The following is a 41,481-nucleotide window of genomic DNA, read 5'->3' as shown; positions in this document are numbered from 1 at the left end:
GTGGATCAGGATAATGACTGCCTCGACGCTGAGCCCGTGCTCATGAAAGCTTTTGTCTTCAAAGCCGAAAAGTAGATTGATCCCACCTTCGGGATTCACCGTCAGTTCGAAATAGCTTTCATTGATCGACGCCCGCAGCCTTCGCTTTCGCGACCAATCAGCCGGATCGTCCGCGAGGATCGGCAGAGGCGTCACGCCGATGCCGCTTTCGGCTAGAAGATCGACCAGCACGTCCAGCAACGCCGCCGCGCGCCGGTGGTCTTCACCAGTCGGTGGCTCGAACACATACTCGATCCAGCTGGCTCGATGATGGATTAAAGCATTGCGCGCAGCAGCCACTCTGACTGCGATGCTACTGCTCCGGCCACTATCGGTACCACTTCTCTTTGCTCGTTGAGGCAACAAGAATGGCAGCCGCTGCCGCAAATGGAATCAGCGGCAGCACGGCGAGAAATATGAAGCCAGGCGCTTCGCCCCTGACCAGAAAGCCGATTCCAATAGCGAACGGCACGAGTCCAATTCCGCCACAATCACCGCACGGACCTCAAGGTCGTGACGGGTGTCCGCCGGGGACGGCAGGGAAACGATTATCGATACGCGTTCGGCAAGGCCTTCGATGCATTCTATTTCCGCAAGGATCAGCCCGCCTATCGACCGATCTGCGAGGTGCTGGCCGAATATGTCAGTGAAAATTTCTACTTCACCCATCATTCGGAGGTGTTTGGCATCCGCGCCAGAGGAATTGAGCCCAAGAGCCTCAGCGTTCTCTGTGCCAGGCATGGCATCGGCGCCAAGATCACGGCGCAAGTCCTGAAGACGCGGACCAAGAAGCGGGTTGGCCTTGATCACGAGGTCGATCCGGCCCTGATCGCAGAGCTGGCCCCGCAGTTGAAAGGCCTGCTGAACATGCATGATGCGGCGCGGCAACTTGGCGTCAGCCTCGACGTGTTTCGCGTGCTGCTGGCCGATGGGCTGATCGAGCCTGACTATCAGTTCAACCAACGCATGGCAGGGTTTCGGCCCGAAACACTGGACGCGTTTTTGGCCGAGTGGGCGGGGTTTGGGCGGCCGATACCCAAAAGGAAAAGGCAGAGGACGTTGAATCTGATGATCGTTGCGCGATCGCACTTCACGCGAACGCCGCTCCTGTTGCGCGCCGCACGGAAACTGGGACTCGAATTGTTCCGAGACAGGCGAAAGCGCGGCTAGGCGGCGGTAATGATCGCCGAGTGCAATGTCGCTGCACTGATCGAAGAGGCGCGGGCAGAGCGGGGACAGCGGGATCGTGATCGCTAGGGTATGGTCGCCCAACGATGACTTGGCCAGAGCAATATTAGAGCAGTATTATCGTCGAGTGCACAAGGCGCCTCCCGACCGGGCCGGTGAGGGTCAGCCAATTCCGGTTGAGGGTGGCTGAGCGCTTACGTATCTACTATGAGGCCGTTGCGACAACATGTGCAGAGTGAAACGTCCGGCACGATGAGTACCCCTTTCGATCAAAGTGACGATGATCCATGGGCCCTGAAGCCGGGCAAGTCAGGAGTGGCTGAACCTGAGTCGGAGCCGCCGGTATTGCGGATCGAGACCATTGAGGGTGTTAAGCCACTAGATCGCCAGATCGGGTTATTTCCAAAAAAGACCGTGCCGGAAACCCTCTATGACGCGTTGTTTGGTCAGCCGGCCCCGACCTCGGTCGAATTCGACGCTGCCGGCGGCAATCCTGCTGCCGTCCCGCCCATGCAGACCTATGCGATCCTTGACGCCTCCAAGATCCCCAACCTGCCCGAGTTGCTGGAGGACAGCCGGTTGGTATACCGCTGCCTGTTCAAGAGCGGCGCCTATGACGAGTTGAAGGACGTCGCCCCCTGGGTGCTGCGGCTGGAAGAGGGCAACAGCTTCACCCGTAACTTGTTCACGCGATCTGATGCGCCTTGGCATGTATGGGATCGCGAGCCGGGGATCTACATCCGTGCTCGTCGCGACCTCGACGAGATGTGGCGGCATTTCAGAAAATTCACGCGTATCAAAGATGAGACAGGAAAGTGGTTTTTCCAGCGCTTCTGGGAGCCGCGCATGATCAGAGATTACGCTGAAAGCTCGTCCAGCCCGTTTACCGGAGGGGACATCGCGAGCGTCGTCGCGATCAGTTTTGAAATCGGCAAGGCGACCGTCGTGACCCCGGCTCCGAAAACCTTGACAGCTGTGCCTGTGCTTTTGCAATCGGATCGGCGGCGGTTCGCGGAAGGCGCAACCAGACAGTTTGCAGAGAAACTGGCCGCAGACCTGTTCAAGGCAGTGCCCGGTCAGTCCAAGCGGTTGGGCCTGAAAACAGCTGAACCTTTAGCCCAGTCCTTTCTGTATATCAGCGAAGCGATGGCCCGGATGGACATTCGCCGCGCTGCCGATGTCGCGCGCATCTGCGCATGTGCGTATTTTTACGGCACGCATTTCCTGCAGGATCCGAGGGTCGTACCGGTTATGTCAGCAAAGCTGAACCGGCCGAAGCAGGCAGCGTCGCTTCGGGCCTTGCGCTTCGATGAGGCGCTTCGTGACGATCCCCGGCATCGCCATGTCACGACGAATAAAGGTGTCGAGCACTTGCTTGCCGATCTGAAGCACCTGCAGGCCACAGGTCAACAGGCGCGGGTGTCGGCAGAGGAAGCAGGATTTTTGTCAGCGGCAGAGTGCGAGGCGTTTCAAACTGCCTGCAGGCTGGGATGGCATCAAGCGGGTTTGCCGATCGAAGAGGATTCGCTGCGGCGAAGGGCACATTCCCGGATTGCGCTGCTATGGACCCCCTGGTTCATGCAAGACCCGCTGCATGCGGTGACGAGGGAAGCATTGTTGCGCTCGTCTCGGAATGACTTAGAAGTGTTGATCGATATTTTTTGTGGAAGAATTGGTAAAGAGTAAAATAGATGGGTGACCAAGCATATCCGCTTGACGGCTCTTTCGGCCATGATGATTATCGAAGCGCGCAGAATACGGCAGCTTCAGCGGGCGGCAAAGCCACAGGCGGCGGCTGTGCGGAATGCCATACCGGCAACTGGATCCATGTCAGATATGAATACCCGAGCGAGCAGGCTGTAACCGATGCAGTTTTTGTCGTTCAAAGGCCGAATGGCGGCAAGCCTGGCGGCGAGGTCATTACCGAAGGCGTGCTGACCGTGACGCAGCAATCCGCGCATGAATTCGTCCATGTCGATCTGGGCGATTACAAAGGCGAGGTTGAGGTCTTCTTTTACGATGATCCGACCGAACCGGAAACGGCCGACGATCCTGGCAAGGTTGTCGACGAGAGAGGCTTTTTCAGCCGGGTTGCAGACGGGATCGCCGGAGCTGCTGATTGGACCGGCGGCGTCGTCATGGGCGACTTCAACGAAGATATGTCCACGGGACAGGTGATCACCAACGCCGTCGTCACAATGGTTCCCGGTGTTGACCAGGTAGCAGACGTCCGCGACCTGGTAGCAAATGGCAAGGCACTCGTCTGGGACAAACGCTATGGTGAAATCGCCGTTTGGGTCGGTGTCTTTGCCTGTCTGATTGGACTGGTCCCCACTCTCGGTTCGCTGGCGAAAGGCGTCATCAAGCTCGTCTGGAAGAACGCCGATGATGTCGGGCGAATTCTGATCTACATCAACAAGGCGCTGTTCAAGGTCGGCAGGCCGTTGAACGGCTACAGGTTTGTAAAAAAGCTAGCCGATGACATCCCGGGCTATGTCGGCTTCGTTACGCAGAAATTCAACGATCTGATGGACATGGTTACCGAAAAGATCGCTTTGGCCAGCAGGCTCATGCCGACCAAGGTGGCCGAAGCCCAGGCCGCGATTTTGGCCGTGCGTGCGATGGCAAATGAGAAGTTCTCCGAGGTCGCCAGCAAAATTCAGGCCAAGATCATCAATGGACTTGCCCGTTTCGCCACCCGCACGCATGCTGTGTTGCCTTCGCAATCCATCATCATCCGGCGGACGGTAGAGGCGGTAGTGGAAGCAGGACCGTTTAATTCATGGCAGAAAACCATGGCACGCGAAGGGTTTGATAAAAGCGCCCTGGAACTCGGAGCGAAGCAAATCGATGAGGCGGCAGCATTAAAAATGCAGCAGATTATTGATTCAGCAGAAAGATGGAAAGACGAATTTTTAAAAGATCCCAAGCTGCCTGTATCGTTGAAGAACTCAATTGAGAGTGATCCAGAGCGATTTGTTTCAAAAGTGATGAGTACTTTCGGATCTAAACCAAATTACAAAGAGTTTCGACCTGGAGATAAGCTGTATCGCGTTGTCAGCGATGAGAAAGGATATGAAGGGCAGTTTTGGAGCCCATCGAGACCAACCTCCACAGAGGCAGAGTGGCGTGCAAGAGATGCTGTGCTGAATAGTTGGAACCAGGGCGGAGCATATATTGTAGTAGATGTTCCTCCGCCGCCCTTTGCGTTTATAGGTGAGATTGGTCCGCAGGATTTGAAACAAGTCGGGAAAAGCGGCTACTATTTGGAGGGTGGCGGGACCCAGATCTGGCTTCCGCGAGATTATCCGGCTCCGGCTGTGAAGCCCGATCAGGTAAAAGAATACTGGCACACTGAGTGGAATGCACCGACTTCAGCGCTGCGTGCCGTTCGCAATGCAGGAAAAATAGACGAGTGTGATCTATGAGCGACGCTAAAGAAATCATTGATTTGTTTGAACGAGCGGATCGGATGATTGTGGAGTACATCAGTATGATGGCAAACACGAGAAGTTATATACACTCTCGGATTAAGAAAGGAGTTCCGCTTCCTCGTGGGGTTGTTGTCGCCATTAAGGAGGGGCGAGAGGATGACCTTGCTTGGTTGAGCCGTGCGTTGGTTGATTTAAAGGATGACGAAGACGTGGTTTCCAAAGGCCTCTTGGAAATGCGAAATACGCTTGCAAGTGCGGAAACGCTTTTAGACATTCGAGAGGTTGCGGTTTTTATAATGACTTGGCCCGGCGGGGTGGAGCGCTTAATGGAAACCGTAGTGAATGATCAGTATAAGGTGAGCGATGTACTGCCGCCGCCTACATACTATTGGAAGCCAATATCGACATCCTATCGTAAGAATTTTATTAATTCTGCCGATGATCCCGCAGGGTCGAACAAGCAACTTCTTTCGGTTTTACACTGCCTGAAGAAATCATTTAATCCGTGGTCTTGATGTGCGCTTTCTCTTGGTATTCAGTCCCGGCATTTGGTGGATCGGGTTCAAGATGAATCTGTCCGGCTCTGATGTCCAGATCTTGCAGATGTATTCGTAGGGTGTGAACCCGTTGAGGGTCTTGAGCCGGCGCGCGAAGTTGTATGCTGCCATGAAGTCCGAGAGGTGCTTTCGCAGCTGATCATGGCTGTTGTAGTGGAATCGTTTGACGGTGGCCTCCTTGATCGTTCGGTTCATTCGCTCGACCTGCCCTTTGGTCCAGGGATGGTTGGGTTTGGTTAGCCGGTGCTCAATCCCGTTGGCCTCACAGACCATGTCGAAACGCATGGGCCGGGAATAAGCAGTGTTCCGGTTCCGAGGCTGCTCAGCGAACTGAATGCCATTGTCAGTGAGGACGGTGTGGACCTGATATGGCACGGATTCGAGCATGTGCTGCAGGAACTCCCAAGCTGTCTTTCTGTCCGCTCTGTCGGCGAGATGGGTCACGGCAAACTTGCTCGTGCGATCGATGCCGACGAAAAGATAGAGCTTGCCCTCGGCAGTCTGCACCTCGGCGATGTCGATGTGGAAGAACCCGATAGGGTAGCGCTTGAACTTCGACCGCTTCGGCTTGTCGCCCTCGACGTCAGGCAAGCGCGAGATGCAATGCCGTTGCAAGCACCGGTGCAGCGCTGACCGTGTCAGGTGCGGGATGGATGGCTGCAGGGCATAGAGGCAGTCGTCCAGAGGCAACAAGGTGTGCCGCCTGAACGCAACGATGGCTGCCTCCTCGGCTTCGGTCAGGACCGTGGAGCGCGGCTTCTTTGGCCCTGTCTTGAGATCATCGACCGTCTGCCGTTTACGCCACTTCGCAACCGTCCTCGGATTGATCCCCAGCTCCCGGCTCAGCGCCGCGAGCGAAGCTTGCGATCGCTGTATTGCTGCTCTGACGGCGTGCGTGGTCGTGGCGCTTCCGTGACGAACTTGTCCCATAGGGCATCCTTCCATCCCTTCGAAAGGATCACACCATCAAAACGTGGGATCAAACACCAGGAAACGGCTTAGCGGACATAGAAGAACAACGCATGCAGGATCACCGACTTCGGGTAGTGCACACCCTTGAACTCGATCACGCCGCAAGCTCCTGGCCAACCTCTTGACACCGCGGACATATCTACCGCCCCCCGGACACCGAAAACTTTGAGACAAAACCCCCGCAATTGCTGCGGAGGCCTTGCCTGATGACGCTCCGTTCAGACGTCAGATGTTCCCCGCCGCGAGCTCCCTGGCAATGTGATCCGCCTGACGGATTGCCAGTGCTACGATGGTCAGCGTCGGGTTTTCGGCCGCGCCCGTGGTGAATTGGCTGCCATCGCTGACGAACAGGTTGGGGATGTCGTGGCTTTGCCCCCATTTGTTCACGACGCCATCCTCGGGGCGTTCGGACATGCGGTTGGTGCCCAGATTATGGGTTGACGGATAGGGCGGCGTCGGCAGCGTGCGCGTCGCGCCCACGGCCTTGTAGATCGCCTGCCCTTGCTCATAGGCGTGGTTGCGCATGGCGATATCGTTCGGATGGTCGGTAAAATTGACGTTGGCGACCCTAAGCCCGAACTTGTCCGTCACATCGGACAAGGTGACGCGGTTCTCGGCTTGCGGCATGTCCTCGCCCACGATCCACATGCCGGCCATGTTTTCGTAGCTGTCCAGTGCCGTCGTGAACTCGCGTCCCCATGCGCCCGGATCAAGGAAAGCCGCCATGAATGGCAATCCAAGGCTCAGCGTTTCCAGCTCGTATCCGCCGACGAAGCCGCGTGTGGGGTCGTGTCTTGCCTCGTCGCGGACAATGCCCGCCATCGTCGTGCCGCGCCACATCCGCACCGGCTTGTCAAAAATCGCATAGGCCGAGCCGGTCGTGTGGCGCATGTAGTTGCGGCCCACCTGCCCCGAGCTGTTCGCCAGCCCGTCGGGGAACATGCTGCTGGCCGAGTTCAACAGCAGCCGCGGGCTTTCAAAGCTGTTGCCGGCGACGCAGACGATACGCGCGGCCTGCATCTGCAGATTGCCATCGCCGTCGAAATACTCGACACCGGTGACCTTGCCACTGTCATCATGCAATATGCGTGCGGCATGGGCGTTGGCCCGAACTTCAAGATTGCCGGTCGCCTCGCCACGCGGAATGTCGGTATAGGCCGAGGACCATTTCGCACCCCATTTGCAGCCCTGAAAACAGAAGCCTGTCTGCTGGCAGGCCATTCGGTCATCATATTCGACGCTGTTGATCGCCATGTTGCCGCTATGGACGTCCTGATAGCCCAGTGCCTTGGCGCCTTTTTCGAAGACCAGATAGTTGTTGCAACCCGGCAGGCGTGGACGGTCACCTGTGCCGGTCACGCCCAGTTTGGCCTCGGCCAGATCGTACCACGGGGCCATTTCAGCGCTGTCGATGGGCCAATCCAGCAGGTTTGCGCCTTCGACCGGGCCATAATTCGTCAGTGCCTTCCATTCATGATCCTGAAAGCGCAAGGATGCGCCGGCCCAATGGATCGAGGTGCCACCGACGGCCTTGACGATCCACGCCGGCAGGCCGGAGAAGTCTTTTGCTACACGCCAGTCTCCGCTGGTCGTGCGCGGATCGGTCCAGGCGAGTTGCCCGAAACTATCCCATTCGTCATTCACATAATCCTCGGGCAGGTAACGCCCGCCCGCTTCCAGTGCCACGACCTTGACGCCCTTCTGCGCCAGTTCGTTCGCCAGCACGCCGCCACCGGCGCCTGTCCCGACGATGACGACAACGCTGTCATCGGTCAGATCGAATTTTGCTGCCTCCGCCATGATCCGTCCCCCCTTACAACCACTCGATGTCGTCGAAGCCGCGGTCAATATAACCGCCCTGCGAGTAGGACTCGCCCTCATATCCGAACAGAGGCCAGACCTCTTTCTGGTTATAGAGGCCGGTCACCAACCCCCCGCGAACGGTCTGGAAGAAAGGCATGTCTTCAATCCCACGCAGGACGGCGACGCGGTCCGCCTCCCAGCCGATGGACAGATAGTCGTCAAATCCCGCTGCCTTGGCCGCGGCATCGACTGCTGCGATACCCTCAGCGACAGCGGCCTTTTGTTCTGCGCTGTCATAGCCCTTGATGGCGGTAGCATAGAAACGGTCTGCCACCCGGTCATGCGGGAAGATGTCGCGCGACATTTGCAGCAGCGTCGCCATCTCATGTTCGCTGATTGCTGTCACCTCGACGGCCCAGGCTGCATCGGGTGCGGCAATGAAGCCCGTTCCCACGACGGCCAGTGCGCCGGCCGCCACTGTCCGCGACAGCAGCGCCCGCCGGGTCAGGCCCAGATTCCTGATATTGGACATGTTTCCTCCTCCCTTGTTGTTTTACAGATGGCGCGGACCTCCTCCTGATCCGCGTCTCTGCGTTATTTGAAGCGTCCCCCCCGCTGCAGCACTTCGATCTGGTAGCCATCCGGGTCGGCGATGAAGAAGAACCGGGCGACAAGCTCGCCGCCCGGCGCGAAATCGACCAGCTTGCGCGGGTTGAAGCCTTCATCGGTCAGGCGCGCATGAAGCGCGTCGACATCATCGACCGAGACGGCGAGGTGGCCGTAGCCATCGCCCAGATCATAGGGTTCTGTCCTGCCCTTGTTGACGGTCAGTTCCAGCTCTGCCTCTGCCTCGGGGTTGGACAGATAGATCAGTGTGAATTCGGGAAAATCCAGCCGGTCGGCGACCTTCAGGCCGAAGACCTTGTCATAGAAATCAACAGACCGCGTTTCGTCCAGAACCCGGATCATGGAATGAATGTATTTGGCCATGCGGCCCTCGCTGTTCTTAATGGTAAGGACAGCCTAGAAGATTGGCAGAAGCGGCGGGTAGTAAGGGGTTACTACAGGGCCAAATCGCGGATTTCCGTTATTCGGCGGCGATGGCCTGAACAGCGATCTGCTGATCTTCGCCCAGGTGGACCGTGCAGGCGCAGCGCAGCAGAGACGTAAAGTTCCGCGCCTCGCCATGCAGTTCCAGAACCTCGGAATGCAGCTTCGAGATGAAGGCAGGTGTCGACATGCCCTGATTGGCGGCAATGTCGTCCAGTATCCCCCAAAAAGCGCGCTCCAACCGGATCGACGTCGATTGACCGTTCAGGCGCAGCCGTCGGGTGACAGCTTCATAACGCCTTGGGTCCTGACCGGCAAAGATCTGGCACATCGCTTGATCTCGCTAAGCTTGCTTTCGTTAATCTTGGGCTATCACACTGCAATGGTCAACGTTCAAGTCCGGTCACCCTCGGGTGATACCGGCATGCATGCTCTGACCCAACGAAAGCCAATATCAAGTGCGGACCCACATGGCCCCGCATCGCGTGAGCTCGTCTTGCCCGTATCCTCTCGCTGGTGGGGCGAAAGTCAGCGTCAGGAAAGCTACCCCGCAGCGCACTGCCAGCGCGCGACTGGTTAGGGCCCGTGATGTCGACCGGCGGAAATTGATTGAGCTGGTGGAGCCGAGGGGAATCGAACCCCTGGCCTCGTCATTGCGAACGACGCGCTCTACCAACTGAGCTACGGCCCCATCGACGCGATTTCTGGCCCGCACCTGCTGCAATGTCAAGCTGGGAAATCGCGGGGCTTGCATGGCCGCGCCGGGCGGGCCATGACGGGCGCAAAAGGGGATTGCCATGAATATCGTGATACTCGGCGCGGGTCAGGCGGCGGCCTCGATGGCGGCAAAGCTGCGTGCAGAAGGCCATGGCGGCGGCATCACCGTGATCGGTGACGAAGATGCACCGCCCTATCAGCGCCCCCCCCTTTCCAAGGCCTACTTGATGGGTGAGATGCCGCTGGAACGGTTGACTTTGCGCGGGGACGACTGGTGGAGCGATCAGGATATCCGCCTGCTGACCGGAACCCGCGCGACACGGGTCGACCGGCAAGCGAAGCTGGTCGAAACCTCGGCCGGACAGGTCCCGTACGACCAACTGGCGCTGACGCTTGGGGCAAGCCCGCGCAGGCTGCCGGCGGCAATCGGGGGCGATCTGGATGGCGTGCACACGGTGCGGGGCATCGCCGACATCCACCGGGCAAAACCCGAACTGACGCCGGGCAAGCGGCTGGTTGTGATCGGTGGCGGATATATCGGACTGGAGGCCGCCGCGGTCGCCCGCAAGCTCGGGCTCGATGTCACCGTGGTCGAGGCGGCGCCGCGCATTCTCGGCCGCGTCGCTGCGCCCGAAACCGCTGACATGATCCGCGACCTGCACCATGCCCACGGCACCGAGATCATGGAAAGCACGGCGATTCAGGCATTGGAAGGCGACACCCATGTCCGCGCCGTTCGGCTGGCCGATGGCCGCCTGCTGCCCGCCGATCTGGTGGTGCTGGGGATCGGGATTGACCCCGAAACTGCGCTCGCCGCTGAGGCAGGACTGACACTAGACAACGGTATTGCCTGCGACACACAGGGGCGAACCACGGATCCGGCGATCTGGGCCGCGGGGGATTGTGCCTCGTTTCCATGGCAAGGTCAGCGGTTGCGGCTGGAAAGCGTGGGCAATGCGATCGACATGGCCGAACTGGTGGCGCAGAACATGCTGGGTGCCGGCAAGGAATATACGCCGAAACCGTGGTTCTGGTCGGACCAATATGATGCGAAATTGCAGATCGCCGGGCTGAATACGGGCTATGACCGCACCGTCAAACGCCCCGGAGACAGCGATCAGGCCGGTTCGGTCTGGTATTACCGCGGCGGTCAGCTGATCGCTGTGGACGCGCTGAATGACGCCCGCGCCTATATGGTCGGCAAGCGCATGATCGAGGCCGGAAAGACTGCCGACCCGGCACGCGTCGCCGACCCGGCGATCCCGGTGAAGGAGCTACTATGAGGATCATCGGCGGCACGCTGCGGGGTCTGAAACTGGCCGAGGTCGGCGCCGGTGATCCCGCCGCCCATCTGCGCCCGACCACCGACCGCGTCCGCGAGACGATGTTTAACCTTCTGGTCAACAGCCTCGGCATCCGGCTGGAGGGGATGCGGGTGCTAGACCTGTTCGCCGGTACAGGCGCATTGGGGCTGGAAGCACTGTCGCGCGGTGCGTCCCGCGTGGCCTTTGTCGATGACGGCACGGCGGCCCGCGCCCTGCTTCGCGCCAATGTCGAAAAGGCTCGCGCCATGGGCAGCACCGATATCTGGCGTCGTGACGCGCTGAAGCTCGGCCCCAATCGCGGACCGGGCTATGACCTGATCTTCATGGATCCGCCCTATGGCAAGACCTTGGGCGAAGCAGCACTTCAATCGGCCATCGACGGCGGCTGGCTGACGGACAGCGCCGTCGTCATCTGGGAAGACAGCGCGCCACCCACCCTGCCACCGGGCTTCGACCTGCTGGACCAGCGGCGCTATGGCGACACGCTGGTCACCATCCTTCAAAGGCAAGGGGCGCTCGCGCCCCCTCTGGCCTGACGGCCATTCACCCCCTGAGGATATTTGCGCCAGCGTGAAGCCTTCATTCTGGCGTAAATATCCCCTGGGGTGTCCGAAGGACGGGGGCAGGCAGCCCCCTGCCCTCAGTCGCGCAGAAGCTCGTTGATCGAGGTTTTGGAGCGGGTCTTTTCATCGACGCGCTTCACGATCACCGCGCAGTAAAGGTTGATCCCGTTCTTCGACGGCATCGAACCGGCGACGACGACCGAACCGGCCGGGACCTCACCATAGCTGACCTCGCCGGTCTCGCGGTCAACGATCTTGGTTGACTGGCCGATGAAGACGCCCATACCAAGAACCGAGCCTTCACGGACGATGCAGCCCTCGACCACCTCGGAGCGGGCGCCAATGAAGCAATTGTCCTCGATGATGGTCGGGCCGGCCTGCAGGGGTTCCAGCACGCCGCCGATGCCGACGCCCCCGGACAGGTGGACATTCTTGCCGATCTGGGCGCAGGACCCCACCGTCGCCCAGGTATCGACCATGGTGCCCTCGCCCACATGCGCGCCGAGGTTCACGAAGGACGGCATCAGCACCGCCCCCTTGGCGATATAGGCCGAGTGGCGGACGATGGCGCCGGGCACGGCACGAAAGCCGGCTTCGCGCCACTGGTTATCGCCCCAGTCCTTGAACTTGCTGTCGACCTTGTCCCACCAGTTCGAACCCTGCGGACCGCCCGACATTTCTTCCATGTCGCGCAGGCGGAAGCCGAGCAGCACCGCCTTTTTTGCCCATTGGTTCACGTGCCAGTCGGCGCCGCGCTTTTCGGCCACGCGCAGCGCGCCCTTGTCGAGCGCCTCCAGCGTCGCCTCGATCGCCTCGCGGGCTTCACCCTTGCTGGTGGGGGTGATGGTGTCGCGGGCATCCCAGGCGGCTTCGATGGCGGTCTCTAGCGCGGCATTGGACATGGGGCTCTCCTCGGTCAGGGTGGAAACTGCTTGCTTTGGGCTATAAGCGGGGGAAGAAGCTGGCGCAATGCGCCCGTCCCTATCCAGAGGCCGATATGACCGAAGACGAAGCCCGCGCCCATCCCTTCCCGCATAGCCGCGAAGATGCACAGTCGGCGCAGCAGACACCGGACACGCCGCAGACCCGGAACCCGGCCTATAAGCTGGCCTTTGCCGATATGGATTTCCTGCTGCGTGAGGAAATGCGGGCGATCCGCCTGCAACTGGAACTTCTGAAGCCGCAGATGATCATGGACGAACGCGGCATCGAATCGACCGTTGTGATGTTCGGCGGTGCGCGCATCCCCGCGCCCGAGCACAAGGACCGGGCGCGCACGCCGGTGATGGCCGAATTGTCGAAATATTATGATGAGGCCTATGAGTTCGCCAGACTCATGACCGAGCGCAGCCAGCAAACTTACGGGCGCGAATTCGTCATCTGCACCGGCGGCGGGCCGGGCGTGATGGAGGCTGGCAACAAGGGCGCCCATGATGCGGGCGGTCAGTCGATCGGGCTGGGGATCGTTCTGCCCCATGAACAGGCGCCGAACGAATATGTGACGCCGGACCTGTCCTTCAACTTCCATTATTTTGCCATTCGCAAGATGCATTTCCTGCTGCGCGCCCGCGCCATCACCATCTTCCCGGGCGGCTTCGGCACGCTTGACGAGATGTTCGAAACCCTGACCCTGATCCAGACCGGGCGTATGAAACGCGTGCCGATCCTGTTGTTCGGGCGCGATTTCTGGGACAGCGTTCTGGACTGGAAGGCGCTTGCCGAAGCTGGCACCATCAGCGCCGAGGACCTGAATCTGTTCGAATATGTCGATACCGCAGCCGAGGCGGTGGCGATCATCGACGCCTATGACCCAGACGCCTGCGACTAGCGTCATACCTTCAATGCGTAAGGGCGGCACTTGGCCGCCCTTTTTTCATGCCAGATGGTCACGAAACTCTTTGAAGATGTCTTCGTAGAGCGACCGCTTGAAGGGCACGATGGCAGCCAACAGATCATCGGCGCGCATCCACGCCCATCTGGCGAATTCGGGATGCTCGGTTGCGATGTCGATCTGGTCGTCCTGGCCGGTAAAGCGCATCAGCACCCATTTCTGCCGCTGCCCACCGAACTTGCCCTTCCAGATCTTGCCGACCAATTCGCCCGGCAGGTCGTAATAGGCCCAGTCGGCGGTCTCGGCGACGACCTCGACCGCAGTCGAGGGCAGGCCGGTTTCCTCGCCCAGCTCGCGGATCGCGGCCTCCAGCGGATCCTCGCCGGGGTCGATCCCGCCCTGCGGCATCTGCCAGGCCTCGACCGTGCTGTCGATGCGCAGCCCGGCCCAGATCAGCCCGTCGTCATTGACCAGCACCACACCCGCGCCGGGCCGGTAGGGAAGCCCCCCCGGCCCCAACCGTTCGCCGCCCTCGGTCATTGCGTGCCTTCGGTCGCGGGGGCCTCGGCGGCACCTTCGCCTGGTGCGCCGCCGTCATCTTCCATTTCCGGCGCGTCGGTGGCGGGGGTGCCCTCGGTGCCGGAATCCTCGCCGGTGGTGGCGGGTTTGGCGGATTCAGGTACCGCATCGGCGCGGAAATCCACCGCCGAAAGGCCTTTCAGGATGTCGATGGCATAGGCCATCTGATAATCCTCCTCGCGCAGCTTGGCGGTCGCCTCGACCTCGGCGGCTTCTTCTTCCAGCTGACGCTTTTCCTCGTCGGAATAGCTGTCATTGTTCAGTGCGCCCCGCAGTTCAGCCTCGGAGGTCGAGAAGCTGGATTCGGTGCGCGGCTGGTCCTCGTCCTCCTCTTCGGGCTTGGGACGGGGCTGAGCGACGATGATGTCGGGATTGATCCCCAGCGCCTGAATCGACCGGCCCGAGGGGGTGTAATAGCGTGCCGTGGTCAGCCGCATGGCGCTGTCCGAGGTCACCGGCAGCACCGTCTGGACCGAGCCCTTGCCGAAGGACTTTTCGCCCACGACGATGGCGCGGCGATGGTCCTGAAGCGCCCCGGTCACGATCTCGGACGCGCTGGCAGAGCCGCGGTTGATCAGCACCACAACCGGCTTGCCTTCGGCCAGATCGCCCGGCGTGGCGTTCCAGCGTTCGCTTTCTTCGGGCGTGCGGCCGCGGGTCGAGACGATCTCGCCCTTGTCCAGGAACGCGTCCGACACGTAGATTGCCTGATCCAGCAGCCCGCCGGGGTTGTTGCGCAGGTCGATGACGAAGCCGGTCACCTTGTCGATGCCGCCGATCTCGTCGACGGCCATTTTCAGATCGGCTTCCAGCGAGGACATGGTTTCGTCGTTGAAGGTGGCAACGCGCAGCACCACGACGTGGCCCTCGGTCCGGCCCTTCACGGCGGTCAGCTTGATGGTGTCGCGGATCATCTTCAGATCGAAGGGCTCCTGTTCGCCCTCGCGCAGGATGGTGATGGTGACTTCGGACCCGATCTCGCCGCGCATCAGGTCGACCGACTGATCCAGCGTCAGCCCCATAAGCGGCTCGCTGTTGACATGGGTGATGAAATCGCCGGCCTTCACGCCTGCTTCCGCAGCGGGGGTGTCATCCATGGGCGAGATGACCTTGACCAGACCGTCTTCCTGCCCGACCTCGATCCCCAAGCCGCCGAAGCTGCCGCGGGTCTGGGTCTGCATGTCCTCGTAATCGTCGGCCGGCAGGAACGAGGAATGCGGGTCCAGCGATTGCAGCATGCCGTTGATGGCCGCCTCGATCAGTTTCTTGGCGTCGGTTTCCTCGACATATTGGCCGCGCACCTGTTCAAAGACATTTCCGAACAGGTCCAGCTGTTCGTACACGTCCGCATTGCTGGAAGCGTCCTGCGCCAGGATCGGCCCGGCAAGCTGCGTGGTCAGCAAAAGACCGGCCAGAGTGCCGCCGATGCCCGCGATCAGATAGTTCTTCATTGCGTGTCCGCCTGTCCTTCAGCCTGCTTCTGCGTTTGGTCGACAATGTGATTGAGCACGAACCACTCGGCCGGGTCTAGCGTTTGCTTGTCCCGGCGCAGTTCGAGATACAGCGTTTCCGTGCGGTCGGCACCTTTCCCGGTCGCGGCATTGACCACGAAATCAATGCCAAATTCCTGCGCCGGCGGCTCTGTTCCGCCCATGAGACCAACGGGTTCGCCGGCGGCCAGCACGTCGCCGACCTCGCCGAAGACCTGCGCCATGCCGGCCAGAACCAACAGATAATCCTTCGACGGTTCGAGGATCATCACATTGCCGTAATCCAGCAGCGGCCCCCGGTAACGGATCGTCGCGGGCCATGGCGTCGTCACCAGCGCTGCGGGTGGTGTGGCAATGACCAGTCCCGGGCGTTCGATCCCGGCCGCGTCGGCTTCCTGATAGCGGCGCAGCACCTGCCCCATGACCGGCAGCGACAGCGAGCCCTGCGCGCCTTCGAAATCGGCCAGTGGCGGGCCGACATCGGATTCCATGTCAGCAATGCCTTCGGCAAAGCCGTCAAGCGTTGCCGCCGATTTTTCCAGTGCCTGCAACTCCTCGGGGTTGTCGGCAAAGCGCTTGGGCATGGTCGAGCGGTCGTTGGCGGCACTGGCCAGCAGCCGCCGCGCTTCCTGCACGCGGCCCAAGCCTTCGGCGAGGGTATTGGCCGCGTCCTCTTGCAGCACGCGCACCTCTGCGATGTTGTCGAGCCCCGCCTTCAGCCGGTCGGCCTCCTCGCGCAGGCCGGGCACGACGCTGGACATGATCATGCCCGACCGCGCCGTGGCCTCTGGCCCCGCCGGGTGCAGCAGCATCAGCGTCTCGGGCGAGCGCTCCATCGCTGTCATCACCCCGATGATCTTCGACAGATCGGCCCGGCGCGCCTCCCATTCGGTGCGGATTTCCTGTTCGCGGATGCCGGCCTGACGCAGCCCTGCGCGCATGGCCGTCAGCCCCGTTTCATAGGCGTGGATCATGTCTGTCAGCGCGGTGACCTGATCGTCCTTGGTCAATGCGTCTTCCAGCCGGCCAGTCGCCTCGCGCAGCTGGAAGGCCGCACGGGCGGCATCTTCGCCGGGGTCGTCGCCGCCCCCGGACTGGGCATTGCTGGCACCGGCGGGCAGCGCCAGCGCGGCGATCAGCGCGAAAGGCAGAAATCGTTTCATGCGCGCTCGATCAGGCTCCGGCCGGTCATTTCGGGGGGCAGTTCCAGCCCCATCAGATCCAGCACCGTGGGCGCCACATCGGCCAGACGTCCGCCGGGCCGCAAGGCGTCGGCTGCGGGATCGCCGACCACGATGACCGGTACCGGGTTGGTGGTATGGGCGGTATGCGGCCCGCCCGTCGCCGGGTCGATCATGGTTTCGCAATTGCCATGATCGGCGATGATGACCGCCGCGCCGCCCGCCTTCGCCAAGGCATCCATTGCCCGGCCCAGATTGCGGTCCACGGCCTCGCAGGCCAGCACCGCCGCCGGCAGGCTGCCGGTATGGCCGACCATGTCGGGATTGGCGAAATTGACCACGATCAGGTCATAGCCTTCCTCGATCGCCCGCACGAACCAATCGCCGACCTCATCCGCGGCCATTTCGGGCTGCAGATCATAGGTCGCGACCTTGGGGCTGGCGGGCATATGCCGGTCCTCGCCCGGTTCGGGTGCTTCCTTGCCGCCGTTCAGGAAGAAGGTGACATGCGGATATTTCTCGGTCTCGGCCAAATGGAACTGGCTGAGCCCCTGCTTCGCCACCCATGCGCCCAGGGTATTCTCGACCTGCCGCTTGGGATAGGCGGCAGTCATGAAGGTGTCATGCGTGGCGGAATAATCGACCATCCCCAGCAAAGCCGCCCATTTCGGGCGCACACCAGTGTCGAAGGCGTTGAAATCGGGCTGGCCGATAGCCGACAGGATTTCGCGCGCGCGATCGGCGCGGAAGTTCAGGCAGAAAAAGCCGTCGCCATCCTTCGCGCCCGCATAATCCGCGACAAGCGTCGGCTGGATGAATTCATCCGTCTCATCTCGGGCATAGGCCGCTTCGACCGCATGCGCCGCATCTGGCGCGCTGAACTCTGCCTGTCCGGCCACCATCGCGGCATAAGCGCGGCCCACCCGGTCCCAGCGATTGTCTCGATCCATCGCGAAATAGCGCCCGATCACGGTGCCGATCCGCACGCCATCGGGCAGGCTGCCCTGCAGTTCGGTCATGAAGCCCATGGCTGATTTCGGTGGCACGTCGCGCCCGTCGGTGATCGCGTGGATCACCACCGGCACACCCTTTTCAGCGACAGCACGGGCCGAGGCGAGGACATGCTGGATGTGCCCATGCACGCCGCCATCCGACACCACGCCCATCAGATGCGCGGTGCCGCCGGTCGCCTTCAGCTTTTCAATGAAATCGCCAAGCCCGGTATTCGCGTAATAGCTGCCGTCTTCGATGGCCAGGTCGATCTGCCCCAGATCCATCGCCACCACGCGGCCGGCGCCGATATTGGTGTGACCGACCTCGGAATTTCCCATCTGGCCCTTCGGCAGCCCCACATCGGGGCCATAGGTTATCAACGTCGAATGCGGGCAAGTCGCCAGCAGCCGGTCCATCGTGGGCGTATTCGCCTGATCCGGCGCGCTTTGTTCGGGCCGGTCGGAAATCCCCCAACCGTCCAGAATGCACAGAACAACCGGTTTCTTGCCGCTCATAGTCCTGCCCCTTCGTCGATGCCCAGCATGATGTTCAGGTTCTGGACCGCCGCACCAGACGCGCCCTTGCCCAGATTGTCCAGCACCGCCACGACGACCGCGCAATCCGCCGCGTCGTCGCCATGGACCGAGATCTCCATCATGTTGGTGCCGTTCAGCGCCTGCGGGTCGACGCGGGCGCCGATTTCTTCGGCCTCGCGGACGCGGACGAATTCGGCCCCGGCATAGTGCTGCGCCAGCGCCCCGTGCAGGTTCGACAGCGTCAGATCATCGCCCAGATACAGCGGCAGCGACACCGCCATGCCCTGCGCGAAATTCCCGACCGAGGGCGCAAAGACCGGCTGCACCTGCAGGCCGGTCATGCCCATGATCTCGGGGATGTGCTTGTGGCTTTGCGCCAGCGCATAAAGGAAGAAATCCGGCGCTGTCCCGTTTTCATATTCGGCGATCAGCGCATTGCCGCCGCCGGTATAGCCCGAGACGGCATTGATCGCCAAAGCATCGTCCGGCGCGATCAGCCCCGCCGCCAGCAGCGGGCGGATCATGGCGATGGCGCCGGTCGCATAGCAGCCCGGATTGCTGACCAGCCGCGCCGAGGCGATCCGGCCGCGCGCCGCCGGCGTCAGTTCGGCAAAGCCGTAAACCCATTCGGGATCGACCCGATGCGCGGTTGAGGCGTCGATGATCCGCACCGGCAGATCAGCCGACAGCGCCACCGCTTCCTTCGCTGCCGCGTCAGGCAGGCACAGGATCGCAACATCGGCTTCGGCAAAGCAGGCGCGGCGGGCATCGGCATCCTTGCGCAGATCGGGATCGATCTGGATCAGCCGGATATCGTCGCGCCCCGCAAGGCGGTCACGGATCTGCAAGCCGGTCGTACCGGCCTCGCCGTCGATGAAGACCTTATATGCCATCCTTGCCCTTTCCTGCCTGCGCCTATGACATAACGCCCCGCCCCGCCGGGGGCAATGCAGGCGGGACGCGGCCGAAGCGGATCGCGCACAGTTGAAACCGACCCGCCCGATCGCGTATCACCTTGGCCATGACCGACCCATATGCCCCGTCCGCCCCCGTCACCAGCCGCGCCGCTGGCCAGCCCTCGCGGCTGTATCACACGCCCTTGTCGCCGTTTTCGCGCAAGGTCCGGCTGGTGCTGGCCGAAAAGCGGATCGAGGTCGAACTGGCCGAGGAACGTTACTGGGAACAGGGCCCCGAACTGTTCCGCCGCAATCCGGCGGGCAAGATCCCGGTGCTGCGCCATGACGGCATGCTGTTGGCCGAAAGCCAGGCGATCTGCGAATATCTGGACGAAACCGTCCCGACCCCGCCCCTGATGCCCGACAGCGCTGCCGGCCGGTACGAGGTGCGCCGGTTGTGCGCCTGGTTCGACGACAAATTCAACGCCGAGGTGACTCGGCCCGTCCTGACCGAGCGTGTGTGGAAGAAGGTCCAGAAGACCGGCTATCCCGATTCACGCGTGGTCAAGTCGGGGCTGGCTGCGGTCAAAGCCCATATCGACTATATGCACAGCCTGTTGGAAGAGCGCCGCTGGCTGGCTGGCCCGACGCTGAGCATCGCCGATTTCGCCGCCGCCGCACATTTTTCCTGCCTGGATTATATCTCGGACGTGGACTGGGACCGTTCGGATCTGGTGCGCCAATGGTACGCCACGATCAAGTCCCGCCCGGCCTTTCGCAGCGTGCTGGCCGATCAGGTGCCGGGGCTTCACCCGGCACCGCATTACGCCCAGCTGGATTTCTGATTACCGGCCTTAGCCGAGCGCATAGCCCGTACCGCGCACCGTCCGCACCGGATTGTCGCCGCCATGGCTCATCAGCGCCTTGCGCAGCCGCCCGACATGGACGTCGATGGTGCGGGTATCGACATAGATGTCGCGCCCCCAGACCCGGTCCAGCAACTGTTCACGCGTCCAGACCCGACCGGGCTTTTCCATCAGCGTCGACAGCAGCCGGAACTCGGTCGGGCCGAGATGCAGCGCCTGCCCACCCCGGAACACCCGATGTTCGCCGGAATCAAGGATGATGTCCGCAAAGCTGAGCCGTTCGCCCATGGTCGCGGGCCGGGTCCGGCGCAGCTGCGTGCGCAGCCGCGCCATCAACTCGACCACCGAATAGGGCTTTACCACATAATCGTCAGCCCCGGTTTCCAGCCCGCGCACGCGGTCGACCTCGTCGCCACGCGCCGACAGCATCACGATGGGGATCTGGCGGGTGCCCGGATCGGCCTTGATGCGGCGGCAGATCTCGATCCCAGAGACATTGGGCAGCATCCAGTCCAGCACGATCAGGTCGGGGTCTTCCTCGGCCACCAGCAACAGGGCCTCGTCGCCGTTTTCGGCCATGACCACCTCGAAACCCTCGGCTTCGAGGTTGTATTTCAGCACTTCGCGCTGTGCGCCTTCATCTTCGACGATCAGCACGCAGGGGGTTTGGCGGCGGGCCATATGCTCATTCCTCGGCTTCGTTCAGCAGTTCGGGCGCATGCACCACGCCGTCGCGTTTGGGGCGCGCCTCTTCGGGCATCTCGCCGGTGACCAGATAGATCACCTGTTCCGCGATCGAGGTGGCGTGATCGCCCATGCGTTCGACGTTCTTGGCGATGAAATGCAGATGCATGCAAGGCGTGATGTTGCGCGGGTCTTCCATCATATAGGTCAGGAATTCGCGGAACAGCGCGTTATACATCTGGTCCACTTCCAGATCGCGGTCGCGCACGTCATTGGCCAGCACGGCATCGCGCTGGATATAGCTGTCGAGCGCGTCTTTCAGCATCCGGTCCACGGTATGCGACATCCGCCGCAGCGCCATGCCGGCCCCGTCGATCGACGGCAGCGTCGCCAGCACATGACTGCGCTTGGCCATGTTCTTGGCGTAATCCCCCACCCGCTCCAACGAGGCGGAGATCTTGATGACGGTCAGCACCAGCCGCAGATCGGTTGCGGTCGGTGCGCGCAGGGCGATCAGGCGGGCGGCTTCTTCGTTCACCTGCGCATCCAGCGCGTCGATTTCCTTGTCGCGGCGGCGCACGTCTTCGGCCAGATCTTCGTCCAGCTTTTCCAGCGCGGTCGCGGCATCGGCGATGGCCCGTTCGACCATGCCGCCCATGCGCACCACCAGCGCCTGAATGGTTTCCAGATCGCGGTCGAAGGCCGATGCGATATGTCTTTGTTCACTGCTCACGTCTCGCTCCTCTTGTCGTCCTCAGCCGATCCGGCCCGAGATATAGCTTTCCGTCCGCGGATCTTGCGGATTGGTGAAGATGTCGTCCGTCGCACCATATTCGACAAGGTTGCCAAGGTGGAAGAACGCCGTTTTCTGGCTGACGCGTGCCGCCTGTTGCATCGAATGCGTCACGATCACGACCGAGAAATCCTGCCGGAGCTGGTCGATCAATTCCTCGACCTGACTGGTCGCGATGGGGTCAAGCGCCGAACAGGGCTCGTCCATCAGCAGCACCTCGGGCTGGGTGGCCACGGCACGCGCGATGCACAGGCGCTGCTGCTGACCGCCCGAAAGGCCGGTCCCGGCTTCGTGCAGCCGGTCCTTGACCTCGTTCCACAGGGCGGCACCGCGCAACGATTTTTCGACGATCTCGTCCAGTTCACTGCGCGAGCGGGCAAGGCCATGAATGCGCGGCCCGTAGGAGACGTTGTCATAGATCGACTTCGGGAAAGGGTTCGGCTTCTGGAACACCATCCCGACCTTGGCGCGCAGCTGCACCGGGTCGACGCGCTTGTCATAGATATCCTCGCCATCAAGGACGATCTTCCCCTCGACGCGGGCGGCGTCGATGGTGTCGTTCATGCGGTTGATGCAGCGCAGGAAGGTCGATTTTCCGCAGCCGGACGGCCCGATGAAGGCGGTGACGGTCTTGTCGAGGATATCGACATTCACGTCCTTGATGGCGTGCTTTTCACCATAGAAGACCTGCACCTCACGGGCCGAGATCTTGATGTCATCCTGTGCCAATTTACGCTCCAGATTCGCCATGACATTCATGTTTTTCACCCTTGCCCCCTTGTTACCAGCGACGTTCGAACCGGCGGCGCAGCCAGATGGCGGCCAGGTTCATGATGAGAAGGAAGACCAGCAGCACGATGATCGCACCTGCGGCCCGTTCGAAGAAGGCCGGATCGGCGCGGCGGGTCCAGTTGTAGATCTGCACCGGCAGCGCCGAGGTGGGGTCCATAAGCCCGGCGGGCGGGGCGTCGGGATAATCCTGCACGAAAGCCACCATGCCGATCAGCAGCAGCGGCGCGGTTTCGCCAAGCGCATGGGCCAGACCGATGATTGTGCCGGTCAGGATGCCGGGCATGGCCAGCGGCAGCACATGGTGAAAGACCGTCTGCATACGGCTGGCACCCACCCCAAGGGCGGCGTCGCGGATCGACGGCGGCACCGCCTTCAGCGCGGCACGGGTGGCGATAATGATCGTCGGCAGTGTCATCAGGGTCAGCACCAACCCGCCAACGATGGGTGCAGAACGCGGCAGCCCCATGAAGTTGATGAAGGCGGCCAGCCCAAGGATGCCGTAGACGATGGACGGCACGGCGGCCAGGTTGGCGATATTCACCTCGATCAGGTCGGTGAGGCGGTTCTTCGGCGCGAACTCCTCCAGGTAGATCGAGGCCGCGACCCCGATCGGCAGGGCCAGCACCAGCACGATCAGCATCATATAGGCCGAACCGAGGATCGCCACGCCCAGACCTGCTGCCTCTGGCCGGGTTTCCGAGGCATCGGCATTGGTGATGAAATCGCTGTTAAAGCGGGTTTCCAGCGCACCGTTCGCATGCAGCGCGTCCGCCAGCTGAAGCTGCTCTGGGCTGGTCTTGCTGTCGCGCGCGGCCTGCTCGGCGGTGACGCGACCCTTGAAATATCCGTCGATGCGCGAGGAAGTCAGCGCCGGCACGGTCACCACCTCGCCCACCAGCGCGGGATCGGCCAGCACCGCATCGCGCAGGTTGGCCTTGGCCTGATCCGACAGAAAGCCCTTCACATCCTGATCGCTTAGCCCGGCAATCTGAATGCCTTCCTGCGCCAGATAGTCCTGCATCCCCGTGATCAGCAACTTGTCATAGCTGAGCGTCAGGACTTTCTTCATCTCCTCCGGGTCGCGGTTGCCCTTGGGATCGACGACAGCGGCGTCGAGCGTGACCGGGATGGTCGCATAGGTCTGCCGGAAGGCACCGGCCCCATCGGCGATGATGGTGCTGAGCAGCCAAACCAGCGCCGCGATGGCCAGACCGATGGCGATGATGCCATAAGCGCGAAAGCGGGTCTCGGCGGCGTTGCGGCGGCGGGTGCGGGCATCGGCGACCAGCAGCGAATTCTGCGCGGGCGTGGCCGGTGCGGGGACCAGATCGGGGGTGGTGTCGGTCATTCGTACTGCTCCCGATACTTGCGCACGATGTAAAGCGCGAAGATGTTCAGCGCCAAGGTGATGACGAACAGCGTCAGACCAAGCGCGAAGGCAACCAGCGTTTCAGGGCTGGCGAAATCATTGTCGCCGGTCAGCTGGCCGACGATCTTGACGGTGATCGTGGTCATCGCCTCGAACGGGTTGCCGCTGATCTTGGCCATGGCGCCGGCGCCCAGCACCACGATCATCGTCTCGCCAATGGCCCGGGACGCAGCCAGAAGGATGGCGCCGACGATCCCCGGCAGGGCGGCAGGCAGAACCACGTTGCGGATGGTTTCCGACGGGGTGGACCCAAGGCCCAGGCTGCCGTCGCGCAGGCTTTGCGGCACGGCGTTGATGATGTCATCCGACAGCGAGCTGACGAAGGGGATCAACATGATCCCCATGACGATCCCCGCCGTCATCACCGACGACCCGCTGTCACCCAGTCCAGCCGGCTGGGCGATCCAGTCGCGCAGCAAGGGCCCGACCGTCACCAGCGCGAACAGGCCGTAAACGATGGTGGGGATACCGGCCAGGATCTCGATGGCGGGCTTTACCCAGGCGCGGACGCGCGGGCTGGCATATTCGGACATGTAGATTGCGGCGAACAGCCCGATCGGCACCGCCACCAGCAGCGCGATGAGCGAGATATACAACGTTCCCCACAGCAGCGGCAGCATCCCCAGTTCGGACCCGCCGCCAAAGCTGGGCGTCCATTCGGTGCCGAACAGGAAATCCTGCCAGGGATAGATGCGGAAGAACTGCGCCGATTCGAAGACCAGCGACAGGATGATGCCGATCGTGGTGGCAATGGCGACCGAGGCGCAGACGATCAGCAGCCCGCGCACGACCTGCTCGACCCGGTTGCGGGCGCGGAAATCGGCATTGGTGCTGCGCAGCGCCACGGCCACGCCTGCCAGCGCGGCGATCAGCGCGGCCGCGGCCATCACGGCCGAAGGCGGCATCGCCATCCGCCACAGCCCCAGGACCAGCAGCCCGGGCAACAGCGCACTCAGCGCCGCATTCCAGCCGTAATAAGCGGGCCGCGAATGCAGCCGCCGGGCATCCCCCTCAGCCGAGGCAAGGGCGCGGCGTTGGGCCAGCACGAAGCCGGCCGTCGCCAGCATCAGCACGATCAGGACAATCCACATGACGGGCATGACTTCCCCCCGAAGGACGGGCGGACCGGGCGGCAGATACGCCGCCCGGCCTGCTGTGTTACTGCATCACGGCTTCGTCGGCGACGTTCTTCTGGACGTCGGCCAGCTGCGGATCCGGGACCAGGCCGTAAGCGGCCAGCGGGCCATCGGTGCCTGCGATCTCATCCGAGACGAAGAACTCGGCATATTCCTTCAGGCCCGGGATGACGCCGATGTGGTCCTTCTTGACGTAGAAATACAGCGGGCGCGAAACCGGGTATTCGCCCGAAGCCACACTGTCGACCGAAGGTGTCACGCCATTGATGGTCGCGACTTTCAGCTTGTCGGTGTTGTTTTCATAGAAGGACAGACCGAACACGCCGACGCCGTTCTTGTTGCTGTCGATGCGGGCCAGGGTCTCGGTATAGTCGCCGTCGATATCGACCGATTTGCCATCGGTGCGCAGCGCCTTGCAGGCGTCTTCAGCGGCATCTTCGTCACCGCCATTGGCGGCGGCAAAGGCTTCCATCGCGCCCGCTTCTTCGCAGCCGGCGATCAGGACTTTTTCCTCGAACACTTCGCGGGTGCCGTGCTTGGTGCCGGGCACGAAGACCAGGATGTCCTGATCGGGCAGCTCGGGGTTCACGTCAGACCACTTGGTGGCGGCGTTGGCGGAAACCGCGCCATCCGTGGCCACATCCTTGGCAAGCGCCAGGAACACGTCTTTCGGGGTCAGCACGAAATCGGCGCCGGCTGCGTCCGAGGCGAAGACGATGCCGTCATAGCCGAACTGGACCTCGACGATATTGGCGACGCCGTTGGCCTTGCAGGTCTCGATCTCGGCATCCTTGATCTTGCGGCTGGCATTGGCGACGTCGATGGTGTTTTCGCCCACGCCTTCGCAGAACTGCTTCAGCCCGGCCGAGGAACCGCCGCCTTCTACGACAGGCGCGGCAAAGTCGGTGTTTTCGGCGAAGGCTTCAGCGACGATGGTCGCATAGGGCAGAACGGTCGACGAGCCGGACACCTGAACCTGATCGCGGGCCGAGGCGACCGAGGCGCTGGCGGCGATGATGGCAATGGCCGAAACGGCAAGCTTGACGGATTTCATAGGATCACTCCTGAACGCTTTTAGGGTGGCACGAATTGGCCTGCGCATTCCCTAGGCCGGGAATACGAAGCTTATGCGACGGGTTTGTGACAATTTCGTGACAAGCCCACAGGCAGGGCATCCGGTTGAAACCGCGCAGAAAATCACAACGGGCCGCACATTGGCGGCCCGCTGGGTTCTGCTGAATTGTAACGCGACCTGCGAATCGCCTAGCCGATCCGCCCTCGCTGACCGCCGGTCTGGGCCCGGTCCAGCATCAACTGGTCCAGGATCACGCAGGCCGCCATCGCTTCGGCCACGGGCACGGCGCGGATGCCGACACAAGGATCGTGGCGGCCCTTGGTGATCAGGTCGATCTCCTCGCCCTTGGCATTGATGGTCCGGCGCGGCGTCAGGATCGAACTGGTCGGCTTGACCGAGAAACGCACCACGATGTCCTGTCCGGTCGAAATCCCGCCCAGTATCCCGCCGGCATGGTTCGACTGATATTCGGGGCCGTTCGGTCCCATGCGGATCTCGTCGGCGTTTTCGGTGCCGGTCAGCGCGGCGGCCTGCATCCCCTCGCCGATCTCGACGCCCTTCACGGCGTTGATCGACATCATCGCGGCGGCCAGTTCGGTGTCGAGCTTGCCGTAAACCGGCGCGCCAAGGCCGGGCGGGCAGCCGCGGATCAGCACCTCGACCGCGGCGCCGACACTGTTCTGCGCCTTGCGGATGCCGGTCAGGTAATCCTCCCATGCCTGCGCGGCGCTGGCGTCGGGCAGGAAGAACGGGTTCCGGGCAATGGCGGCCTCGTCGAAGCGGGCCGGGTCCAGCCGCATCTCACCCATCTGGACCATATAGCTGAGGATCTGCAACCCCGGCGCCAATTCGCCCAGCACCGCCTGCGCCACCGCGCCCGCTGCGACCCGCGCGGCGGTTTCGCGCGCGCTGGAACGCCCGCCGCCGCGATAATCGCGAATGCCGTATTTCTGCTGATAGGTGATGTCGGCATGGCCCGGCCGGAATGCCTGCGCGATGTCGCCGTAATCCTTGGACCGCTGGTCGGTATTTTCGATCATCAGCATGATCGGCGTGCCGGTCGTCCGCCCCTCGAACACGCCCGACATGATGCGGACCCGGTCGGCCTCTTGCCGCTGAGTGGTGTTTTTCGACGTGCCGGGCCGGCGGCGATCCATGAAGGGCTGGATCCATTCCTCGGTCAGGGGCACGCCCGGAGGACAGCCGTCGACGACAGCGCCAAGCGCCGGCCCGTGGCTTTCGCCCCAAGTGGTGACGCGGAAAACATGGCCAAAGCTGTTCAGGCTCATCACGGATCTCCTTTGCCCCCTTCGTTAGCGGCCCGCGCCCGCTGCGGCAAGGCGCAGGCGGCGCCGTCACCGCACGAAGATCGCCCTTGCGCGCGCGCGCGGGTTTGCCCATGCTTGGCTCGCCTCGGGGGGCCGTCCGGCTGAGACGCGTTTGCGGACCCGTAGAACCTGATCCGGCTAACCCCGGCGGAGGGAAGGTTTCGCTGCCCCTTCTTTCCGAAGCCCTACTGACGAAGGAGGAAGCGATGCGATTTGCCGCCCTAGCCCTGCTGGCCGTTACCATGCCGGCAACCAACGCCGCCATGGCCGCAGGCCCCGAACTCACCCTTTACGCACCCGACTATTTCGCCACCGAATGGGGGCCCGGCCCCAAGATCGAAGCGGGCTTCGAAAAGATTTGCGGTTGCGATCTGGTGATGGTGACCGGCGACGTGCTGCCCCGCATCATGCTGGAAGGCGACCGGACAGAAGCAGACGTGGTGATCGGGCTGAACACCGATACCACGCTGCGCGCGCGCGAATCGGGCCTGTTCGCGCCCCATGGCCAGGACCTGAACGGCCTGACCTTGCCGGTGACCTGGACCGATGACACCTTTCTGCCCTTCAACTGGTCGGAAACGGCCTTCATCTATGACGCGACCCGGCTGGCGAACCCGCCCTCGACCTTTCAGGACCTGCTGGACGCCCCTGACGATCTGAAGATCGCCATTCAGGATCCGCGCAGCTCGATCTCTGGGCTGTCGATGCTGCTTTGGGTCAAGTCGGTTTACGGCGACAAGGCGGTCGAGGCCTGGCAGAAGCTGCGCCCGAAGGTTCTGACGGTAACGCCGGGCTGGTCGGAAGCCTATGGCATGTTCACCGAGGGAGAGGTGGACATGGTGCTGAGCTTCACCACCTCGCCCGCCTATCACATCGGGGCCGAGCAGGACACCACCAAGCGCGCCGCCATCTTCCCCGAAGGCCATTACTTCATGGCCGAACTGGCCGCAAAGCTGGCCTCCTCTGACCAGCCCGAACTGGCTGCGAAATTCATGGACTACGTTCTGTCGCCCGACTTTCAGGGCATGATCGCCGAGGCGAACTGGTCCTATCCCTCGAAACTGCCGCGCAACCAGCTTCCGGCCTATTTCGCAGCACTTGACCGCCCCGAACGCACCATCTTCCTGTCGGAAACCGAGGCCGAGGAAATGCGCAAGCCCGCGCTGGAAGAATGGCTGAGCGTCTTCGCACAATAGCACGCTCGCCCGGCACATGGGTCGGGGCCGGGCTGATCCTGCTGGTGCTGGGCACGCTGGCAGTGGTCGCCGCCTATGCCGGCGGACTGTCGGCACTGGGTCCGTGGGACTGGGCCGCACTGCGCTTTACCATCTGGCAGGCAGCCCTGTCGGCGACCCTGTCGGCGGTGCTGGCGGTGCCAGTGGCGCGGGCGTTGGCGCGGCGGCGCTTTGCCGGGCGTGGGCTGCTGATCACCTTGTTGGGTGCGCCCTTCATCCTGCCGGTGATCGTGGCGATCATGGGGCTGGTCGCGGTCTTTGGCCGCAATGGGCTGGTCAATGACACGCTGGCGCTGCTGGGCGTCGACCGGGTCAGCATCTTCGGCTGGCAGGGGGTGATCCTTGCCCATGTCTTCTTCAACCTGCCGCTGGCGGTGCGGATGATCCTGCACGGCTGGCAGGCCATCCCGGCCGAGAGGTTCCGGCTGGCCCAATCGCTGGGCTTTTCCGCCGCCGATATGGGCCGCCACCTGGAACGCCCGATGCTGCGCGAGGTTCTTCCCGGCGCCTGGCTGGCGGTGTTTCTGGTCTGCCTGACCAGCTTTGCCGTCGCGCTGACGCTTGGCGGCGGCCCCAGCGCCACCACGATCGAGCTGGCGATCTATCAGGCCTTCCGCTTTGATTTCGACATGGGCAAGGCCGCGACGCTGGGGCTGATCCAGGTCGGGTTGTGCCTGCTGGCACTGGGCCTGTCGACGCGGGTGACGGTGCCGGCAGGCTTTGGCGCCGGGCTTGACCGCGATATCGCCCTGCCCGCCCCGCCCGGCTGGCGGCGCGGGGCCGATGTGCTTGTTATCGCCCTTGCTGCGGCCTTTTTGCTGACGCCGCTGGCGCATGTCATCCTGCAGGGCCTGCCGAATATCGTCGGACTGCCCGATGCCGTCTGGACGGCGGCGGCGCGATCCGTGGTGATGGCGCTGATCTCTGCCGCGCTGGCGCTTGGCATCGCGCTGATGCTGGCTTTGGCGGTCGCAAGTGGGCAGCGCTGGGTCGAGGCGGCAGGCATGCTGCCCATCGTCGCTTCGCCGCTGGTGCTGGGGACTGGCTTATTTCTGATGCTGCGCGGCGTCGCCTCGGCCCAGCAGATGGCTTTGCCGGTCACGGTCGCGATCAATGCGGTGATGGCCCTTCCATTCGCGCTGCGCATCCTCATCCCCGCCGCACGCGCCTTGCGGGCAGATTACGGACGGCTGGCGGATTCGCTGGGGATGGACGGGCTGGCGCGGCTGCGCCTGCTGACCCTGCCCCGACTGGCCCGTCCATTGGGTTTCGCCGGCGGTCTTTCGGCGGCGTTGGCAATGGGCGATCTGGGCGTCATCACGCTGTTCGCCGACAGCCGGAACCCGACCCTGCCGCTTCTGCTTTACCAATTGATGAACAGCTACCGTCTGGACGACGCCGCGGCCTGTGCAGTGGTTCTGATGGCAATCAGCTTTGCGCTGTTCTGGGCGTTCGACAAGGGAGGCCGGCTGCATGCTCAGCTTTGAAAAGCCCGAGGCACGCTTGGGCGACTTCGCGCTTGTCGCCGATTTCACCCTACCGGCTGGCGCTCGGCTGGCGGTGATCGGCCCGTCGGGGTCGGGCAAGTCGACGCTTCTGGGGATGGTCGCGGGTTTCGTGCCGCTCCGTTCTGGGCGGATCACCTGGCAGGGGCAGGACCTTGCCGGCGTGGCGCCGGGGGCGCGGCCGGTCTCGATCCTGTTTCAGGACCAGAACCTGTTTCCGCATCTGAGCGTGGCGCAGAATGTCGGCCTCGGACTGCGCGCCGACCTGAGGCTATCGCAAGACCAGAACGCCGCCGTGGCCGAGGCGCTGAGTCAGGTCGGCCTGCGGGACATGGCCACGCGCCGCCCGGCGCAGCTGTCGGGCGGCCAGCAAAGCCGCGTTGCCCTGGCACGTGTGGCCCTGCGCGCCCAACCGATCCTGCTGCTCGACGAAGCTTTCGCCGCCCTCGGCCCGGCGCTAAAGGCGGAAATGCTGGCGCTGCTTGGGCGCATCGCCGACCGCAACGGCGCGACGGTGCTGATGGTCACCCATGACCCCGACGACGCCCGGCTGTTCGCGCCTGAAACCGTGGTTGTGATGGACGGCGTGGCCCATCCGCCTGAACCAACCGGCCCGCTGCTGGATCACCCGCCCGAGGGGCTGCGCGCCTATCTCGGCTGATCGACGGCGCGGATCAGCTTGCGGTCAAAGACCCGCAGCACCTGCGCCAGGTCATGCCCGCGCTTCAGGATCCGCCCATCCATCGCAATCACCGCATACAGCCCCTGCGCCTGCCGCAGCTTTGGCCGTTTTTCCACGCGATAGATCGGCGTCTCGGCCGCATGGCGAAAGATCGAAAACACCGCAACATCGCTGAGAAAGGCCATCGCGTAATCGCGCCACTCACCAGCGGCAACCATACGCCCGTAGACCGAAAGGATGGATCCAAGCTCGACCCGGTCAAAGGCGACTCGGTCTGGCTGCGGAACGAACGGCTGCGAGGGGCTTTGCATGACGGAATGGTGACACCGTGCAAGGCAGCAATCAATGCCAAATGCAAATAAGCGGCGGGGCCGGCGTGGCCCCGCCCCATTCAGAAGCAGGACACCTTGGTGACGATGTTCTTAGCGTCATATTCGACGTTCAGCCGATCCGGTTGGTAATCGTCGGTTACCGCCATGTCGGGACCGATCTGGCGCGGCACACTGGGCAGCGTCTTCACGTCAAGCGCGCCCAGCGGCTTGCCAACCAGTGCCTGCAGTTTCGAGGCACCACAGGCATCCGAAGGACCCGGGGCCGAAGGGCTCGGCGCCAGTTCCGGTTGGGTGCAGGCGGCCAGCAGCCCTAGCGCCAGCGCGGCTGCAACATGCGGCAGCCTCATCCGCAATCTACGCCGGAAATCAGGCCGGCCCCGTCCAGGCGGAAGACGATGCGGTTGGGGTCATATTCCTGCGGTTCGATGCCGCGGAACTCGACCACGCGATAGTCCTTGGTGATGCCCAGCGTCGGGATGACCGCGCCCGGCTGGCCGACGTAATTGGCGTAGGTGCTGGCCTTGCACAGATCCGGCTTGCGCTCGGCCAGGCCGTCATCGGCCATGGTCGGCAGCGGCTCGATCCCGGCGGGTTGCACCGGCACGTCGGCAGTGCCACCGCCAACACAACCGGCCAGCATGGCCACGGCAGCAAGCGAGGCGAAAATACGGGGCGTCTTCGTCATTCTGTTCATCTGTCCCTGATGTTCAAACGATCCTGCATCAAGCCCCGGACATGCCGAGGCCTTGCGCAACCTATACGCGTCCAGCAGCCCGGTGTTAAGCCCGCCCTGCATCGCCACGCCGTTGCCGGGGCAGCAGGGTCACAGGCAAAGCGCCCTAATCATCAAGAAGCCGCAGCGCCGCAGGCGTGCCGAAGGCGCGCAGGAACACCGTGATCGCGTTTTCGACCGTCCGACGGATCGCCCCGTCATCGACCTGATCTCGCCCCATCAGCATGACCTGGTCGCGCACCCGCACCGCGCAAAGCTGCACGAAACTGTCGGCGGCCAGGTTCAGATCGACAATGTCCTGCCGCAGCATGCCGTCGCTCTGCCAACCATGAAAACGCCGTTCGAGCGCACGACGAACGGCGCGGGGTCCGATCTCGTAATACTCGGCGGCGAGGTCGGGAAAGCGCGTTGCTTCGGCGATGGCCAGCCGCAGCGTGCGCGATCCGAATTCCGACACCATGTGGTTGGCAATCATGTGGCCGGTAAAGCGCAGCACCTCGTTGATCGGCAGATCTGCCCCGACCAGTGCGTCGCGCCCGACTTTTTCACGTTCCAGCTCATCGCGGAAAACCGCGACAAACATCAGCTGCTTGTCTGGGAAATAGCTGTACAGCGTTGCTTTCGATACGCAGGCCTCGCGCGCGATATCGTCGACGCTTGCCCCCTCATAACCGTGCTGCATGAACACACGGCGGGCGCCTTCCAGCACCTGATCAAATTTACGGCCCTTGGTGATGAGCCTATCCTCGTTAAACATATCACTTGCCTACAATGGCATCTATAACTTGACTCTAGTCCAGCCGGCATAACGTCCACAAGGCCCGACGAATTTTGTTCAAATGCGTCGCGATTTTCCGCCGCAGTCGGGGGGCGCTGCCAACGGATTAGGCAATAGCGATGCAAAGCGCGTGCGCAACCCCAATCGCGTGAGCCGGCACCTCCTGTTTTCACAGGTGCTATTGATCGGCACGCACGCGCAGGCAGGACAGTCGTGATGAAACGTCCGTGCCCATTCAGACCGCCAAAGCGAAGGCGTCAGACATCGGAATGACCGATGCCGTCGATCTGGACGCGCTCCCTTGCCAAGCTCATCGTCCCCGGAACGGTCCGCGCAAAAGCGACCAGAAAGACCATAATCGAAGGCTTGCGCAGCGCTATGCTGATCTGCCGTCCGATATGCTGCTGCGCAATCGGCAGGACATTTGCAGCAAGGCCCCGACCCAGATCAGAAGCAGCTCCTTGGGCCGGTTCCTTTGACGGAAATGCCTGCCTTCATTGCGCCCCTCTTGCGGCCGGCAGCCACGACCGCAACTCGCGACAGAGAGGTACCTTTTTCAGTCCCGGCGGTGGGTGGCGAGGAAATCCAGCACCTCCGCCGCCTCGGGGATGGCGTCACCGGCGCCGGCGCGCGTCACCTTGATCGCGGCCGCGGCGGCCGCGTGGCGCATCGCCTCGGGCAGATCACGGCCCATGTCCAGCCCCGCGGCCAGATAGCCGGCGAAGCAGTCGCCGGCGCCCGTCGTGTCCACCACTTCGACAGGAAAGGCAGGCTGGCGCGCGACTGTGCCAGCGGCGAGATCCCGATACTCCGCACCGTCGGCGCCCAAGGTCACCAGCATTGCCGGCACCTGAATGCCGGCGGGTGAGGCCGCAGTAAGCTGCGCGGCTTCGACCTCATTCAACGCCAGAAGCGTCACATGCGGCAGCACCTCGCGCGCGGCATCGATATCGAAGGGCGCGCAGGAATAGATCACACGCGCCCCGGCGGCACGGGCGATACGCGCGGCCTCGACCTGAAGATTGGTCTCATTCTGCAGCAGCAGCGTATCGTCCGGCCCGATGCCTTCCAGCGCACGTTCGACTGATCCGGCCTCCAGCCGGCCATTGGCACCGGGATGCAGGATGATCGCGTTTTCGCCCCCGGCATCCAGCAGGATGATCGCATGGCCCGAAGCAACATGCGGCAGCCGCGCAATATGGGTGATATCGACGCCATATTCGGCCAGACGGTCCAGCACCCAATCCTCACCCTGCGCCGAGATAGCCCCGATATGAACCACCTGCGCCCCCGCCCGGGCGGCTGCCACTGACTGATTCGCGCCCTTGCCGCCCAACCCCTGCGCATAATCGCGCGAGGCCATCGTCTCTCCCGGCTGCGGCATATGATGCAGGCGATAGACATGGTCCACGTTGATCGAGCCGAGATTATAGATGGTCATCGCAAGCCTCCGATTCGCAGCATGCACCGGTGAAGGTTAAGATATCGCAAAAGAAAACGCGCCCCAAAGGGCGCGTTCGAGTTCCAGTTGACGCGGTCTCAGGCGTCCTTGCCATACTTGATCGGCGCCCACAGACGCTTGTTGGTCAGATACAGCAGCGAGGCGAGAACGATCAGGAAGATCACCGACACGAAGCCGACCTTCTTGCGGGCCATCATGTGCGGCTCTGCCGTCCACATCAGGAAGGCGGTCACGTCCTTGGCCATCTGGTCGACGGTCGCAGGGGTGCCGTCCTCATAGGTCACCAGATCGTCCGACAGCGGCGACGGCATGCTGATCCAGTTCCCGGCAAAGGCGGTGTTGTGATACAGGACCGTGCCGGCCTGTTCCCTTTCTTCGCCATCATAGCCGGTCAGGACGGAATAGATGTATTCCGGCCCGCCGATGCCGTTGAACAGCTGGCTGATCCCGGTGCCATAAGGCCCGTGGAAACCCGAGCGCGCTTTCGCCATCAGCGACAGGTCCGGCCCCATGCCCTCGCCGCTTACGGTGGGGAAATGGTCGGTCGGGATGCGCGGACGGTCCTCGCCGGTTTCCGGATCGGTAATATCCATCGCGCCAGCATAGGCCCGAACCTGATCTTCAGGCAGATGCGGGCCGCCCTCGTCAGCAAGGGTGCGCAGCGGAACCTGCTTCATGCCGTGGCAGGCCGCGCAGACCTCGGTATAAACCTGAAGGCCACGCTGAAGCTGGAACTGATCGAACTTGCCGAACGGACCTTCGAAGGAGAAGGCAACGTCGGTGATGTGCGTTTCGGCATGACCGGCATCGCCACCTTCAGCCTCGGCATGTTCCTCGGCGGCGGCTTCCGCTTCGGGCTCAGCGCCCTCGGCAACCTCGGCCTCGCCTTCCATGGCAGCGGCTTCACCAAGGTCTTCCTCGGCAGCGGCTTCTTCGGGCGTGGTTTCGGCGTCAGCCTCTGCCTCGTCAGCCTCGACGGCTTCGGTGGCCTCGGGACTGGTTGCGGCTTCTTCCGACAATTCTGCGTCGCTGGCGGTCTGCTCGGCAGCCACGGCGGGGTCGGTGGCTTCTTCCGCAGCTGTCTCCTCGGCCGCAGGGGCGTCGGCGGGGGCAGTTTCTGCCTCTGCCTCGGCTTCCGGCGTTTCGGCAGGTGCGGCATCGGCAGCCGGAGCTTCGGTAGCTGCTTCGGCCGGTGCTTCAGCAGCAGGCTCCGCTTCAGCGGCTGGCGCTTCCGCAGGTGCCTCTGCGGCTGGCGCTTCCGCAGGTGCTTCGGCAGCAGGCGCTGCCTCGGGTGCGGGGGCCTCTGCGGCCGGCGCTTCCTCGGTCACTGCCTCGGCGGCTTCGGTTGCTGCGGCGGCTGCGCTATCGGCAGCAGCAGCGGCAGCGTCACCAGCGGCTTCACCCACCGCAGCGGCAGCTTCATTGGCGGCATCGGCAACCGCTTCGGCAGCTTCTGCCGGGGTCGCGGTTTCCGGGACCGGCACGGTCACCGTGGCGTCCTGTGCCCAAGCCGCTGCGCCAAGGGTCAGCGCGGCGACGGCCGTGAGGGTCTTGGTTCTCAGGGTCATGCTTGCCTCTCCTTACTCGGCAGGATGGGTGTTTTTGCCGTAATGCGCGGCGAAGTCTTCCTCGATCGTTGCGGGCATCGGGTCGGGTTTTTCGATCACACCCAGCAGCGGCAGGATGATCAGGAAGTAGCCGAACCAATAGGCCGAGCCGGCAAGCGCGATGTAGGGATAGATCCCCTCGGCCGGCATGGCGCCAACCCACATCAGCACGACGAAGTCGACCGCCAGCAGCCAGAACCACCACTTGAACATCGGGCGATACTGACCCGAACGCACGCGCGAGGTATCCAGCCACGGCACCAGCGCCATGACCAGGATGGCGCCGAACATCGCCAGCACGCCGAAGAACTTGGCGTCAACGATGCCGAAGGTCACCCATTCGACCAGCATCACCACCCACACGTCCGAGGTGAAGGCGCGCAGGATCGCGTAGAAGGGCAGGAAATACCATTCCGGCACGATATGCTCAGGCGTCGCCAGGGCGTTCGCCTCGATATAGTTATCTGGGTGGCCAAGATAGTTCGGCATGAAGCCGACCACGGCGAAGAACACGACCAGGATCACGGCAAGCGCGAACAGGTCCTTGATGACGAAATAGGGCCAGAAGGGCAGCGTGTCCTTCTTTGCCTCCTCTTTCGAGGTGCGGCGCACTTCGACGCCCGTCGGGTTGTTGTTGCCGGTGGTGTGGAAGGCCCAGATATGGACCACAACCAGCGCCGCGATCACGAAGGGCAGCAGGTAATGCAACGAGAAGAAGCGGTTCAGCGTCGCGTTATCGACAGCCGGCCCACCAAGCAGCCATTCCTGAATGCTCGGCCCGATGCCGGGGATGGCCCCGAACAGGCCGGTGATAACGGTCGCACCCCAGAAAGACATCTGACCCCAGGGCAGCACATAGCCCATGAAAGCGGTGCCCATCATCGCCAGATAGATCAGCATCCCGACGATCCAGGTCACCTCGCGCGGGGCCTTGTAAGAGCCGTAGAACAGGCCGCGGAAGATGTGGATATAGACGGCAAGGAAGAACAGCGAGGCGCCGTTGGCATGCAGATAGCGCAGCATATGCCCGCCATTCACGTTGCGCATGATATGTTCGACGCTGGCAAAGGCCAGGCTGACATGCGGCGTGTAATGCATCGCCAGAACGATGCCGGTGACGATTTGCAGCGCCAGGCAGAAAGCCAGGACGATGCCCCAGATCCACCACCAGTTCAGGTTCTTCGGCGTCGGGATCATCAGCGTGTCATAGATCAGGCTGACAACGGGCAGACGGCGGTGCAACCAGCGCTCAGGCGCGGTTTTCGGTTCGTAGTGGTCGTGCGGAATACCGGACATGCGTGCCTCCTCAGCCGAGCTTCAGCGTTGCGTCGTCGACGAAGGACGCGATGGGTACTTCCATGTTCCGCGGCGCGGGGCCACGACGGATGCGGCCCGCGGTGTCATAGTGCGAGCCGTGGCAGGGGCAGAACCAGCCGCCGAAATCACCGGCGCCATCGCCGATCGGCACGCAGCCCAGATGGGTGCAGACGCCGATCATCACCAGCCATTCGCCGGCTTCGTCCATGGCGCGGTTCGCGTCGGTCGCGGGTTCGCCCGGCTTGTTGCGGTTTTCCGCGCCCTGGTCGATCAGCTCGCCCAGCTCGACGGCGCGGCCGGCTTCGATTTCCTCGGGCGTGCGGCGGCGGATGAACACGGGCTTGCCCAGCCATTTCACCGTCAGCTGAGTGCCGGTTTCGACACCGCCGATATCGACCATGATCGAGGACAGCGCCTGCACGTCGGCAGACGGATTCATCTGGTTGATCAGGGTCCAGGCAGCGGCGCCGGTGGCGACGGCCCCTGCCCCTGCGGTGGCGTAGTAGAGGAAGTCCCTCCGCGTGCCTTCGTGTTCTTCGGCGTGGGTCACGGCTTTTCTCCGGTTCAGGCCCGCCACCGCGGACCGGCTATAATCTATCGGGCCGCTTGAATCGCAGCCTTCGCATGCGCATCTCTACCGATCAATTTCCCGCCAGTCCAGCGGGGGCCTGCCATCAGTTTCGGCCATATCGCCGCATGTGTTGCGTTTTCGCCGGATGCCATCACCGGGAATGCGGCATAGCGTCGCAGCCCGTGGCCGGGCAGGCCACAGGTTCCTTCACGGCAGCGCGATAGCCAAGGCTAGCCGCGCAAAAAGCGGCGCAGCACTTTTTCCAGCTTGGCCGCGCCTAACGGTGCCATCTGCTTGGTGTGGTCGTGGCTGATCGATTCATCCGACAGCCCAGCCCCCATATTGGTGATGACCGAAATCGACGCGCAGCGCAGGCCCAGGAATCGCCCGAGGATGATTTCCGGCACCGTCGACATGCCCACGGCGTCCATGCCCAGCACGCGGGCGGCGCGAATCTCGGCCGGGGTTTCGAAGCTGGGGCCCGAGAACCAGCCATAGACGCCCTCGGGCAGGGCGACGCCCTCGGCCTCTGCCGCGGCGCGCAGGCCAGCACGGATTTCGGCATCATGGGCGTCGGTCAGCGGCACGAACCGGGCATCGGTCTTTTCGCCGATCAGCGGGTTGGCGCCGGCAAAGGCGATGTGATCGTTCAGCATCATCAGCCCGCCGGGCGCGAGCATGGTGTTCACCGCCCCTGCCGCATTGGTCAGGATCAGCTTCTTCGTCCCCAACGCCGCCAGCGTTTCCAGCGGCAGGCGCATCGCATCGGCGCGCCCGGATTCGTAGTAATGCGACCGGCCGCCGAAAACCGCGACACGCGCGCCTTCCAGATTTCCGATCACCAACTGCGGCACGTGCCCCGAGACGCCGGCATGGGGAAAGCCCGGCAGATCGTCATAGGGAATGGCCACGCCCTCAACTGCCTTGGACAGGTGGCCAAGGCCAGAGCCGAGGATCAGCCCGTATTCCGGGGCCTCCTCTCCTGCCCGTTCACGGATGAGGGTGGCGAGTTCAACGCTCTTTGACATAGGGTTCTCCGCCCGCACGCGGCGGGATGGCGCGGCCGACAAAGCCCGCCAGAATGATGACAGTCAGGATATAGGGCAGCGCGTTCATGAACATCGACGGGATGGTGATCGGCCCCAGCTCCAGATTGGGATAGCGGTTGGCAACGGCCTCCAGCAGGCCGAACAGGAAGGTCGCACCCAGCGCCCCCCATGGCCGCCACTTGGCGAAAATCAGCGCAGCCAGCGCGATGAAACCGCGCCCGGCGGTCATGTCCTTGACGAAACCCGCCGCCAGGCCGGTCGCCAGATAGGCACCGGCCAAACCGCACAGCACGCCGCAGATCGCCACCGCGGCAAAGCGCAGCCGGGTCACCGACACGCCCGCGGTATCGACCGATGCCGGGTTTTCACCCACCGCGCGCAGCCGCAGCCCGAAACGGGTACGGTTCAGCAGCCACCAGGTCGCGGGCACGCATAGGAACGCCACGTAAACCAGGATCGAATGGCCAGAGATCAGTTCCGCGTAGATCGGACCGATCACCGGCACATCGCGCAGCGCCTCGGCAAAGGGCAGCCTGATTTCGGTGAATCGCGGCATCGTGGTCAGCGTCGCCGCCATATCCGGCCCGAAAATGCCCGAAAGCCAGTCGTGGAAGGGCGTGGTGATGGCCTGCAACTCTGCCCCCGGCGTCAGGTTCGGCGTACGCCCACCCAGCCCAAAGATCTTCTGCCCCAGCAGCACGGTCAGCCCGGAGGCAAGGAAATTGATCGCCACACCCGAAATCAGCTGATTGCCCCGAAACGTGATCGAGGCCAGCCCGTGAATCAGCGACAGCATCAGCGACCCGAGGATCCCCGCGCAAAGGCCCAACCAGACATTGCCGGTCAGCGCGGCGACGGTGGCGGCGGTAAAGGCCGCCATCAGCATCTTGCCTTCAAGGCCGATATCGAACACGCCCGCGCGCTCTGAATACAGCCCCGCAAGACAGGCCAGCAGCAAAGGCGTCATCAGACGGACAGAGCTGTCGAGAATCTGGATGATGGTGTTGAAATCCATGTCTCAGCTCCGATCCGTTGCCAAGCGGAAGGCAACATAGGTCAGGAAAGCGCCGATCGCGCCCTCAATCCAGCGCCGGGCGCGGTCATAGGCCAGCCGGAACGGCTGCGAGGACAGCAGCACCGCATAGGCCGCATGCCCCGCCAGCGACAGCAGGAAGGCGCCCAGAATGAACAGCGCGACCACCGGCAACGGCGCGGCCTCGGTTGCGCCGACCGAGGCGATGGCCAGCCAGAAAACGATGGCCTTGGGGTTGGTGACCTGCAGCAGATAACCGCTGAGGAAAACGCGCAGCGGTGACATCGCGGCGATCTTTGCGATGCTGATTGTCGGCGGCTGCAGCGCCTTGCGCCACGCCTTGAAGGCCAGCCACAGCAGATAGCAGACCCCGGCAACGCGTATGAGCGTGGACAGCCAGGCGACACGCGCCATCAGCAGGCCAAGGCCCTGCGTCGTCGCCAGCGCCAGACAAGCCGCACCCACAGCAATGCCAAGCGATGCAATCAGCGCGGCGCGACGGCCATCACTGACAGCAAAGCCAAGGATCATCGCCACCGCCGGGCCGGGGGACGCAACCGCCACAACCAGAATCGCATAAGCCGCGAGAAAACCGGGCAGATAAGGGATGATATGGTCCATCATGCCCGTTTCCCCAGCCGGCGGGCGGTAAAGAAGCGCTCCAGCGGCATGCGGACCATGTTGTCCAAGGCGCCCGTAAACAGGATCACCAGCGCCTGAATGACAATGATCAGCTCGCGCGGGATAGAGGTCCACAGTGCCAGCTCGCCCCCACCCTGATACAGAAAGCCGAACAGCAGTGCCGCCAGCAGCACGCCAACCGGGTGGTTGCGGCCCATCAGCGCCACGGCGATGCCGATGAAGCCTGCGCCCTCGACATTGTTCAGGATCAGCCGCTCTGCCTCGCCCATGACATTATTGATCGCCATCAGCCCGGCCAACCCGCCCGAGATCAGCATGGTGATGACGGTGATCCGCACGGGCGAGATCCCGGCATAACGCGCCGCGCTTTCGGACCGGCCAAAGGCGCGGATCTCGTATCCCAGCTTGGTGCGCCAGATCAGCGCCCAGACGGCCACACAGGCCAGAAGCGCGATCAGGAATGTCACGTTGGCCGGTGTATGCTGGCCCCATTCAATGCCGAAGGCGGCGAAAAAGTCGCTGATCTTCGGCAGATGGGTCGAAGCCGGAAAATTGGCCGAGGCCGGATCCATGCTGCCCACCGGCCGCAGCCAGCTTACCAGCACCCAGTTCATCAGCGCCGCAGCGATGAAGTTGAACATGATGGTGGTGATGACGATGTGACTGCCGCGTTTCGCCTGCAGGATCGCCGGGACATAGGCCCATGCCGCGCCAAAGGCCGCAGCCCCGACCATCGCCCCCAGCAGCGCCAGCGTCCAGTGCGGCCATGGAATGAACAGGCAGACCATGGCCACGCCAAGACCACCCAGACCCGCCTGCCCCTCGCCGCCGATATTGAACAGGCTGGCGTGGTAGGCCACCGAGACAGCGAGCCCGGTAAAAATGAAGTTTGTGGTGTAATACAGCGTGAAGCCCCAGCCATAGCTGGACCCCATGGCGCCTGTCACCATGGTCTTCAGCGCCTCCCACGGGCTTTCCCCGATGGCGAGGATCACCAGCGCGGAAATCGCGAAGGCCAGAAAAAGTGAGATCAGCGGCGTCAGGATCACATCCGCCCATTTCGGCATCTTGTCCATTACACACGGTCCTCCGGTGTCGCCGTCGGCTCGTCCGGGTGATCGGCCGGGTGGTTGTGGGCGGGTGTGATGCCCTCTGCCGGGCTGGTATTCTCGGTGTCGGTGACCCCAGCCATCAGCAGGCCCAACTCGCCCGCCGTGGTGGTTTCGGGGTCGCGTTCGCCCATGATCATGCCGTCGAACATCACCAGCACGCGGTCGG

44 protein-coding genes, 1 tRNA gene, 1 pseudogene and 1 riboswitch (1 of these 47 cut by a window edge) are annotated in these 41,481 nt (G+C 63.0%); of the genes and pseudogenes, 12 read left to right on the top strand and 34 right to left on the bottom strand.

The window, feature by feature from the left end:
* On the bottom strand, positions 1-339 hold a 339-nt coding region (locus G7044_RS11675; RefSeq protein WP_166329060.1), incomplete at its 3' end, for a hypothetical protein.
* Between the two features lie 213 nt (positions 340-552).
* Between G7044_RS11675 and G7044_RS11670 the strand changes: the two genes are divergently transcribed.
* From G7044_RS11670 to G7044_RS11655, 4 genes are all read left to right on the top strand, one after another.
* The gene (locus tag G7044_RS11670) at positions 553-1,209 is read left to right on the top strand and encodes a hypothetical protein (RefSeq protein ID WP_166329059.1); all 657 of its coding nucleotides are present in this window, start codon (positions 553-555) and stop codon (positions 1,207-1,209) included.
* Between the two features lie 333 nt (positions 1,210-1,542).
* A complete protein-coding gene (locus G7044_RS11665) occupies positions 1,543-2,913 on the top strand; it encodes a DUF4123 domain-containing protein (RefSeq protein WP_166329058.1) in 1,371 nt (456 codons plus the stop codon).
* A gap of 5 nt (positions 2,914-2,918) precedes the next feature.
* Positions 2,919-4,655 carry a hypothetical protein gene (locus G7044_RS11660; RefSeq protein WP_166329057.1) on the top strand — a complete coding sequence of 579 codons (1,737 nt, stop codon included), beginning with the start codon at positions 2,919-2,921 and terminating at the stop codon, positions 4,653-4,655.
* Entirely contained in the window at positions 4,652-5,176 is a 525-nt protein-coding gene (locus G7044_RS11655; protein ID WP_166329056.1) for a hypothetical protein, read from the top strand. The genes G7044_RS11660 and G7044_RS11655 overlap by 4 nt, the downstream gene beginning before the upstream one ends.
* On the opposite strand, the gene G7044_RS11650 is transcribed toward G7044_RS11655, so the two are convergent.
* From G7044_RS11650 to G7044_RS11620, 7 genes and pseudogenes are all read right to left on the bottom strand, one after another.
* Positions 5,156-6,148 carry an IS481 family transposase gene (locus tag G7044_RS11650; RefSeq protein WP_166329055.1) on the bottom strand — a complete coding sequence of 331 codons (993 nt, stop codon included), beginning with the start codon at positions 6,146-6,148 and terminating at the stop codon, positions 5,156-5,158. The two genes, G7044_RS11655 and G7044_RS11650, sit on opposite strands and share 21 nt — an antisense overlap.
* Before the next feature lie 71 nt (positions 6,149-6,219).
* Positions 6,220-6,288 (bottom strand): annotated as a pseudogene (locus G7044_RS18205) (IS6 family transposase); the annotation flags it as partial.
* A gap of 127 nt (positions 6,289-6,415) precedes the next feature.
* Positions 6,416-7,990 carry a GMC family oxidoreductase gene (locus tag G7044_RS11640; protein ID WP_166329054.1) on the bottom strand — a complete coding sequence of 525 codons (1,575 nt, stop codon included), beginning with the start codon at positions 7,988-7,990 and terminating at the stop codon, positions 6,416-6,418.
* Positions 7,991-8,003: 13 nt separating this feature from the next.
* Positions 8,004-8,525, bottom strand: coding sequence for a Twin-arginine translocation pathway signal (locus G7044_RS11635; protein WP_166329053.1), 522 nt, complete (start codon positions 8,523-8,525; stop codon positions 8,004-8,006).
* Between the two features lie 62 nt (positions 8,526-8,587).
* Positions 8,588-8,983 (bottom strand): VOC family protein, encoded by a 396-nt coding sequence (locus G7044_RS11630; protein ID WP_166329052.1) that lies wholly within the window; start codon positions 8,981-8,983, stop codon positions 8,588-8,590.
* Positions 8,984-9,080: 97 nt separating this feature from the next.
* Positions 9,081-9,374 (bottom strand): ribbon-helix-helix domain-containing protein, encoded by a 294-nt coding sequence (locus G7044_RS11625; RefSeq protein ID WP_166329051.1) that lies wholly within the window; start codon positions 9,372-9,374, stop codon positions 9,081-9,083.
* Between the two features lie 284 nt (positions 9,375-9,658).
* Positions 9,659-9,734, bottom strand: a tRNA-Ala gene (locus G7044_RS11620).
* A 106-nt stretch (positions 9,735-9,840) separates the two neighbouring features.
* Here G7044_RS11620 and G7044_RS11615 point away from each other — a divergent pair.
* Positions 9,841-11,043, top strand: a complete 1,203-nt coding sequence (locus G7044_RS11615; protein ID WP_166329050.1) for an NAD(P)/FAD-dependent oxidoreductase — start codon at positions 9,841-9,843, stop codon at positions 11,041-11,043.
* Positions 11,040-11,621, top strand: coding sequence for a 16S rRNA (guanine(966)-N(2))-methyltransferase RsmD (rsmD, locus tag G7044_RS11610; protein WP_166329049.1), 582 nt, complete (start codon positions 11,040-11,042; stop codon positions 11,619-11,621). Before G7044_RS11615 ends, rsmD begins: the two co-directional genes overlap by 4 nt.
* Positions 11,622-11,725: 104 nt before the next feature.
* Here rsmD and dapD read toward each other — a convergent pair whose 3' ends face one another.
* Positions 11,726-12,550: a 2,3,4,5-tetrahydropyridine-2,6-dicarboxylate N-succinyltransferase gene (gene dapD, locus G7044_RS11605; RefSeq protein WP_166329048.1), complete on the bottom strand. Its 825-nt coding sequence runs from the start codon at positions 12,548-12,550 to the stop codon at positions 11,726-11,728.
* Positions 12,551-12,645: 95 nt separating this feature from the next.
* Between dapD and G7044_RS11600 the strand changes: the two genes are divergently transcribed.
* Positions 12,646-13,476, top strand: a complete 831-nt coding sequence (locus G7044_RS11600; protein ID WP_166329047.1) for an LOG family protein — start codon at positions 12,646-12,648, stop codon at positions 13,474-13,476.
* Between the two features lie 45 nt (positions 13,477-13,521).
* On the opposite strand, the gene G7044_RS11595 is transcribed toward G7044_RS11600, so the two are convergent.
* From G7044_RS11595 to argC, 5 genes are read right to left on the bottom strand one after another with little or no spacing between them, the layout of a single operon-like run.
* A complete protein-coding gene (locus G7044_RS11595; RefSeq protein WP_166329046.1) occupies positions 13,522-14,019 on the bottom strand; it encodes an RNA pyrophosphohydrolase in 498 nt (165 codons plus the stop codon).
* Positions 14,016-15,509 (bottom strand): S41 family peptidase, encoded by a 1,494-nt coding sequence (locus G7044_RS11590; protein ID WP_166329045.1) that lies wholly within the window; start codon positions 15,507-15,509, stop codon positions 14,016-14,018. The genes G7044_RS11595 and G7044_RS11590 overlap by 4 nt, the downstream gene beginning before the upstream one ends.
* Positions 15,506-16,711 carry a murein hydrolase activator EnvC family protein gene (locus G7044_RS11585; protein ID WP_235931264.1) on the bottom strand — a complete coding sequence of 402 codons (1,206 nt, stop codon included), beginning with the start codon at positions 16,709-16,711 and terminating at the stop codon, positions 15,506-15,508. Before G7044_RS11585 ends, G7044_RS11590 begins: the two co-directional genes overlap by 4 nt.
* Positions 16,708-18,237: a 2,3-bisphosphoglycerate-independent phosphoglycerate mutase gene (gpmI, locus tag G7044_RS11580; RefSeq protein WP_166329044.1), complete on the bottom strand. Its 1,530-nt coding sequence runs from the start codon at positions 18,235-18,237 to the stop codon at positions 16,708-16,710. Before gpmI ends, G7044_RS11585 begins: the two co-directional genes overlap by 4 nt.
* Complete coding sequence (gene argC / locus G7044_RS11575) at positions 18,234-19,151, bottom strand: N-acetyl-gamma-glutamyl-phosphate reductase (RefSeq protein ID WP_166329043.1); 918 nt, start codon at positions 19,149-19,151, stop codon at positions 18,234-18,236. The genes gpmI and argC overlap by 4 nt, the downstream gene beginning before the upstream one ends.
* A 128-nt stretch (positions 19,152-19,279) precedes the next feature.
* On the opposite strand from argC, the gene fzlA reads away from it, so the two are divergent.
* Positions 19,280-19,999 carry an FtsZ-binding protein FzlA gene (gene fzlA, locus G7044_RS11570; protein WP_166329042.1) on the top strand — a complete coding sequence of 240 codons (720 nt, stop codon included), beginning with the start codon at positions 19,280-19,282 and terminating at the stop codon, positions 19,997-19,999.
* Positions 20,000-20,008: 9 nt separating this feature from the next.
* On the opposite strand, the gene phoB is transcribed toward fzlA, so the two are convergent.
* The 7 genes from phoB to aroC all read right to left on the bottom strand — a co-directional run bounded on the left by phoB (position 20,009) and on the right by aroC (position 27,218).
* Positions 20,009-20,701 carry a phosphate regulon transcriptional regulator PhoB gene (gene phoB, locus G7044_RS11565; RefSeq protein WP_166329041.1) on the bottom strand — a complete coding sequence of 231 codons (693 nt, stop codon included), beginning with the start codon at positions 20,699-20,701 and terminating at the stop codon, positions 20,009-20,011.
* Positions 20,702-20,705: 4 nt separating this feature from the next.
* Positions 20,706-21,437 (bottom strand): phosphate signaling complex protein PhoU, encoded by a 732-nt coding sequence (phoU, locus tag G7044_RS11560; RefSeq protein ID WP_166329040.1) that lies wholly within the window; start codon positions 21,435-21,437, stop codon positions 20,706-20,708.
* 21 nt (positions 21,438-21,458) lie between these two features.
* Positions 21,459-22,256, bottom strand: coding sequence for a phosphate ABC transporter ATP-binding protein PstB (gene pstB, locus G7044_RS11555; protein WP_166329089.1), 798 nt, complete (start codon positions 22,254-22,256; stop codon positions 21,459-21,461).
* A 22-nt stretch (positions 22,257-22,278) separates the two neighbouring features.
* A complete protein-coding gene (gene pstA / locus G7044_RS11550) occupies positions 22,279-23,637 on the bottom strand; it encodes a phosphate ABC transporter permease PstA (protein ID WP_166329039.1) in 1,359 nt (452 codons plus the stop codon).
* A complete protein-coding gene (gene pstC, locus G7044_RS11545) occupies positions 23,634-24,818 on the bottom strand; it encodes a phosphate ABC transporter permease subunit PstC (protein ID WP_166329038.1) in 1,185 nt (394 codons plus the stop codon). Before pstC ends, pstA begins: the two co-directional genes overlap by 4 nt.
* 58 nt (positions 24,819-24,876) lie before the next feature.
* Positions 24,877-25,908 carry a substrate-binding domain-containing protein gene (locus G7044_RS11540; RefSeq protein WP_166329037.1) on the bottom strand — a complete coding sequence of 344 codons (1,032 nt, stop codon included), beginning with the start codon at positions 25,906-25,908 and terminating at the stop codon, positions 24,877-24,879.
* A 209-nt stretch (positions 25,909-26,117) separates the two neighbouring features.
* On the bottom strand, positions 26,118-27,218 hold the full coding sequence (gene aroC / locus G7044_RS11535; protein ID WP_166329036.1) for a chorismate synthase: 1,101 nt from the start codon (positions 27,216-27,218) through the stop codon (positions 26,118-26,120).
* Positions 27,219-27,333: 115 nt separating this feature from the next.
* Positions 27,334-27,430: riboswitch (TPP riboswitch) on the top strand.
* Positions 27,431-27,463: 33 nt separating this feature from the next.
* Between aroC and G7044_RS11530 the strand changes: the two genes are divergently transcribed.
* From G7044_RS11530 to G7044_RS11520, 3 genes are read left to right on the top strand one after another with little or no spacing between them, the layout of a single operon-like run.
* Positions 27,464-28,453, top strand: a complete 990-nt coding sequence (locus G7044_RS11530; RefSeq protein WP_166329035.1) for a thiamine ABC transporter substrate-binding protein — start codon at positions 27,464-27,466, stop codon at positions 28,451-28,453.
* Positions 28,429-29,979, top strand: a complete 1,551-nt coding sequence (locus G7044_RS11525) for a thiamine/thiamine pyrophosphate ABC transporter permease ThiP (protein WP_166329034.1) — start codon at positions 28,429-28,431, stop codon at positions 29,977-29,979. Before G7044_RS11530 ends, G7044_RS11525 begins: the two co-directional genes overlap by 25 nt.
* Positions 29,966-30,658 carry a thiamine ABC transporter ATP-binding protein gene (locus G7044_RS11520; protein ID WP_166329033.1) on the top strand — a complete coding sequence of 231 codons (693 nt, stop codon included), beginning with the start codon at positions 29,966-29,968 and terminating at the stop codon, positions 30,656-30,658. Before G7044_RS11525 ends, G7044_RS11520 begins: the two co-directional genes overlap by 14 nt.
* Here the strand turns inward: G7044_RS11520 and G7044_RS11515 are convergent.
* The 4 genes from G7044_RS11515 to G7044_RS11500 all read right to left on the bottom strand — a co-directional run bounded on the left by G7044_RS11515 (position 30,646) and on the right by G7044_RS11500 (position 32,501).
* A complete protein-coding gene (locus tag G7044_RS11515) occupies positions 30,646-30,990 on the bottom strand; it encodes a DUF2794 domain-containing protein (RefSeq protein WP_166329032.1) in 345 nt (114 codons plus the stop codon). The genes G7044_RS11520 and G7044_RS11515 overlap by 13 nt on opposite strands.
* Before the next feature lie 80 nt (positions 30,991-31,070).
* Positions 31,071-31,358 (bottom strand): hypothetical protein, encoded by a 288-nt coding sequence (locus G7044_RS11510; protein WP_166329031.1) that lies wholly within the window; start codon positions 31,356-31,358, stop codon positions 31,071-31,073.
* A complete protein-coding gene (locus tag G7044_RS11505; RefSeq protein WP_166329030.1) occupies positions 31,355-31,696 on the bottom strand; it encodes an I78 family peptidase inhibitor in 342 nt (113 codons plus the stop codon). Before G7044_RS11505 ends, G7044_RS11510 begins: the two co-directional genes overlap by 4 nt.
* Before the next feature lie 154 nt (positions 31,697-31,850).
* Positions 31,851-32,501, bottom strand: coding sequence for a TetR/AcrR family transcriptional regulator (locus G7044_RS11500; protein WP_166329029.1), 651 nt, complete (start codon positions 32,499-32,501; stop codon positions 31,851-31,853).
* Positions 32,502-32,749: 248 nt separating this feature from the next.
* On the opposite strand from G7044_RS11500, the gene G7044_RS11495 reads away from it, so the two are divergent.
* Complete coding sequence (locus G7044_RS11495; RefSeq protein ID WP_166329028.1) at positions 32,750-33,001, top strand: hypothetical protein; 252 nt, start codon at positions 32,750-32,752, stop codon at positions 32,999-33,001.
* Between the two features lie 77 nt (positions 33,002-33,078).
* Here the strand turns inward: G7044_RS11495 and G7044_RS11490 are convergent, their stop codons facing one another.
* The 9 genes from G7044_RS11490 to G7044_RS11450 all read right to left on the bottom strand — a co-directional run.
* Positions 33,079-33,963 carry a ribokinase gene (locus G7044_RS11490; protein ID WP_166329026.1) on the bottom strand — a complete coding sequence of 295 codons (885 nt, stop codon included), beginning with the start codon at positions 33,961-33,963 and terminating at the stop codon, positions 33,079-33,081.
* A gap of 98 nt (positions 33,964-34,061) precedes the next feature.
* Positions 34,062-35,552 carry a cytochrome c1 gene (locus tag G7044_RS18240; RefSeq protein WP_166329024.1) on the bottom strand — a complete coding sequence of 497 codons (1,491 nt, stop codon included), beginning with the start codon at positions 35,550-35,552 and terminating at the stop codon, positions 34,062-34,064.
* Positions 35,553-35,564: 12 nt separating this feature from the next.
* Positions 35,565-36,887 carry a cytochrome b gene (gene petB, locus G7044_RS11480; protein ID WP_166329022.1) on the bottom strand — a complete coding sequence of 441 codons (1,323 nt, stop codon included), beginning with the start codon at positions 36,885-36,887 and terminating at the stop codon, positions 35,565-35,567.
* Between the two features lie 10 nt (positions 36,888-36,897).
* A complete protein-coding gene (gene petA, locus G7044_RS11475) occupies positions 36,898-37,458 on the bottom strand; it encodes a ubiquinol-cytochrome c reductase iron-sulfur subunit (RefSeq protein ID WP_166329021.1) in 561 nt (186 codons plus the stop codon).
* Between the two features lie 251 nt (positions 37,459-37,709).
* Positions 37,710-38,507 carry a purine-nucleoside phosphorylase gene (locus G7044_RS11470; protein ID WP_166329020.1) on the bottom strand — a complete coding sequence of 266 codons (798 nt, stop codon included), beginning with the start codon at positions 38,505-38,507 and terminating at the stop codon, positions 37,710-37,712.
* On the bottom strand, positions 38,491-39,543 hold the full coding sequence (locus G7044_RS11465; protein WP_166329019.1) for an ABC transporter permease: 1,053 nt from the start codon (positions 39,541-39,543) through the stop codon (positions 38,491-38,493). Before G7044_RS11465 ends, G7044_RS11470 begins: the two co-directional genes overlap by 17 nt.
* Before the next feature lie 3 nt (positions 39,544-39,546).
* Positions 39,547-40,185: a LysE family translocator gene (locus tag G7044_RS11460; RefSeq protein ID WP_235931263.1), complete on the bottom strand. Its 639-nt coding sequence runs from the start codon at positions 40,183-40,185 to the stop codon at positions 39,547-39,549.
* Positions 40,182-41,279, bottom strand: a complete 1,098-nt coding sequence (locus tag G7044_RS11455; RefSeq protein WP_166329018.1) for an ABC transporter permease — start codon at positions 41,277-41,279, stop codon at positions 40,182-40,184. The genes G7044_RS11460 and G7044_RS11455 overlap by 4 nt, the downstream gene beginning before the upstream one ends.
* On the bottom strand, positions 41,279-41,481 hold the 3' portion of the coding sequence (locus tag G7044_RS11450) for an ABC transporter ATP-binding protein (protein ID WP_166329017.1). The gene runs 1,474 nt beyond the window's last position; 203 of the gene's 1,677 nt are visible here — the last part of the coding sequence; its start codon lies off the right edge, out of view — the gene reads right to left on this strand; it ends in the stop codon at positions 41,279-41,281. Before G7044_RS11450 ends, G7044_RS11455 begins: the two co-directional genes overlap by 1 nt.

The organism is Paracoccus xiamenensis, assembly GCF_011308835.1.
In the GTDB taxonomy this organism is placed as follows: Bacteria; Pseudomonadota; Alphaproteobacteria; order Rhodobacterales; family Rhodobacteraceae; genus Paracoccus; species Paracoccus xiamenensis.
The sequence above is the reverse complement of the archived record's forward strand: the minus strand, read 5'-3'. Positions and strand labels throughout refer to the sequence as shown.

What these genes read in the sequence shown, in the direction of transcription:
- G7044_RS11660 (WP_166329057.1), top strand. Translation starts at nt 2,919, where the DNA reads ATGGGTGACCAAGCATATCCGCTTGACGGCTCTTTCGGCCATGATGAT.
- G7044_RS11655 (WP_166329056.1), top strand. Translation starts at nt 4,652, where the DNA reads ATGAGCGACGCTAAAGAAATCATTGATTTGTTTGAACGAGCGGATCGG.
- G7044_RS11650 (WP_166329055.1), bottom strand. Translation starts at nt 6,148, where the DNA reads ATGGGACAAGTTCGTCACGGAAGCGCCACGACCACGCACGCCGTCAGA.
- G7044_RS11640 (WP_166329054.1), bottom strand. Translation starts at nt 7,990, where the DNA reads ATGGCGGAGGCAGCAAAATTCGATCTGACCGATGACAGCGTTGTCGTC.
- G7044_RS11635 (WP_166329053.1), bottom strand. Translation starts at nt 8,525, where the DNA reads ATGTCCAATATCAGGAATCTGGGCCTGACCCGGCGGGCGCTGCTGTCG.
- G7044_RS11630 (WP_166329052.1), bottom strand. Translation starts at nt 8,983, where the DNA reads ATGGCCAAATACATTCATTCCATGATCCGGGTTCTGGACGAAACGCGG.
- G7044_RS11625 (WP_166329051.1), bottom strand. Translation starts at nt 9,374, where the DNA reads ATGTGCCAGATCTTTGCCGGTCAGGACCCAAGGCGTTATGAAGCTGTC.
- G7044_RS11615 (WP_166329050.1), top strand. Translation starts at nt 9,841, where the DNA reads ATGAATATCGTGATACTCGGCGCGGGTCAGGCGGCGGCCTCGATGGCG.
- rsmD (WP_166329049.1), top strand. Translation starts at nt 11,040, where the DNA reads ATGAGGATCATCGGCGGCACGCTGCGGGGTCTGAAACTGGCCGAGGTC.
- dapD (WP_166329048.1), bottom strand. Translation starts at nt 12,550, where the DNA reads ATGTCCAATGCCGCGCTAGAGACCGCCATCGAAGCCGCCTGGGATGCC.
- G7044_RS11600 (WP_166329047.1), top strand. Translation starts at nt 12,646, where the DNA reads ATGACCGAAGACGAAGCCCGCGCCCATCCCTTCCCGCATAGCCGCGAA.
- G7044_RS11595 (WP_166329046.1), bottom strand. Translation starts at nt 14,019, where the DNA reads ATGACCGAGGGCGGCGAACGGTTGGGGCCGGGGGGGCTTCCCTACCGG.
- G7044_RS11590 (WP_166329045.1), bottom strand. Translation starts at nt 15,509, where the DNA reads ATGAAGAACTATCTGATCGCGGGCATCGGCGGCACTCTGGCCGGTCTT.
- G7044_RS11585 (WP_235931264.1), bottom strand. Translation starts at nt 16,711, where the DNA reads ATGAAACGATTTCTGCCTTTCGCGCTGATCGCCGCGCTGGCGCTGCCC.
- gpmI (WP_166329044.1), bottom strand. Translation starts at nt 18,237, where the DNA reads ATGAGCGGCAAGAAACCGGTTGTTCTGTGCATTCTGGACGGTTGGGGG.
- argC (WP_166329043.1), bottom strand. Translation starts at nt 19,151, where the DNA reads ATGGCATATAAGGTCTTCATCGACGGCGAGGCCGGTACGACCGGCTTG.
- fzlA (WP_166329042.1), top strand. Translation starts at nt 19,280, where the DNA reads ATGACCGACCCATATGCCCCGTCCGCCCCCGTCACCAGCCGCGCCGCT.
- phoB (WP_166329041.1), bottom strand. Translation starts at nt 20,701, where the DNA reads ATGGCCCGCCGCCAAACCCCCTGCGTGCTGATCGTCGAAGATGAAGGC.
- pstB (WP_166329089.1), bottom strand. Translation starts at nt 22,256, where the DNA reads ATGAATGTCATGGCGAATCTGGAGCGTAAATTGGCACAGGATGACATC.
- pstA (WP_166329039.1), bottom strand. Translation starts at nt 23,637, where the DNA reads ATGACCGACACCACCCCCGATCTGGTCCCCGCACCGGCCACGCCCGCG.
- pstC (WP_166329038.1), bottom strand. Translation starts at nt 24,818, where the DNA reads ATGCCCGTCATGTGGATTGTCCTGATCGTGCTGATGCTGGCGACGGCC.
- G7044_RS11540 (WP_166329037.1), bottom strand. Translation starts at nt 25,908, where the DNA reads ATGAAATCCGTCAAGCTTGCCGTTTCGGCCATTGCCATCATCGCCGCC.
- aroC (WP_166329036.1), bottom strand. Translation starts at nt 27,218, where the DNA reads ATGAGCCTGAACAGCTTTGGCCATGTTTTCCGCGTCACCACTTGGGGC.
- G7044_RS11530 (WP_166329035.1), top strand. Translation starts at nt 27,464, where the DNA reads ATGCGATTTGCCGCCCTAGCCCTGCTGGCCGTTACCATGCCGGCAACC.
- G7044_RS11525 (WP_166329034.1), top strand. Translation starts at nt 28,429, where the DNA reads ATGGCTGAGCGTCTTCGCACAATAGCACGCTCGCCCGGCACATGGGTC.
- G7044_RS11520 (WP_166329033.1), top strand. Translation starts at nt 29,966, where the DNA reads ATGCTCAGCTTTGAAAAGCCCGAGGCACGCTTGGGCGACTTCGCGCTT.
- G7044_RS11515 (WP_166329032.1), bottom strand. Translation starts at nt 30,990, where the DNA reads ATGCAAAGCCCCTCGCAGCCGTTCGTTCCGCAGCCAGACCGAGTCGCC.
- G7044_RS11510 (WP_166329031.1), bottom strand. Translation starts at nt 31,358, where the DNA reads ATGAGGCTGCCGCATGTTGCAGCCGCGCTGGCGCTAGGGCTGCTGGCC.
- G7044_RS11505 (WP_166329030.1), bottom strand. Translation starts at nt 31,696, where the DNA reads ATGACGAAGACGCCCCGTATTTTCGCCTCGCTTGCTGCCGTGGCCATG.
- G7044_RS11500 (WP_166329029.1), bottom strand. Translation starts at nt 32,501, where the DNA reads ATGTTTAACGAGGATAGGCTCATCACCAAGGGCCGTAAATTTGATCAG.
- G7044_RS11490 (WP_166329026.1), bottom strand. Translation starts at nt 33,963, where the DNA reads ATGACCATCTATAATCTCGGCTCGATCAACGTGGACCATGTCTATCGC.
- G7044_RS18240 (WP_166329024.1), bottom strand. Translation starts at nt 35,552, where the DNA reads ATGACCCTGAGAACCAAGACCCTCACGGCCGTCGCCGCGCTGACCCTT.
- petB (WP_166329022.1), bottom strand. Translation starts at nt 36,887, where the DNA reads ATGTCCGGTATTCCGCACGACCACTACGAACCGAAAACCGCGCCTGAG.
- G7044_RS11470 (WP_166329020.1), bottom strand. Translation starts at nt 38,507, where the DNA reads ATGTCAAAGAGCGTTGAACTCGCCACCCTCATCCGTGAACGGGCAGGA.
- G7044_RS11465 (WP_166329019.1), bottom strand. Translation starts at nt 39,543, where the DNA reads ATGGATTTCAACACCATCATCCAGATTCTCGACAGCTCTGTCCGTCTG.
- G7044_RS11460 (WP_235931263.1), bottom strand. Translation starts at nt 40,185, where the DNA reads ATGATGGACCATATCATCCCTTATCTGCCCGGTTTTCTCGCGGCTTAT.
- G7044_RS11455 (WP_166329018.1), bottom strand. Translation starts at nt 41,279, where the DNA reads ATGGACAAGATGCCGAAATGGGCGGATGTGATCCTGACGCCGCTGATC.